Origin of the sequence: Streptosporangium sp. NPDC006930, from assembly GCF_040635605.1 — a bacterium.
Classification (GTDB): Bacteria; Actinomycetota; Actinomycetes; order Streptosporangiales; family Streptosporangiaceae; genus Streptosporangium.
This window is the reverse complement of sequence record NZ_JBEYID010000011.1, coordinates 121,297-178,967: the sequence shown is the minus strand read 5'-3', so window position 1 is coordinate 178,967 and position 57,671 is coordinate 121,297. Positions and strand designations below refer to the sequence as shown.

Annotated in this window: 38 protein-coding genes (1 of these 38 running past the window's edge); 17 read left to right on the top strand and 21 right to left on the bottom strand. The window is 71.1% G+C overall.

The window, feature by feature from the left end; genetic code table 11:
• The 3 genes from ABZ664_RS20900 to gntD form a co-directional block, all read right to left on the bottom strand.
• Nucleotides 1-10,368: the 5' portion of an amino acid adenylation domain-containing protein gene (locus ABZ664_RS20900; RefSeq protein WP_362512064.1), read on the bottom strand. Its footprint begins 2,283 nt before the window's first position; only the first 10,368 of its 12,651 coding nucleotides appear in the window; the start codon lies at nucleotides 10,366-10,368; its stop codon lies beyond the left edge, outside the window.
• Nucleotides 10,369-10,400: 32 nt separating this feature from the next.
• Entirely contained in the window at nucleotides 10,401-20,252 is a 9,852-nt protein-coding gene (locus ABZ664_RS20895; RefSeq protein WP_362512061.1) for an amino acid adenylation domain-containing protein, read from the bottom strand.
• A gap of 164 nt (nucleotides 20,253-20,416) precedes the next feature.
• Nucleotides 20,417-21,445 carry a guanitoxin biosynthesis L-enduracididine beta-hydroxylase GntD gene (gene gntD, locus ABZ664_RS20890; protein WP_362512058.1) on the bottom strand — a complete coding sequence of 343 codons (1,029 nt, stop codon included), beginning with the start codon at nucleotides 21,443-21,445 and terminating at the stop codon, nucleotides 20,417-20,419.
• Between the two features lie 324 nt (nucleotides 21,446-21,769).
• On the opposite strand from gntD, the gene ABZ664_RS20885 reads away from it, so the two are divergent.
• Nucleotides 21,770-22,762: a hypothetical protein gene (locus ABZ664_RS20885; RefSeq protein ID WP_362512055.1), complete on the top strand. Its 993-nt coding sequence runs from the start codon at nucleotides 21,770-21,772 to the stop codon at nucleotides 22,760-22,762.
• Between the two features lie 109 nt (nucleotides 22,763-22,871).
• Here the strand turns inward: ABZ664_RS20885 and ABZ664_RS20880 are convergent, their stop codons facing one another.
• The 3 genes from ABZ664_RS20880 to ABZ664_RS20870 all read right to left on the bottom strand — a co-directional run bounded on the left by ABZ664_RS20880 (nucleotide 22,872) and on the right by ABZ664_RS20870 (nucleotide 25,012).
• Nucleotides 22,872-23,801: a TauD/TfdA family dioxygenase gene (locus ABZ664_RS20880; protein ID WP_362512052.1), complete on the bottom strand. Its 930-nt coding sequence runs from the start codon at nucleotides 23,799-23,801 to the stop codon at nucleotides 22,872-22,874.
• Nucleotides 23,798-24,016 carry an MbtH family protein gene (locus tag ABZ664_RS20875; RefSeq protein ID WP_362512049.1) on the bottom strand — a complete coding sequence of 73 codons (219 nt, stop codon included), beginning with the start codon at nucleotides 24,014-24,016 and terminating at the stop codon, nucleotides 23,798-23,800. The genes ABZ664_RS20880 and ABZ664_RS20875 overlap by 4 nt, the downstream gene beginning before the upstream one ends.
• An 81-nt stretch (nucleotides 24,017-24,097) precedes the next feature.
• Nucleotides 24,098-25,012, bottom strand: a complete 915-nt coding sequence (locus ABZ664_RS20870) for a winged helix-turn-helix domain-containing protein (RefSeq protein WP_362512046.1) — start codon at nucleotides 25,010-25,012, stop codon at nucleotides 24,098-24,100.
• A gap of 639 nt (nucleotides 25,013-25,651) precedes the next feature.
• Here ABZ664_RS20870 and ABZ664_RS20865 point away from each other — a divergent pair.
• A complete protein-coding gene (locus ABZ664_RS20865) occupies nucleotides 25,652-27,238 on the top strand; it encodes a tryptophan halogenase family protein (RefSeq protein ID WP_362512043.1) in 1,587 nt (528 codons plus the stop codon).
• Nucleotides 27,239-27,440: 202 nt separating this feature from the next.
• Nucleotides 27,441-28,058 (top strand): flavin reductase family protein, encoded by a 618-nt coding sequence (locus ABZ664_RS20860; protein WP_362512040.1) that lies wholly within the window; start codon nucleotides 27,441-27,443, stop codon nucleotides 28,056-28,058.
• Here ABZ664_RS20860 and ABZ664_RS20855 read toward each other — a convergent pair.
• The 3 genes from ABZ664_RS20855 to ABZ664_RS20845 form a co-directional block, all read right to left on the bottom strand.
• Complete coding sequence (locus ABZ664_RS20855) at nucleotides 28,051-29,316, bottom strand: MAB_1171c family putative transporter (protein WP_362512037.1); 1,266 nt, start codon at nucleotides 29,314-29,316, stop codon at nucleotides 28,051-28,053. The two genes, ABZ664_RS20860 and ABZ664_RS20855, sit on opposite strands and share 8 nt — an antisense overlap.
• Before the next feature lie 21 nt (nucleotides 29,317-29,337).
• Nucleotides 29,338-29,868: a hypothetical protein gene (locus ABZ664_RS20850; RefSeq protein ID WP_362512034.1), complete on the bottom strand. Its 531-nt coding sequence runs from the start codon at nucleotides 29,866-29,868 to the stop codon at nucleotides 29,338-29,340.
• A 148-nt stretch (nucleotides 29,869-30,016) separates the two neighbouring features.
• On the bottom strand, nucleotides 30,017-31,540 hold the full coding sequence (locus ABZ664_RS20845) for a glycosyltransferase family 39 protein (RefSeq protein ID WP_362512031.1): 1,524 nt from the start codon (nucleotides 31,538-31,540) through the stop codon (nucleotides 30,017-30,019).
• A 417-nt stretch (nucleotides 31,541-31,957) separates the two neighbouring features.
• On the opposite strand from ABZ664_RS20845, the gene mppP reads away from it, so the two are divergent.
• The 5 genes from mppP (at nucleotide 31,958) to ABZ664_RS20820 (ending at nucleotide 36,203) form a co-directional block, all read left to right on the top strand.
• The gene (gene mppP / locus ABZ664_RS20840; RefSeq protein WP_362512028.1) at nucleotides 31,958-33,091 is read left to right on the top strand and encodes an enduracididine biosynthesis enzyme MppP; all 1,134 of its coding nucleotides are present in this window, start codon (nucleotides 31,958-31,960) and stop codon (nucleotides 33,089-33,091) included.
• Complete coding sequence (locus tag ABZ664_RS20835; RefSeq protein WP_362512024.1) at nucleotides 33,088-34,323, top strand: aminotransferase class I/II-fold pyridoxal phosphate-dependent enzyme; 1,236 nt, start codon at nucleotides 33,088-33,090, stop codon at nucleotides 34,321-34,323. Before mppP ends, ABZ664_RS20835 begins: the two co-directional genes overlap by 4 nt.
• Before the next feature lie 3 nt (nucleotides 34,324-34,326).
• Nucleotides 34,327-35,169 (top strand): enduracididine biosynthesis enzyme MppR, encoded by an 843-nt coding sequence (gene mppR / locus ABZ664_RS20830; RefSeq protein WP_362512021.1) that lies wholly within the window; start codon nucleotides 34,327-34,329, stop codon nucleotides 35,167-35,169.
• 354 nt (nucleotides 35,170-35,523) lie between these two features.
• On the top strand, nucleotides 35,524-35,961 hold the full coding sequence (locus ABZ664_RS20825; RefSeq protein WP_362512018.1) for a helix-turn-helix domain-containing protein: 438 nt from the start codon (nucleotides 35,524-35,526) through the stop codon (nucleotides 35,959-35,961).
• A complete protein-coding gene (locus ABZ664_RS20820) occupies nucleotides 35,958-36,203 on the top strand; it encodes a hypothetical protein (protein ID WP_362512014.1) in 246 nt (81 codons plus the stop codon). The genes ABZ664_RS20825 and ABZ664_RS20820 overlap by 4 nt, the downstream gene beginning before the upstream one ends.
• Nucleotides 36,204-36,352: 149 nt before the next feature.
• On the opposite strand, the gene ABZ664_RS20815 is transcribed toward ABZ664_RS20820, so the two are convergent.
• The 8 genes from ABZ664_RS20815 to ABZ664_RS20780 all read right to left on the bottom strand — a co-directional run bounded on the left by ABZ664_RS20815 (nucleotide 36,353) and on the right by ABZ664_RS20780 (nucleotide 44,797).
• Nucleotides 36,353-36,490 (bottom strand): hypothetical protein, encoded by a 138-nt coding sequence (locus tag ABZ664_RS20815; protein ID WP_362512011.1) that lies wholly within the window; start codon nucleotides 36,488-36,490, stop codon nucleotides 36,353-36,355.
• A 307-nt stretch (nucleotides 36,491-36,797) separates the two neighbouring features.
• Nucleotides 36,798-37,577 carry a hypothetical protein gene (locus ABZ664_RS20810; protein WP_362512008.1) on the bottom strand — a complete coding sequence of 260 codons (780 nt, stop codon included), beginning with the start codon at nucleotides 37,575-37,577 and terminating at the stop codon, nucleotides 36,798-36,800.
• Nucleotides 37,577-38,494: a DUF692 domain-containing protein gene (locus ABZ664_RS20805; protein ID WP_362512005.1), complete on the bottom strand. Its 918-nt coding sequence runs from the start codon at nucleotides 38,492-38,494 to the stop codon at nucleotides 37,577-37,579. Before ABZ664_RS20805 ends, ABZ664_RS20810 begins: the two co-directional genes overlap by 1 nt.
• A gap of 397 nt (nucleotides 38,495-38,891) precedes the next feature.
• Nucleotides 38,892-40,055, bottom strand: coding sequence for an acyl-CoA dehydrogenase family protein (locus tag ABZ664_RS20800; RefSeq protein ID WP_362512002.1), 1,164 nt, complete (start codon nucleotides 40,053-40,055; stop codon nucleotides 38,892-38,894).
• Nucleotides 40,052-41,002, bottom strand: a complete 951-nt coding sequence (locus tag ABZ664_RS20795) for a hydroxymethylglutaryl-CoA lyase (RefSeq protein WP_362511999.1) — start codon at nucleotides 41,000-41,002, stop codon at nucleotides 40,052-40,054. Before ABZ664_RS20795 ends, ABZ664_RS20800 begins: the two co-directional genes overlap by 4 nt.
• Nucleotides 41,002-41,175 carry a hypothetical protein gene (locus tag ABZ664_RS20790; RefSeq protein ID WP_362511996.1) on the bottom strand — a complete coding sequence of 58 codons (174 nt, stop codon included), beginning with the start codon at nucleotides 41,173-41,175 and terminating at the stop codon, nucleotides 41,002-41,004. The genes ABZ664_RS20795 and ABZ664_RS20790 overlap by 1 nt, the downstream gene beginning before the upstream one ends.
• The gene (locus ABZ664_RS20785) at nucleotides 41,172-43,142 is read right to left on the bottom strand and encodes a biotin carboxylase N-terminal domain-containing protein (RefSeq protein ID WP_362512329.1); all 1,971 of its coding nucleotides are present in this window, start codon (nucleotides 43,140-43,142) and stop codon (nucleotides 41,172-41,174) included. The genes ABZ664_RS20790 and ABZ664_RS20785 overlap by 4 nt, the downstream gene beginning before the upstream one ends.
• Nucleotides 43,143-43,228: 86 nt before the next feature.
• On the bottom strand, nucleotides 43,229-44,797 hold the full coding sequence (locus tag ABZ664_RS20780; RefSeq protein WP_362511993.1) for a carboxyl transferase domain-containing protein: 1,569 nt from the start codon (nucleotides 44,795-44,797) through the stop codon (nucleotides 43,229-43,231).
• A gap of 118 nt (nucleotides 44,798-44,915) precedes the next feature.
• On the opposite strand from ABZ664_RS20780, the gene ABZ664_RS20775 reads away from it, so the two are divergent.
• A complete protein-coding gene (locus ABZ664_RS20775; protein ID WP_362511989.1) occupies nucleotides 44,916-45,530 on the top strand; it encodes a TetR/AcrR family transcriptional regulator in 615 nt (204 codons plus the stop codon).
• Here the strand turns inward: ABZ664_RS20775 and ABZ664_RS20770 are convergent.
• Both ABZ664_RS20770 and ABZ664_RS20765 read right to left on the bottom strand, forming a co-directional pair.
• Complete coding sequence (locus ABZ664_RS20770) at nucleotides 45,520-46,386, bottom strand: universal stress protein (RefSeq protein ID WP_362511986.1); 867 nt, start codon at nucleotides 46,384-46,386, stop codon at nucleotides 45,520-45,522. The genes ABZ664_RS20775 and ABZ664_RS20770 overlap by 11 nt on opposite strands.
• Nucleotides 46,387-46,771: 385 nt before the next feature.
• Entirely contained in the window at nucleotides 46,772-47,413 is a 642-nt protein-coding gene (locus ABZ664_RS20765; RefSeq protein ID WP_362511983.1) for a hypothetical protein, read from the bottom strand.
• A 482-nt stretch (nucleotides 47,414-47,895) separates the two neighbouring features.
• On the opposite strand from ABZ664_RS20765, the gene ABZ664_RS20760 reads away from it, so the two are divergent.
• Entirely contained in the window at nucleotides 47,896-50,112 is a 2,217-nt protein-coding gene (locus ABZ664_RS20760; RefSeq protein ID WP_362511980.1) for a thiamine pyrophosphate-dependent enzyme, read from the top strand.
• A gap of 144 nt (nucleotides 50,113-50,256) precedes the next feature.
• Nucleotides 50,257-50,724 carry a DUF16 domain-containing protein gene (locus ABZ664_RS20755; RefSeq protein ID WP_362511977.1) on the top strand — a complete coding sequence of 156 codons (468 nt, stop codon included), beginning with the start codon at nucleotides 50,257-50,259 and terminating at the stop codon, nucleotides 50,722-50,724.
• Nucleotides 50,725-50,771: 47 nt separating this feature from the next.
• Here ABZ664_RS20755 and ABZ664_RS20750 read toward each other — a convergent pair whose 3' ends face one another.
• Both ABZ664_RS20750 and ABZ664_RS20745 read right to left on the bottom strand, forming a co-directional pair.
• Entirely contained in the window at nucleotides 50,772-51,917 is a 1,146-nt protein-coding gene (locus ABZ664_RS20750) for a magnesium and cobalt transport protein CorA (RefSeq protein WP_362511974.1), read from the bottom strand.
• A 10-nt stretch (nucleotides 51,918-51,927) separates the two neighbouring features.
• Nucleotides 51,928-52,404 (bottom strand): nuclear transport factor 2 family protein, encoded by a 477-nt coding sequence (locus ABZ664_RS20745; protein ID WP_362511971.1) that lies wholly within the window; start codon nucleotides 52,402-52,404, stop codon nucleotides 51,928-51,930.
• 326 nt (nucleotides 52,405-52,730) lie between these two features.
• On the opposite strand from ABZ664_RS20745, the gene ABZ664_RS20740 reads away from it, so the two are divergent.
• The 6 genes from ABZ664_RS20740 to ABZ664_RS20715 all read left to right on the top strand — a co-directional run.
• Nucleotides 52,731-53,444, top strand: a complete 714-nt coding sequence (locus tag ABZ664_RS20740; RefSeq protein ID WP_362511968.1) for a M50 family metallopeptidase — start codon at nucleotides 52,731-52,733, stop codon at nucleotides 53,442-53,444.
• Nucleotides 53,445-53,674: 230 nt separating this feature from the next.
• A complete protein-coding gene (locus ABZ664_RS20735; RefSeq protein WP_362511965.1) occupies nucleotides 53,675-54,430 on the top strand; it encodes a histidine kinase in 756 nt (251 codons plus the stop codon).
• Nucleotides 54,431-54,548: 118 nt separating this feature from the next.
• Nucleotides 54,549-57,197, top strand: coding sequence for a class III lanthionine synthetase LanKC (lanKC, locus tag ABZ664_RS20730; protein WP_362511962.1), 2,649 nt, complete (start codon nucleotides 54,549-54,551; stop codon nucleotides 57,195-57,197).
• Between the two features lie 4 nt (nucleotides 57,198-57,201).
• A complete protein-coding gene (locus ABZ664_RS20725) occupies nucleotides 57,202-57,333 on the top strand; it encodes a SapB/AmfS family lanthipeptide (protein WP_362511959.1) in 132 nt (43 codons plus the stop codon).
• A 54-nt stretch (nucleotides 57,334-57,387) separates the two neighbouring features.
• Nucleotides 57,388-57,522, top strand: a complete 135-nt coding sequence (locus ABZ664_RS20720) for a SapB/AmfS family lanthipeptide (protein ID WP_350944088.1) — start codon at nucleotides 57,388-57,390, stop codon at nucleotides 57,520-57,522.
• Between the two features lie 51 nt (nucleotides 57,523-57,573).
• Nucleotides 57,574-57,671: SapB/AmfS family lanthipeptide (locus ABZ664_RS20715; protein WP_362512326.1), on the top strand; the 98-nt coding region annotated here is incomplete at its 3' end.

Genomic DNA, 57,671 nt, shown 5'->3' with positions numbered 1-57,671 from the left:
GTTGGCGATCGGCACGCCGATGGCCGCCGCCGCGTCCCCGGCCTCGACCGCCGCCGCGGTGGACCAGATCGTGGTCTCCGTCGGCCCGTACAGGTTGGTCACCGACCGCGCCGACCCCGCCAGCGCCCTCGCCAGGTCCGGCGGCAGCGCCTCCCCGCCGACGAGAACGCGCACGTCCCCGAGGACCTGACCGGCCTCTTCGACGGCCGCCCGCCACAGGCTGGGCGTGGCCTGGATGACCGTCACGGACTCCTCCGCGACGACCCGCCGCAGCCGCCGCGGGTCGTGGACCAGGTCGCGCCCGGCCAGGACCACGGCCGCACCGCTGATCAGCGGCACGAACAGTTCCAGGCCCGCGATGTCGAACCCGACCGTCGTCATCGCCAGCAGGCGGTCGCGGGAGCCGAGACCGAACCGATCCCGCATGTCCACCAGGAAGTTGCGCAGGTTGCCCCGGGAGACCACCACTCCCTTGGGCCTGCCGGTGGAGCCGGAGGTGTAGATGGTGTAGGCCGCGCTGTCCGGGTGGAACTCGGGGCGGAACCCGCCGGTGGGGCGGGTGTCCGGCGCGGCGAGGACCTCGGGGTCGTCGAGGGAGACCCGGGGCACCGCCTCGAAGATGTCCGCCAGGGCCTCGGGCTCCGGGCCGCCGGTCAGCAGCAGCGCCGGAGCGGCGTCGCCGAGCACGAACGCCACACGCTCACGTGGGTGTTCCAGGTCGAGAGGCAGGTAGGCCGCGCCCGACTTGAGCACCGCGAGCATCGCCACCACCAGGTCCGCCGTCCGGGGTAACGCCAGCCCCACCAGGGTCTCGGGGCCGGCGCCCCGCGAGCGCAGCAGGTGGGCGAGCCGGTCGGCGCGCTCGTCCAGATCCGCGTACGTGAGCGTGACGTCCTCGCAGACCAGCGCGGTCGCGTCCGGGGTGGCCGCCGCCTGGTCCTCGAAGAGGCGGGACAGGTCGGCGAAAGGCATCTCGCGGTCGGTGTCGTTCCACTTCACCAGCGATCGCTCGCGCTCGGCGCTGGTCAGCAGACGCACCTCGGAAAGCCGGCGTCCAGGGTCGGCCGCGACGGCGTCGAGGAGCATCGCCAGGTGCCTGGTCATGCGCTCGATCGTGGTCTCGTCGAACAGGCCCGTGCTGTAGGCGACGGCCACGGTCAGCGCGCCCCGCTGCTCGTAGAAGTTCACGATCAGGTCGTGGCTGACCTCCCCGCTCGTGACGGGCAGCGCCTCGACGTGGATTCCCGGCAGGTCCGTCTCCCCCGTCGGGGTGTTCTCCAGCACCACCATGACCTCGACCAGAGGGGTGCGGCTGGGGTCCCGCTCGGGCCGCATGACCTCCACGAGCCGCTCGAACGGGACGTCGTCGTGGGTGAACGCCTCCAGCACCGTCGCGCGGACCTGCGAGAGCAGCTCGCCGAAGGAGGAGGACTCCTCCACCCGGGACCTCAGCACCACGGTGTTGACGAAGAACCCGACCAGTCCCTCCAGCTCGGTCCTGTTACGGCCGGAGGTCGCCGTTCCCACCGCGACGTCCTGCTGGCCGCAGTAACGGGCGAGCAGCACCTGTGTGGCGGCGGTCAGGACCATGAACAGGGTGGCGTCGTGCCCGCGCGCGACGGCCCGCAGCCGGTCCACGACCTCGGGCGGTATCTCCATCGTGTGCGTCGCGCCCGCGGAGGCGCGTACGGCGGGCCGCGGCCGGTCCACGGGCAGCGCCGGCGAGACCATCCCGTCGAGCCGCCGCCTCCAGTAGCCGAGGTGCTCGTCGAGTGCCGGCCCCTCCAGCCGTTCCCGCTGCCAGGCGGCGAAGTCGGCGTACCGTACGGGAAGCGGTGCCGGCTCCCTTCGCTCGCCACCGGATCCGGCGGAGCCGTTCGTCTCGATGGAGTAGAAGGCGGCGAAGTCCTCGGCGAGCACTCCCATCGACCAGCCGTCGGTCACGATGTGGTGCATGAGCAGCGCCAGTACCTGGTCGGCGTCGTCGAGACGGATCAGCACGGCACGGAACAGCGGACCCCGCCGCAGGTCGAAGGGGCGTGACGCCTCCTCCTCCAGGCGCCGCCACATCCCGGCCTCGCGCTGCCCCGTCGGCGTCCCCCGCAGATCGACCGATTCGAGGACCGCCCCCGAGGCCGCCCTGGAAACGGGTTCGGAGAGCGGGTGGATCGTCTGGAAGCCCCGGCCCTCGACGTCGCCGAACGTGGTGCGCAGCGACTCGTGCCGCCGCACCAGCCTCCGCAGGGCGGCCGACGCCGCGTCGAGGTCCAGCTCGCCGCGGAGCCGCAGCGCGAGGACCGTGTTGTATCCGGTGCCCTCTGGATCGAACGCGTCGAGGAACCACAGGCGCTGCTGGGCGAACGAGAGCGGGAGGTCGTCGTCGCGGTCCACCACCCCGATCGTGTCCGGCCCGTCGCCGGGGACGCCGGCACGGAGCAGCGGGGCGAGCGTCGCGACGGTCGGCGTGTCGAAGAGCTGCCGGGGTGGCGGCGCCGAGCCGAAGGCGGCCCGGACCCGCGAGATGATCTGGATGCTGAGGATCGAGTCGCCGCCGAGGTCGAAGAAGTTGTCGTCCACCCCGACCCGGGCGAGGTCCACCTGGAGCACCTCGGCCCAGATGGCGGCCAGCGTGCGTTCGGTCGCGTCGCGCGGGGCGACGTACACCGTGCCGGTGTCGGCGGCCCTGCCGGGGTCGGGCAGCGCCCGGCGGTTCACCGTCCCGCTCGGGTTCAGCGGCAGCGCCTTCAGGGTCACGAACGCGGACGGCACGGCGTGCCCGGGAAGGATTCCGGTGAGGAAGGCCTTGAGCTCCGCCGCGTCCACCTCCTCCCCCGAGGGCACCGCGTAGCCGACCAGTCGGAGACGTCCCGGGGCGTCCTCCCAGGCGGCGACCGCCGCGGCGGCGACGCGGGGGTGACGGGCCAGGGCCGACTCGATCTCGCCCAGTTCCACACGGAAGCCCCTGATCTTGACCTGGTCGTCGACCCGGCCCAGGAACTCCAGGTTCCCGTCCGCGCGGCGGCGCACCAGGTCTCCGGTGCGGTACATCCGGCCCTGGCCGCCGGGGGCGAACGGGTCCTTCGTGAACCGCTCCGCGGACAGCTCCGCGCGGTTCCAGTAACCCCGCGCCACCCCGTCGCCGCCGATGTGGAGCTCTCCGGCGACACCGAGCGGCACCGGACGCATCTCCCCGTCCAGCACGTAAACGGGGGTGTTGACCAGCGGGCGCCCGATGGGCACGAAGGCGGCGTCTCCCACGGGGTCGCCGCCGAGCTGGAAGACCGTGGAGTCCACGGTCGTCTCGGTGGCGCCGTAGGCGTTGACGACCACGGTGTCCCGCCCCACCCCGCGCAGCACCTCCTCGGCGTCTCCCGCGGGCCAGCCTTCGGAGCCGACCATGAGGACGCGCAGCGAGTCGAGCCGCACTCCGCGCCGCCCGGCCTCCTGGACGAGGGCTCTGGCCAGCGACGGGACCGTCACCAGGATCTCCGCGCCGGTGCGGGCCAGGATCTCCAGCAGGACGGGCGGGTCCGCCACCGCCTCGGCCGGGCACACTTCCATCGTCCCGCCGAACAGGGCGGACAGCAGGAAGTCGCCGAAGAACAGGTCCACCGACAGGCTCGACACCGACAGGGAGCGTGGCCGCGTACCGGACAGGCCGTAGCGGGCGTCCCAGGCGCGCACCATGTGGTGGACGTTGCGGTGCTCGACCATCACGCCCTTCGGGCGGCCGGTGGATCCCGAGGTGTAGACGACGTAGGCCAGGTCGGCCGGTGTCACGGCGACGTCCGGCGGCGACGCGGGCAGCCGGTCGAGGGCGGCCCGGTCCCGGTCCAGGCACACGACGGACATCGGGTGCGTCTCAGCTGCGAACGAGGACGAGGTGGACGGCGCGAGCCGCTCCAACAGCCGCTCCTGGGTCACCACCACCGGCGCCGACGCGTCCCGCAGCATCGTCGCCAGCATCGCGGGCGGGTATCCGGGATCGAGCGGCACGAACGCGCCCCCCGCCTTCAGCACCCCCAGCAGCGCGACCATCGCGTCCACGCCGCGCTCGACGCACACCCCCACCAACATGCCGGGAGCCACCCCCGTCTCCACCAGGCGGTGGGCCAGCCGGTTGGCCCGCCCTTCCAGATCGGCGAAGGTCAGCGCGTCCTCACCGCAGCTGACGGCGACGGCGTCCGGGGTGAGAGCGGCCCTCTCGGTGAACAGTTCGTGGACGCACCCGGCGGGCGGGAACTCCACGACGGGGCCGTTCCACTCCCCCAGGAACCGCTCCCTCTCGGACGCGGTGAGCAGGGGCAGGTCCGCCACCGGGCTCGCCGGGTCCGCGGCGATCGCGCCGAGGACCGTCTCCAGGTGACCGGCCATGCGTTCCACGGTGGGCTCGTCGAACGAGGCGGGGTCGTACCCCAGTGCCAGGGTCAGCTCCTCCGCCGCGTGGGCGGTGAGGGTGAGCGGGTAGTTGGTCTGCTCGTCACCCCGGTGGTCGCGCACGCGCAGCCCGTGCCTGGCCGCCGCGTCGGGGTCGTACGGGTAGTTCTCGAACACCACGACGCTGTCGAACAGGTTGGTGCCCCTGGGCACGTCGGCGCACGCGTGGATCTGCGCCATCGACAGGTACTCGTACTCGCGGGATCCGGCCTGCGCGTCCTGGAGACGCCGCAGCCAGGACGTCACCCGTTCGGCGCCGTCCACGTCGATCCTGACGGGTATGACGCCGACGAACAGCCCGATGATCGACTCCGAGCCGGGGAGCCCGGCGGGGCGGCCGGAGACCGTCGCCCCGAAGCAGACGTCCCGACCTCCGCCGTAGCGGGACAGCAACAGCGCCCACGCGCCCTGCACCAGGGTGTTGACGGTCAGCCGGGCGTGCCTGGCGCACTCGTACAGTCTGCCGGACAGTTCCCTCGGCAGCCGCAGCCGGATCTCCCTGGAGGAGCGCGCTCCGTGTGCCCGCGCCACCGGCCGGTCGAACGGCAGCGGGGTCGGCGCGGTCATGCCCGCGAGCACCTCCCGCCAGTGCCCCTCCGCCTCGGCCCGGTCCTGGCGCGCCAGCCACCCGACGTAGTCCCGGTACGGCGGGCGGGACGTCACCGCCCTCGCGTGCCCGCCGACGAGGGCCGCGTACTGCTCGAACACCTCCGACAGCACGTGCGAGGAGCTCCAGCCGTCCAGCGTCATGTGGTGCGCGGCCCACAGGACCTGCACCTCGGTGCCCGACAGCCGTACGAGGTCCAGCCGGGTCAGCGGAGCGACGCCCAGGTCCAGCCGCCGCTCGGCACGGCTTTCCCACAGCCTCCGCACCGCTTCCCGCCGCTCGGGTTCCGGCAGGTCGCGAAGGTCGTGATGGGTGACGGGGACCCGCACACCCCGGCGGACGACCTGCACGGGCTCGGGGACACCCTCCCAGATCACCGCCGTACGCAGGGCGGGCGTGCGGTCGACGACCCGCTGCCAGGCCTCGGCCAGCCTCTCCGGGTCGGTGACCCCCTCCAGCACCATCGAGAAGTGACCGGCGTAGATGTCGGCGTCGGGCTCGGCCAGCGAGTGGAAGAGCATGCCGCTCTGCATGGGGGTCAGCGGGTAGACGTCCTCCACGAACCGGCCGTCCCCGGCCAGCCTGTCCACCGTGGCCTGATCGAGCGCGGCGAGCGGGAAGTCGGAGGGAGTGCAGCCGCCCGCGCCCGGCTCCGCGCAGTGTCCGACGATCCCTTCCAGGGCGGACGTCATCCGCGCCGCCAGCGCCTCGACGGTCTCCTCGTGGTGGACGGCGGCGGAGTAGGTCCAGCGGAACTCCAGCTCGTCGCCGTCGACGAACCCGGTGATCTCCAGCAGATGCCGCCTGACCTGCTCGGGGCTCCGCTCGGCGCCAGGGTGGGGAAGCCGCCCGGCGACAAGCCCTCCACGCCCGCCGGACTCGGTGTCGAGCCGCCCAAGGTAGTTGAACCCCACCTCGGGGCCGCGGCCCGCGCCCGGCACGCGGCCGGGCGCGCCGAGGTGGCGCAGCGCGCCGTACCCCAGTCCGTGGCCCGGCACCGCGCGAAGCTGCTCCTTGACCGACTTGAGCGTCTCCCCCCAGCCGGGCTCCGCGGGGAGGCTCAACGCGACGGGGAAGACGGTGGTGAACCAACCGACGGTCCGTGAGAGATCGACGTCGGGGAACAGATCGGCGCGGCCGTGCCCCTCCACCTCGACCAGGGCGGTGTCCTCGCCGGTCCACTCGCACAGCACCCTGCCCAGCGCCGCGAGCAGCACGTCGTTGATCTGGGTCCGGTAGACCTCGGGAACGTCGCGCAGCAGGGCCCGGGTGCTCTCCGCGCCCAGGCGCGCGGTCACGGTGCGCATGGACGCGACAGTGTTTTCAGCGTGCCCAGCGTGCCCGGCGTGCCCGGCGTGCCCGGCGTGCCCCGGGTTCTCGGCGTGCCCGGTGTTCCGGTCGGCGATGTCCACCGGCAGCGCGGCGACCCCGGTCGCGGCCTCGTCCAGGCGGGTCCAGTGGTCCAGCTCGTGGTCGAGGCCACCCGCCGCCACGTGGTCGGCGAGACGCCGTGCCCACTCCTGGAAGGAGGTCGTCTTGGCGGGGAGCCGGACGTCGTGGCCCGCCTCGGCCTGCCGGTAGGCGTCCTCCAGGTCGGGCAGCAGGATCTGCCAGGAGACGGCGTCGACCACGAGATGGTGGGCCACCAGGAACAGCCGGGGACGGCGCCCCTCGCCGAGCACGAAGAGCAGCGCCCTGAACAGGGGGCCGGTGTCCAGCCGGAATCCCTCCTGCGCGGCCAGCACGGCCTCGCGCATCCGCGCCTCCCGGTCGGCGTCGCCGATTCCCGACAGGTCGATCCGCCGCAGCGGGTCGCCGTCCTGCGCGGTGGCGTTGTACTGCCGCCACCGGCCGCCCTCGCGCACGACGCGCAGGCGCAGGGCGTCGTGGTGGGCGAGCAGCGCGGTCAGGGCCGCGCGCAGCGCCTCCTCGTCGGGTTCCTCGGCGAGTTCGAGGAACACCGCCTGGTTGAACCGGTCCACACTCTCGGTGAGGTTCTCGAAGAACCAGTGCTGGACGGGGGTGAGCGGTACCTCCCCCGACACCGTTCGCCGCTCGGCGCGCCGCGGTTCCTCCGCGACCGCCTCCGCGGCCAGCTCGGCGACGGTCTGGCGCAGGAAGGTCTGCTTGGCCGTCACGCGCAGCCCGGCCTCGCGGGCGCGGGCCACGACCCGCAGGCCCAGGATGGAGTCGCCGCCGAGGTCGAAGAAGTTGTCCCCCACACCCACCCGGTCCACACCGAGCAGTTCGGACCAGACCTCGGCGAGGATCCTCTCGGCGGGCGTGCGGGGCTCGACGTAGCGGGTCCCGGCCTCGCGATCCCCGGTCGGCGCGGGCAGCGCCCGCCGGTCCACCTTGCCGTTGACGGTCACCGGCAGGCGTTCCAGTACGACGAACGCCGAGGGCACCATGTGCTCGGGCAGCGTGGCACGCAGGAAGGCGCGCAGCTCCGCCAGGTCGGGGGCGCCGGAGGGGGCGGGAACGAGGTAGGCGACCAGACGCCGGTCGTCCCGGGCGCCGGACCTGACCGCCACCGCCGCCTCCTCCACGCCGGGGTGCCCGGCGAGGACGGCCTCGACCTCGCCGAGTTCGACCCGGAAGCCTCTGATCTTGACCTGGTCGTCGGTGCGGCCCGCGTACTCCAACTCGCCGCCGGGCAGTCGGCGCGCACGGTCGCCGGTGCGGTACATGCGGGTGCCCGGCGGGCCGTACGGGTCGGCGACGAAACGTTCGCCGGTCAGCCCGGGGCGGCGCAGGTACCCGCGGGCCAGGCGGGGCCCGGCGAGGTACAGCTCGCCGGGGACCCCCACGGGCACCGGCCGCAGCCGCTCGTCCAGCACGTAGGCGCGGACGCTGCGAAACGGGCGGCCGATGGGCACCGTCCCCGTGCGGCCGTCACCGGGGGTGAGCGCCTGGGTCATGGTGGCGCCGATCGTGGACTCGGTCGGTCCGTAGCCGTTGAACATCCGCCGTCCGGCCGACCAGGTCCGCACCAGCCCCGGAGGACAGGCCTCGCCCGCGACGACCAGGACCGTACCGTCGGGGACGGCGTCGCCGGGCAGCACGGTCAGCGCGGTCGGGGGCAGGGTGAGGTGGGTGAGCCCCTCCCTGGCGATCAGCTCGGCGAGCGGAGGCCCGGGCGCCCGCTCCTCGGAGGTGGCGACGACCAGCGTGCCACCGGACAGGAGAGCGAACATCAGCTCCCAGAAGGCCCCGTCGAAACTGAAGGAGGCGAACTGCAACACCCGCGTCCCCGGGCCCGCGCCCAGTCGCTCGCGCTGGGTGAGCACCATGTCGTACAGGCCGGTGTGGGGGACCGCGACCGCCTTGGGGCGGCCGGTGGAGCCGGAGGTGTAGATCACATAGGCGGGATGCGCGGGGTTCTGGCGGATCTCCCCCGTCCGGTCCGGAGGAGCCGCGTGCGCCAGGGCGAGGGCGGTCTCCGGCGCGTCCAGCACGAGAAGGGGAGTCCCCGCCGGCAGCCGGTCCACCTCCTCCGCGGTGGTCAGGGTGAGGATCGGCTCGGCGTCCTCCACCATCGTCCGGACGCGTTCCGCGGGGTAGTCCAGGTCGAGCGGCAGGTACGCGGCACCGCTCTTCAGGACGGCGAGGATCGCGACGACGGTCTCGGCCGACCGGGGAACGGCGACCCCGACGATGCGTTCCGGCCCGGCGCCCCGGCTCGCCAGCAGCCGGGCCAGCCGGTCCGCCCGTTCGTCCAGTTCGCCGTAGGTGAGGCTCCGCCCGGCGTGGACGACGGCGACGGCCGAGGGGTGAGCCGTGACCTGCTCGGCGAACATCTCGGAGACCGTACGCGGCTCGGGACCGCCGCCCTCGCCGCACCACGTGTCGGTCAGCAGGCGGTACTCGGCGGCGTCCAGGAGGGGAAGGTCGGCGATCGGCCGCTCGGGAGCGTCCGCGATCGCCGACAGGAGCGTCAGCAGATGAGCGGCCATCCGCTCGGCGGTCTCCGCCTCGAACAGGTCCGTACCGTACCCGAGGTGGGTGACGAGCGCGCCGTCGCGCTCGTAGAAGTCGAACGAGAGGTCCATGGGCGCCACCAGCACCGGCGGGCGGATCTCCTCGACCTGTACGCCCGGCAGCTCGACCCTCCCCCCGGGCGCGTTCTGCAGGTTGACCGCGACCTCGGCGAGCGGGAGCCGGCTGGGGTCGCGCTCGGGCCGCAGGGCCTCCACGAGTCGCTGGAAGGGCACCTCGTCGTTGTCGAAGGCGTCCAGCACGGTGGAACGGGCCGTACCGAGGAAGGTGGTGAACGGCACGGACTCGTCGACCTGGCAGCGCAGCACCAGGGTGTTGACGAAGAAGCCGATCAACTTCTCCAGTTCGACCCGGTTACGGCCGCTGGTCGCGGTGGCGACCGCGACGTCCCGCTGCCCCGAGTAGCGCGCGAGCAGGATCTGCACCCCGGCGACCAGGGTCATGAACAGGGTGGCGCCGTGCCCGCGGCCCACCTCCCGCAGCCGCGACACCACGTCGGAGGGCACCTCGAAGACGTGGGCCGCGCCCGCGGAGGACCTGACCGGCGGCCGCGGCCGGTCGGTGGGCAGGTCGAGCGGGGCGAGCCCGTCGAGCCGCTCGCGCCAGTGGGCGATCCGGCCGTCGAGCGCCGTGCCGGACACGCGGTCCCGCTGCCAGGAGGCGAAGTCGGCGTAGCGCAGCGGCAGCGGCGGCAACGGCGACGGCTCGCCCCTGATCTCGGCCGCGTACAGCGCGTTCAGCTCGTCGGCGAAGACGCCCATGGACCAGCCGTCGGTGGCGATGTGGTGCGTGCTGAGGGCGAGCACGTGCTCGTCGGGGCCGAACCTGAGCAGGCCGGCCCGGAACACCGGCCCCCGGCGCAGGTCGAAGGGGCGCCCCGCCTCCCGCAGCAGCCACTCGCGCAGCGGGGCCTCGCGGTCGCCCCCGTGAGGTACGCGCGCCTCGGTGACCTGGATCGGCACCGGCGCGGCGGGACGCACGGTCTGCACGCCCAGGCCGTTCACCGAGTCGAAGGTGGTGCGCAGCGACTCGTGCCGCTCCACCAGGCGGTCGACGGCGAGCCTGAGCACGCCGACGTCCAGGTCGCCGGTGAGCCGGAGCACCAGAGGGACGATGTACTCGGCGCTCTCCGGCTCCATCTCGTACCTGAACCAGAGCCGCTGCTGGGCGGGTGACTGCGGCGACGTCCCTCCGGGCGGGGTGCGCGGGATCTCCTCAACCTCCGGGGAGGCCGGGCTCTCACCGGCCAGCCGCCGTCGCATCGCCTCGCGCAGGTGCGCGGGCAGGGCGGCCACGCGGCCGTCGCGCGAAGAAGGGGCGTTCATGGCGTTCTCCCTTTCGGGGTCGGCTGGCCTGGTCACGAGTTCCGGCTCTGGGCGATCTGTTCGAAGGACGCCAGGATCCTGTCCTGAAGGACCTCCGCCAGGGCGGCGACGGTCGGGGCGGCGAAGAGCTCCCTCGGGGAGATCTCGACGTCGAACGCGCGCCGCGCCCTGGAGGCCACCCGCAGGCTGGTGATGGAGTCACCGCCCAGGTCGAAGAAGTCGTCGTGCACCCCGACCCGCTCGACCGCCAGCACTTCCGCCCAGATTCGGACAAGGGCCTCCTCGGTCGGGTCGCGCGGAGCCACGTAGCCGGCGCTCGCGCCTCCCCTCGCCTCCGGCTCCGGCAGCGCCCGGCGGTCCACCTTGCCGTTGGCGTTCAGCGGCAGCCGCTCCAGGGAGACGAACGCGGAGGGGACCGCGTAGGAGGGGAGCCGCTCGGCCAGCGCCCCTGCCAACTCGGCCGGGGAGGGCGGGGTGTGTCCTGCGGCCGGCACCACGTAGCCCACGAGGTACCTGCGCCCGGCGGCCTCCTCACGGGCGACGACCACCGCCTCGGCCACGTCGGGGCGGGCGTGCAGCGCGGCCTCGACCTCGCCCGTCTCGATGCGGAACCCGCGGATCTTCACCTGGTCGTCGGCCCGGCCGAGGAACTCGATGTCCCAGCCGTCACCGCCGTCCCCTCCCCCGCCGTTCGCGCTCCAGCGGACCCTGTCGCCGGTGCGGTACAGGCGGCCCCCCGTACCGAACGGGTCGGCGACGAACCGTTCCGCGGTGAGCGCGGGCCGGCCGAGATATCCCCTGGCCAGGCCGCTTCCCGCGAGATACAGCTCGCCGGGAGCGCCGGGCGGCACGGGCGCGAGGTCGTGGTCCAGCACGTAGACGCGCATACCGTCCATCGGGCGGCCGATCGGCGCGGCACCCGCGCCGGCGAGCCTCGGCGTCATCTCGCGGCAGGTGGCGAAGGTCGTGGTCTCCGTGGGGCCGTAGACGTGGTGGACCGCCGTCTCCGGGCAGTGCTCCATCACCCGCAGGAACGCCGCCGGCGAAGCGGCCTCACCTCCCGTCCACACCTCACGCAGCCCGGCGAAGCATCCGGGCAGCTCCTCGGCGAAGAGGTTGAACAGCGCCGTGGTGAGGAACATCCCGGTGACCCCGTGCGCGGCGACCAGCCGCGACACGCTCCTCGCGTCCAGTTCGCCCTCGGCGACCACCACCCGGCCACCGGCCAGCAGCGGTACCCACATCTCGTAGGTGGCGGCGTCGAAGGCGTGCGGGGAGTGGAACAGGACACGCTCGTGCCCTCCCGAGCGCCACCGGCGGTCCGCGGCCAGGCTCACGATGTTGCGGTGGGTGACCGCCACGCCCTTGGGCACCCCGGTCGAGCCGGAGGTGTACATCACGTATGCCAGCCGGTCGGGGTCCCCGACGGCCCGTTCCCCGAGCGGGGGTCCGTCCAGGACCTCGTCGCCGTCCACCACGACCACCGGGGGAACCTTGTGGATCGTGTCGCCGCCCGCGGACCCCGGCCCGGTGATCCCGGCGGTCTGCGAGACCGTCGCCCGGTCCGTCAGCACCGCCACCGCCTCGGTGTCCCGCAGGATCCAGCGCAGCCGGTCGGGCGGGTAGCTCGGGTGCAGCGGGACGTAGGCGCCCCCGGCCTTGAGCACGGCGAGCATCGAGACCAACGCGTCGGCCGAGCGGACCTGGAACACCGCCACCCGCGACTCCTCGGCCACCCCCAGGGACGCCAGGTGACGCGCCAGCCTGTCGGAGCGCTCGTCCAGGTCCGCGTACGTGAGAGTCTCGCTCTCCGACACCACGGCCACCTCGTCGGGGACCGCGCGCGCCCGGTCGGCGAACAGCCGGTGAACGCACGATCCGGGGACGTCTCCGGCCGTGTCGTTCCACTCCACCAGCATCCGGCGGCGCTCGCGCGGCGACTGCGAGGGCAGCGACCGGATGTTCCGCTCCGGGTCGGCCGCGATCTCCTCCAGCAACGCGGCCAGGTTCTCCCCGAGGCGCCGCACCGTGGCGGGGTCGAACAGTGCCTCGTCGTGGAGCAGCACGAAGGACAGCTCCTCCCCCGGGTAGACGACCAGGTTGAGGGGGTGGCCGTTCACCTCGGCGGCGTCGACGTCGCGCAGCCGCACTCCGGCGGCGGTGGCCGGGGCGTGGTCGACCGGGTAGTTCTCGAAGACCACGATGCTGTCGAAGAGTCGCGCGCCGGGCGGCAACTCACTCCAGGAGCGCACCTGGGGCAGCGACACGGCGTCGTGCTCGCGCGCCCGCGCCTGTTCCTCCTGCAGCTCGCGCAGCCACGGCACGAGGGGCGCCCTCTCGTCCACGACGACCCGGACCGGCAGCGTCTCGATGAAGATGCCGATCATTGACTCCGCGCCCGCCAGGTCCGCGGGACGGCCGGAGACCGTCGCGCCGAAGCAGATGTCGGGGGCGCCGCCGTAGCGGGACAGCAGGATCCCCCAGGCGCCCTGCACGAGGGTGTTCAGCGTGATCCCCCCGTGCCTGGCGTGTTCGGCGAGCCTCCGCGAGACCGCGGCCGGCAGCCTCACGTTCACCCGCCCGGCCGCGCGGGGCCGGTGGTCCGGGGTGGGCGGGCGGTCGTACGGCAGGGGTGTCGGCTCGGTGAACCCGGCGAGCGTCCCGCGCCAGTACGTCTCGGCGGCCGCCTCGTCCCGGCCGAGTAGCCACTCGACGTGGTCGCGGAAGGGCCGGCGCGCCTCGGGCCGCCAGTCACGTCCCTCGACGCGCGCGGCGTAGCAGGAGAGCACGTCCGCGAGCAGCCGGTGGACGCTCCACCCGTCCAGCAGGATGTGGTGCAGGGTCCACAGGACCCGTACCCGGGTGTCGTCGAGCCGGATGATCGCCAGCCGGGTGAGCGGGGGCGCGGTGAGGTCCAGCCCGGCCTCCCTGTCCCGGGTGAACAGCCGCTCCAGTTCGAGCCGCCGCTCCGCCTCCGGCAGGTCGCGCCAGTCGTGGTGGGCCACCGGAGGCCGCGCCCGCCGGTGGACGATCTGTAGCGGATGGTCGAGCCCCTCCCACGCGACGGAGGTGCGCAGGACCGGGGTCCGCTTCGCGACGAGCCGCCATGCCTCGCCGAGCGCCTCGGGGTCGGTGACCCCCTCGACCACCATCTCGAACCGGGCCGTGTAGACGTCCGAGCCCGGTGCCATCAGACCGTCGAAGAGCATGCCGCTCTGGGTGGGGGTCAGGGGGTAGACGTCCGTCACGGTCCGGCCGGTGCCGACCAGCGCGTCGAGGCTCGCCTGGTCGAGCCGGGCCAGCGGGAAGTCCGAGGGGGTGCGTCCGCCCGCGCCCGGCTCGGCGCAGTGCCGGACGATCCGTTCCACGGTCGCGGCGAACTCGTGGGCCAGCCGCTCGACGGTGGCGGGCCGGTGCAGATCGGGCGAGTAGTACCAGGTGACCTGGAGTCGCCCGGATCTGACGGAGCCGACGACGTCGAGTACGTGCGGGCGGTTGTCGCGCGGGTCCTGGAACAGCTCGATACCGGAGATCTCGCGGTAGAGGTCGTCTTCCGCGGCCTCGGTGTCGAACCGGCCGAGGTAGTTGAGGCAGATCTGGGGGACCGGGTCTCCCGCGAGCGGGGAACCGTCCCGGTAGCGCAACGCGCCGTACCCCAGCCCGCGCCGGGGGACCGCCCGCACCTGCTCCTTGATCGCCTTGAGGAGAACGCCCGGTTCGTCGTCGCCGGGGACCTCCAGAGCCAGGGGGAAGTAGCTGGTGAACCACCCGACCGTGCGCGTGAGGTCCACGTCGGGGAGGATCTCCTCGCGTCCGTGGCCCTCCAGCCCGAGCAGGAGGCGGTCGCGCCCGGTCCATCCGGAGACGACGCGGGCGAGGGCCGCCAGCAGCACGTCGGTGATCTCGGTGCGGTAGACGTCGGGGACCTCGCGCAGCAGGGCCCGGGTGGTGGCCTCGTCCAGCTCGACGGAGACCTCACGGGTGCTCTCCACGGTGTTGAGCCCGCGCCCGCCCCCGGGAGGCGCCTGCCGCGCCTCGCCGAGTTGTCCTGCGGAGGGCGTCTCGGAAGGGCTGCCGCCGGAGGGACGGGCGAGGAGTTCGCGGAAGGACCCGCCGAGGGGCCCGTCGAGAGGCAGGTCCGCGGCGGTGCCCTCGCGGCTCACCTCGGCCCAGTGGTCCAGTTCGTCGTCGAATCCACCGGCCCGGACATGCTCGGCCAGTCGCAGGCTCCAGTCCTGGAACGAGGTCGTGACGGGGCCCAGGTCGACGCTCTCTCCCCGGAGCACCTGGCCGTACGCGGTGCGCAGGTCCTCCAGCAGGATGCGCCACGACACACCGTCCACCACGAGGTGGTGGGCGGTCAGCAGCAGCCGCGGCCCGCGCCCGGTCCTGAACAGCACGGCGGCGACCAGCGGTCCTGCGCCGAAGTCGACGCGGGCCTGCGCGGACGCCGTCTCCCGCTCCACCGCGGCGTCCAGCTCCGCGCCGGTGAGGCCGGACAGGTCCGCCAGGCGCAGGATCTCCCCGTCCTCGGCGGGGACGACCCGCTGTGACCAGCCGCCCCCGCCTCCTGTGGAGGTCTCGAAGCGTGCCCGCAGCGCGTCGTGCCGCTCGACCAACGCCGCGACCGCCGCCCGCAGCGCCGTCTCGTCGACGTCGCCGGCGAGTTCCACGGTGACGAACTGGTTGAACACCTCGGGGACGGTGAATCTCTCGAAGAGGAAGTGCTGGATGGGCGTCAGCGGTGCCCTACCGCCCGCGGTGGCGCCCGCCGCGTTCCCAGGCCCGCCGATGGTCGTGGTGCCGCGCGCCTCGGTCACGTGCGGGCTCAGCGCGGCGATCGTCTGCCGGCGGAACAGGTCCCTGGAGGTGAATCGCAGCCCGGCCGCGCGGGCCCTGGACACGAGCTGGATGGCGAGGATGGAGTCGCCGCCGAGGGCGAAGAAACCGTCCTCGACACCGACCCGGTCGACGCCCAGCACCTCGGCCCAGATCACGGCAAGTTCCCGCTGCACGGGGTCGCCCGGCGGGACGTAGCCACCGTTCTGGCGCCCGGCGGCGCCGGGCTCCGGCAGTGCCGCGCGGTCCACCTTGCCCCGCGCGGTCAGCGGGAACTCCTCAAGGACGACGATCGCGGCGGGCACCATGTGGTCCGGCAGGATCGAGGCCGCGAAGGCGCGCAGCCCGTCCGGGTCGGGCCGGGCGTCTCCCGCGGGGACCACGTATCCCGTCAGCGCCAGACGATCGTGGCCCGGCCTGGCCGTGGTGGCCACGACGACGGCCTCGGCCACGCCGGGGTGACCCTGCAGCGCGCTCTCGATCTCCCCGGGCTCCACCCGGAAGCCCCGGATCTTCACCTGCTGGTCGGTGCGGCCGAGATACTCCAGGTCGCCTCCGGGCAACCGGCGGACGAGGTCCCCGGTACGGTACATCCGGCCGCCGGGGGCCCCGAAGGGATCGGCGACGAACCGCTCGGCGGTCAGGTCCGGCCTGTTCAGATAGCCCCTGGCCAGTCCCGCACCCGCGAGATAGAGCTCCCCCGCGACCCCCACGGGCACCGGGTTGGCGTAGTCGTCCAGGACGTACGCCGCGGTGTTGGCGACGGGCGAGCCGATGGGGGGCAGCGCCCCGGCTCGCCCGGCGTCGCGGTGCGCGACCTCACCCGCGGTGGCCACGACCGTGGCCTCGGTGGGACCGTAGTTGTTGACCAGCCGGTACGTCGTCCCGTGACGCGGGCGGCGGCGGAGAACGTCCCCGCCGGTCAGGATCGTGCGCAGCCGGGTGCCCGTGAGGGCGGTCTCGTCCAGGACCGCGTCCAGTCTGGGGGTCGGCAGGAAGCAGATCGTGGTGCCCATCCGGGCGAACCACTCCACCAGTGCGGCCGAGTCGTCCAGCGTCTCCCGGTCCGGCAGCGCCACCCTGGCACCGGCGCAGAGGTAGGGCCACAGTTCCCACACGGCGGCGTCGAATCCCAGCGACGCGACCTGGGAGGCCCGGTCGCCGGGGACCACCTCGAACGCCTCGTTGTGCCAGGCGCACAGGTCCGCCAGGTTCCGGTGTTCGACCATCACGCCCTTGGGACGGCCGGAGGAGCCGGAGGTGTAGACGATGTAGGCCAGGTCCGCGCCGTCCACCACGGTGTCGGGCTCGGTTGGCGGCTCGGTGACCGGCCGGTGGGCGTCACCCGGCCCTCCGGTGTCCGGCCGCGCCGCGACGACGTCCAGCGGCACGGTCACGGCGTCGAGGGCGTCCAGGTCACGGGCCGTGGCCGCCGTCGCGCGGTCGACCAGTATGACCCGCGCGCCGGTGTCCGCCACCACGTAGCCGAGCCGACCGGCCGGAGTCTCGGGGTCGAGCGGCACGTACGCGCCACCGGCCTTCAGCACGCCGAGGAGGCCGGCGACCAGTTCCGGGCCGCGCTCCGCGCACACCACGACGGGCACTCCGGGACCGACCCCGAGCGCGCGCAGGCGGCGGGCCACCCGGTTGGCACGTCCGTCCAGTTCGGCGTAGGTCAGCGTCCCGCTCCCGTGCTCCAACGCGACGGCGTCCGGCGCCAGCCGCACCCGCTCGGCGAACGCGCGGTGGACGGGGAGGTCCGCGCCGCGCTCCCTGAGCACGCCTTTCCACCCGGCCGCGGACCGCCGCTCGGCCTCGGTCAGCAGCGGCAGCCGGGCGAGTGGCCGGTCGGGATCCTCGGTCACGGCGGTCAGCAGGACCTGCAGGTGGCCGGCCATGCGCTCGACGGTCGCGCGGTCGAACAGGTCGGTGCTGTACTCGATCATCACGTCGAGCGCGCCGTCGCGCTCGACGAACTCCAGTGTGAGGTCGAAGATCGACGACACGTGGGGGAGCCGGAAGCCCTCGGTGCGCACGCCGGTGAACTCCAGCCGCCTCTCCGGTACGTTCTGCAGCGCCACCATCGCCTGCACCAGCGGGGTACGGCTCGGGTCACGCCCGTCGCTCAGCTCGTCCACCAGGCGCTCGAACGGGACGTCCTGGTTGCCGAAGGCACCGAGCACCGTCTCACGCACCCGGCCGAGGAACTCGGTGAAGGACACCCGCCCGTCGACCGCCGACCGGAGCACCAGGGTGTTGATGAAGCATCCGATGAGCGGTTCCAGTTCGGGGCGGTCGCGTCCGGAGATGGGGGTGCCGACCGCGATGTCCCGCTGGGAGGAGTGGCGGGCGAGCAGCACCTTGCAGACCGCGGTCAACGTCATGAACAGCGTGGCGTCGTTGCGCGCGCCGAGCCCGTTGAGCGCGGCGGTGAGCTCGCGGGACAGGGTGAAGCGGTGGGCCGCCCCGGCGGAGGATCGCACCGCCGGACGTGGCCGGTCGGTGGGCAGTTCGAGGGGCGACAGCCCCGCGAGTTGCTCCCTCCAGTAGCCGAGTTGCCCCTCAAGGGCCTCGTCGGTCCACCGCTCCCGCTGCCAGACGGCGTAGTCGGCGTACTGGACGGCCAGCGGCGCCGGCCCGGCCCGGCCCGCATCCGCGGCATCGTCCGCGGCGGCACTTCCGGCACCTTCACCTGCGGCGTTTCCTGCGGCCTCGTACAGCGCGCTCAGCTCGTCGGCGAGCACCCCCATCGACCAGGCGTCGATCACCGAATGGTGCACGGTCAGCACCAGCAGGTGCTCGCGCTCGGCCCTGCGCAGCAGGACCATCCGGAGCACGGGTCCGCGTGCCAGGTCGAAGGGCCGGCTCACCTCGCGACGCAGCAGGCGATCCAGTTCCTCCTCCCCCAACCCTGAGGCGTCCATCGTGACCAGCGGGACCGCGAGACGCCCGGCGGGGTGTACCACCTGCAACGGCTCGCCGCCGGTCGAGGAGATGGTCGTGCGCAGCGACTCGTGCCGCGCGACGAGCCCGCGCAGGGCCGCCTCCAGCGCGGAGGGATCCAGCTCGCCGAGCAGCCGGTAGCCGAACCGGACGTTGTACTCGGTGGCGTCGGGGTCGAACTCGTGGAAGAACCAGAACCGTCGCTGGGGGAAGGACAGCGGCAGGTCCCGGTCGCGGGACACCGGCACGACGGAGCCCTCCGTCGTGCCCAGGCCACCCGCCTCTCCCCCGCCCGAGGTGACCGACGCCGCCAGCGCGGCGATCGTCCGCGACTTGAAGACGGCGCGGGCGGGAAGCTCCGCGCCGAGGGCCGCCCTGATCCGCGGGAGCACCCGGAAGGCGAGCAGGGAGTTGCCGCCGAGTTCGAAGAAGTCGTCCTCCACTCCGACCCGGTCGAGGCCGAGCACCTCGGCCCAGATCTCGGCGATCGCCCTCTCCTTGTCGTCGCGCGGTGCGCCGTAGCCGGCGTCGGTGCCGTCCTGCCGTGTCGGCGCCGGCAGCGCCGCGCGGTCGAGCTTGCCGCCGGCCGCCAGCGGCAGCCGTTCCAGGGCGAGGAACACCGAGGGGATCATGTGCTCGGGAAGGGTCCGTGCCAGGAACTCGCGCAGTTCCGCCGCGGGAACCGTCTCACCCGCCGGGACGAAGTAGGCGAGCAGGCGCGTGTCCGGCGAGCCCTCCCCCGAGGGCACCACGGCGACCTGGGCGACCCCGGGGTGCCCGGCCAGCGCCGACTCGACCTCACCGGGCTCGACACGGTGCCCCCGGATCTTGACCTGGTCGTCGGTGCGCCCCAGGTACTCCAGGTCCTCTCCGCGCAGGCGCCGCACCAGGTCGCCGGTGCGGTACATCCGCTCGCCGGGCCCGCCGTACGGGTCGGCGACGAACCGCTCGGCGGTCGCGTCCGGCCTGCCGTGGTAGCCGCGGGCCAGCCCGGCACCGGCCACGTACAGCTCTCCGGGCACACCCTCGGGAACGGGCCTCAGGAAGCGGTCGAGCGCGTAGGCACGCGTGCCGCGCATCGGCCTGCCGATCGCGACGGGTCCGGACAGCGGCCCGGCCCCCGGTTCGACCCTGAAGGAGACGCAGCCGACGGTCGCCTCGGTCGGGCCGTACTCGTTGACCACCGTCACGCCGGGATGCCGCGTCCGCCACCGGTCGAGCACCTCGCCCCACAGCGCCTCCCCGCCGATCACCAGTTCCGCGACCGGTGAGCGGTCCTCGGGCAGGCTCTCCAGGATCGGCAGGTGGCTGGGGGTGATCTTCAGGAAGGACGGCCGCTCCCGGACCTCGCCGGGACGACCGCCGTCCAGCTCGCCCACCTCGACCCTGCCTCCGGCCGCGAGAGGCCCCCACAGCGTGGTCACCGTCAGGTCGAACGACGTCGACGTGTGCAACAGCGCCGTTCCCGCCAGTCCCGGGTAGTCGCGCTCGCAGCACGCCAGGTAGCTCGCGAGCTGGCGGCGCTCGACCAGCACACCCTTGGGACGGCCGGTGGAACCGGAGGTGTAGATCGCGTACGCCAGGTTCGCCGGACCCGCCTCGCAGCCGGGAGCGGTGACCGGCTGCGACGCGATCAGTGGCCCGTCGCCGTCCAGGCAGACCACTCGCGCGGACGTCGTGGGCAGCCGCTCCCGCAGGTGCGCCTGGGTCACGACGGCGGCGGCGCCCGCGTCGGCGAGGGCGAACGCCAGGCGACCTGGCGGGTTGTCCGGGTCCAGCGGCAGGTAGGCGCCACCCGCCTTGAGCACGCCCAGCAGCGCCACGACGAGCTCCACGCCACGCTCCGCGAAGACACCGACGAGCGTGTCAGGGCCGACACCGCGGGCACGGAGGTGGTGCGCGAGCTGGTTGGCGCGGGCGTCGAGCCGCCCGTAGGCGAGCGACTCCCCGCCCGAGGCGACGGCCGTCGCCTCGGGGGCGCGGCGCACCCGCTCGGCGAACAACTCCAGCAGGTCCCGGTCTCCCGGCTGCCCGGCGGTGTCCGGGAACGGCTGTGCGGCGGCGCCCTCGGGCGCGCGTACGGACGATGCGTCGTGAGTCACGCTGACTCCTGCCTTCGAAGACGTGTCCGGTGGCGGTCCGGCGGTGGATCGACGTTGGATCGAGGGTGGGTCGAGGGCGTCCGGTGACGGTCCCGCGGCGGATCGGCGGTGGTCCGGCCGCGACCGGGTGGCGCCCTCGGCGGCCCGGTGACGGAGCCGACGGGCTAGTAGATGACTCTGGAGGAGGCGCTCAGCCTGAACTCCCGCGATTTGCGCAGGTCCCTCGTCACGTTCAGCCGGCGCAGCCAGCGGTCCGTCCCGTCGAAGCGCGCACTGAAGGGCTTACGACCGTGGACGGCCTTGTAGTTGTCGATGAGGCAGATGTCACCGGGCTTGAGGACGACACCGGTCATCGTGGAATCGATCGCCGCGCCGAACGCCTCGAGCGCTTTCCCCGCGTCCTCGTCCTGAATCCCGTCCATATAGTGCGGGTCGACGCGGATATACGGCTCGTCGGGGTCGCCGAAAAGAACCGCCACCGGCTCCGGATTATCCAGGGCCCGATCGACCTGACGATAACTGCGTTTCCGCAGATCCGCGACTTTCGCGTCGTCGTCGGTCACCGGAGCTCGATTGGCGGGACGGTGGGAGTCGTCCGGAAGAATATAGAAGCGTTCCTGCGCGAGAACGGTGCGGACATCATCGTCGATACGCACGTCGGAAACGTCGGCATAGGTCGTCTCGACCCCGTCGGGATTGCGCAGGCACATCAGTGCGAGATAGTCGGTGCGCAGCGGGTGGAAGGCGTCCTCGGTGTGCCACACGAGCGTTTCCTCGCTGCTCCAGCCGATCTGCTCGTGCTCGTACCCCTTGATGGGGAAGACATCGTGCATGATGTATCCGCCCTGCTGCGTCGCCCACCCGATGGGGTCCCCCAGCAGGGACGCGATGAGGAAGAACGCGATGTCCTGCCCGATGGTGGGCGAGGGCACCGGCTTGTTCTTCCAGTCGGCGGGGGTCGGGCCGATCCCCGCGTCGTCCACGGGAAGCCCGGAGATCACCAGGATTCCCGACGGCTCGGTGAGGCGGAAATCGTTGAGCGCGGCGCGAAGACGCCGGGGAAGCTCGTCGGCGTACGTCCGGCTCTCTCGCTGGAAATCGACGGACTCGACCGTCTCGTAACGCCGGGAGAGCTCGCGGACGACTTCTTCGATCGCCATTACGTCGTCGTTTCGCAGGTGTAGTGCCAGCACAAGTAACTCCCTCTGCCAACGGCAATCGCTTGTTGAGAATCACCGCGCCCGGCGACGGCTATTCGTCCCCGGCCCTAATCGAGCCTCCATCACCGTGAGGGCCGGGTTCAACGTCTTTGACTTGGAGGCTAAACAGCACAGTCAGCGCGGTCCTCGTGCTACGGTCATGGGAGGTTCTATTCTCCGGATCGGCCTTCCCCCACGTCGCCGTGCTTTCCATCCGCCGACGCGGAGCAGCGGAGGTCATATCTCTCCGGGTATGAGGCCGTCACCTTTTCGGCCAGCCGTTTCCAGAACGTCACCGGCACGACGAGGAGATTCACAGTGCGCCTGTCAGGTTTGACGCGGGTGACCAGCGCCGCCGCACATCTGCAGGTATTCGCGATATCCGGGATCAGCGCGGTGCTGGTCACCAGGGCCTATCTCCAACAGGCCGGATATCCCCAGCTCGGCGGCGGGAACCTGCACATCGCACACGTCCTGTGGGGCGGCCTGCTGATGATGGTGGGCCTGGGCGTCACGCTCGCGTTCCTCGGTCAGGCCGCGCGGACATGGGGCGCGGTCCTCGGCGGGGTCGGGTTCGGGCTGTTCGTCGACGAGGTCGGCAAGTTCGTCACCCAGACCACCGACTACTTCTACCGGCCGGCCGCGGGCATCATCTACCTGGTCTTCGCCACGCTGGTCACGCTCTCCCAGTGGCTGAAGGGCCGGACCGACTACTCCCGGCAGGAGCGCACGGCCAACGCCGTCTACGCGGCGCTCATCGGGGTGACCTCGGGGCTGACCGTGGAGCAGCGGCACGCCGCCGTGCGACTGGTCCAGGGTTCCGACGACGCGCTTGACGCGGCGGCGGTCCGGCTGCTCGGCATGGTGCCGGCCCGAGAGGCGGCTCCCGGGCGGATCCGGACCTGGTGGGCCCGAGCCCGCGCCACCCTCGACGGCTTGACCCGCCGTCCCCTGCTCGTCGCCCTCGTAGTGGTCTACCTCGTCGTCCAGGCGCTCCTCCCCCTGGTGGGCCTCGCCCTGGAGAACGCCCACGACTCACTCGACGGCGAGCAGGAGTGGGGGGCGGTGATCGGTATGGCGGCCTCGGCGACGGCCACGGTGGTGCTGGCACTGTGGGGAGCGGTGCGGCTGCGCAGGGACCGCGCGGCCGCCTTCCGGCTGTTCGGCACCGCGATGCTGATCGACATCCTCTTCGGCCAGGCTTTCGCGTTCGTCGTGAACCAGTTCTCCGCGCTCCCCGGCCTTGGAGCCGACCTGCTGATCCTGGCGGTCGTCTCCGCCGAGTCGCGGCGGCTGCGCACACTGGACTGACGAAAAAGCCCGGTCCCGGTCCGGTTGAACCGGACCGGGACCGGGCTCGGAGATACGAGGCTCCGGTCGGGGGACGTGACAGGGGATCGAACGACAGCAGGCGCGGGCATCAGGCCGAGGACGGCTCCGCCATCGCCACGGCGATCTTCCGCGGTCCCGTGAACGGCTCACGGCCGTGCGAGGCCAGCATGTTGTCGACGACCAGCAGATCGTCACGACGGTAGTCGAACCGTACGGAAGCCGCCCGGTAGCGCTCCCTCAGGTGGTCGGTGACGTCGTCGGGAATCGTCCCGCCGTCGCCGTAGTAGGTGTTGCTCGGCAGGTTCTCCTCCCCGCACATCTCCAGCAGTCCCAGCCTGACTCCCTCGGGGAGGGTGCTGATGTGGAAGAAGGTGGCGTGGTTGAACCAGACCGGGGCCCCGGTGACCGGGTGGTGGTGCACGGCCCGGCGAACGGCCCTGGTCCGCAGCCGGTCGCCGTCGAGCCACTCGGTCTCCACGCCGTTGCGCCGGCAGTAGTCCGTGACCTCGTCCCGGCTGTCGGTGTTGAACACCTGGCGCCACGACATGCCGAGCTCGTCACCGTAGTTGCGGACCACCATCCACCCACGCCGCTCGAACTCCTCGCGGACCTGCGGGTCCATCGTGTCGTGGACGGCACGGGTGGAGGCCAGCGGCGTGGCCCCCTGGGTCGACGGCGGCTCCAGGCAGTAGAAGTAGAGCACCATCGGCCAGACCGCCTGATAGGAGTTCTCGTTGTGCAGGAAGATCTCCTCCTGCGGCGGGTAGTCGGTCGAGGTGTAGACGTTGCCCTTGATCACGCTGCGCGGGGACGAACGTTCCTCGTAGGTCAGCGGCGCCCCGGACAGCTCGCGCACGACCTCGTCGAAGCCGTCGACACCGCCGACCTCGAAGTCGCGGAACAGCACGGCTCCGTGCACGGTGAGGCTCTTGCGGATCTGCTGCCGGTCGCCCCTCACCCGGTCGGTGATCCGGGTACCGCCCCCCTCGATGACGAGGGGCAGTTCGTGGCCGGTCATGCCTGGTTCCGCATCGCCTCGGCCAGGGTCTTCGGGCGCATGTCGGTCCAGTTCGCGGTGATGTGGTCCAGTGCCGCCTGCCGGTCCGTCTCAGGCAGGACGATGGTCCATCCGTCGGGCACGTCGATGAACGAGGGCCACAGGGAGTGCTGCCCCTCGTCGTTGACCAGCACGAGGTAGGTGCCTTCGGGATCTTCAAAGGGGTTCGAGCTCATGTTGCTCTCCTTTCCGGGATTCTGCGTCCGCGAGGTGTTGTCAGGAAGCGACGCGAAAGGGCGCGGGAGCCGGCACCGAGGTCAGTTGCGCTGGGGCTGGGGGGCTGTGAAGGGCTCCCCGTGCAGCAGCGCCATGCCCAGGGACGTGAGAGTGTGCAGGGCCGTGTTGCGGTTGCGCGCGGTGGTGATCAGACCTGCCTTGCGCAGTACGGTGGCGTGTTTGCTGGCCCCGGCCAGGGAGATCCCGAGCCGCTCGGAAAGCCCTCCCGTGGTGCAGCTCTCGGTGAGTGCCTGGAGCGCGGCGGCCCTGGTGTGCCCGACCAGTGCGCCGAGCGCCTCGTCGTCGGGCGCCGGCGTCTCCATCAGGTCGGACATGACGGCCGAGGTGCACGGCGCCGAGACCACCAGGGCGGGCAGCCCTGTCTCGTTCTCCCTGTCGAGGAATAGGTGGTTCCTGCCCTGCAGGAACAGCGAGGGACTCAGCAGCAGGCCGCGCCCGTTCAGGTGGACGTCGCGGTCCTCCGCGTCGGGGATCTCCAGCACCGGAGGGTTCCAGCACAGCCTGGGGTGCAGCGTCTCGAGCAGGCACTCGACACCGTTGGTGATCGCTATCCGGCCGTACACCTCGCGTTCCGACTCCAGGTGCCCGCGCACCCTGCTCCAGTACGGCAGGACGGCCACCTGGCAGAACCCCAGCATGGTGGCGGTCACCCGCCTGCTGGTCCACTCCTCGGCAGGAGAGCGCGGTGCGGCGCGGTCCGGCGAGCGTCCGGCCATTTCCAGCAGTTCCGCCGACGCCCGGCGTTCGCGGATCAACTGCTCCACGTTGCGGACGCCCTCTCCCAACCGGTCGCGTACGTGCCTGCGCCACACGTTGAAGAACGCGCCACCGGTGCGGCCGAAGAGGTCGAGCGCGAACACGCTCTCGGCCACCGGTCCGAGACTCGCGACCATGCGCAGGCGCGCCAGATCCTCAACAGTGAAATGAATCCTCAACACCGCGCCCCCAGCGTTGTAGAAAGATTAGTTGTTCTTCCTGTTGGAAGTGGTCGGCGCCTCCAAGGGGAAGGCGCCATCGAATAATGGTCCCCTACGCCCCGGAACCTGGCCCGTTTTGATCTCGTCGAGCGCCGGCCGACACTCGAGGCCACCCGAGAGAATCCAATCGGAAACCGAGAGTGACATTCTCACCACTCCGAAATGGCCCGTTAACAACCTAACTGCGACGTCGAGCGGAAGTCAACTCTCGTTAGAGGAGAGGGGAAACTCCATACACGCCAGCTTATGCACCTCAACCGAATAGCCTCTGACCTGCGACATTGCCCCTAAGTTTCGGGCCCCTCCTCGGCCACGGGCTTCGGGTCGGATGGGTGAGCACACCGGAAGGCGGGCGGGCAAGCGGCGGCAGGCCCCTTACCGGTTCGGCCGCCGACCCGCCGCACAGCGCACGGAACGCGCGCCTGACCCCACTGTTTAGCTACCGAGTCAATGATGTGGAATCTACCCGCTCTTTCGGTGCAGGCTTTTCGAAAGGCTGGGGCGGGTAACGCCATCGGGCCAAATCTTCCGCACTCCCCGGCGTCTCGCGGTCTTCTCCCGATGTTCCATTCTCACGCGCAGGGATAAGGGTTCAGAATGGTCAAAAGCGTAGTTATCGTCGGAGGTGGCACGGCGGGCTGGATGACCGCCTCGTACCTGCGGGCGGCCTTCGGCGACCGGATCAGCGTGACGCTGGTCGAGTCGAAGAACGTCCCCACCATCGGGGTCGGTGAGGCGACCTTCAGCACGATCCGCCACTTCTTCGACTATCTGGGCTTGGACGAACGCGAGTGGATGCCGGAGTGCCAAGCCACCTACAAGCTGGCGATCCGGTTCGAGAACTGGCGTGCCCAGGGCCACCACTTCTACCACCCGTTCGAGCGTCTGCGCACGGTGAACGGCTTCCCGATCACCGACTGGTGGCTGAACGAGCGTTCCGGCGACCGGTTCGACAAGGACTGCTTCGTCATCGCCTCGCTCTGCGACGCGAAGAAGTCTCCCCGCTATCTCTCCGGCGCCCTGTTCGAGCAGGACTTCACCGAAGCCGGCGGCGAGCGCGGCTACCGCACCACGCTGACCGAGCAGGACACCCAGTTCCCCTACGCCTATCACTTCGACGCCGCGCTGCTGGCGAGGTATCTCACGAAGTACGGCACCGACCGCGGCGTCCATCACGTCCTCGACGACGTCGTGGACGTGAACCTCGACGAGCGCGGCTGGATCGCCGACGTCGTCACCAAGGAGAGCGGCACGCTGCGGGGCGATCTGTTCATCGACTGCACCGGCTTCCGCGGAATGCTGCTGAACAAGGCGCTCTCCGTGCCCTTCAGGTCCTACCAGGACGCACTGCCCAACGACAGGGCGGTGGCACTGCGGGTGCCGGTGAACATGGCCGAGCGGGGTATCCGTCCCTGCACCACGGCCACGGCGCAGGACGCGGGATGGATCTGGACGATCCCGCTGTTCGGCCGTGTCGGCACCGGCTACGTCTACGCCGGCGACTACTGCACACCTGACGAGGCCGAGCGGACCCTCCGCGAGTTCGTCGGCCCGGCCGCGGACGACCTGGAGGCCAACCACATCCGAATGCGGATCGGCCGGAGCGAGAACTCCTGGATGAACAACTGCGTCGCCATCGGACTGTCGAGCGGGTTCGTCGAGCCGCTGGAGTCGACCGGCATCTTCTTCATCCAGAACGCCGTCGAGCAGCTGGTCAAGCACTTCCCCGGCGAACAGTGGGACGACCGCTTGCGCGAGTCGTACAACCGCCAGGTCGCCAACGTGATGGACGGCGTACGCGAGTTCCTGGTGCTGCATTACCATACCGCGGCGCGCGCCGACAACGACTACTGGAAGGACGCCACGACCCGGCCGGTCCCCGACGGGCTGGCCGAACGCCTGGAGCAGTGGCAGGTCAAACTGCCCGACTCCGAGACGATCTTCCCCCATTACCACGGGTTCGAGCCCTACTCCTACACCGCCATGCTCCTCGGGCTGGGTGGCCTCCCCGTACAGGCCCCCCCGGCGCTGAAGCTCTTCGACGGCACCGCCGCCGCCAGGGAGCTGCGCCTGGTCCGCGAGCAGGCCAGGGAACTCGTCGAGAAACTGCCCAGCCAGTACGAGTACTTCGCGCACCTGCACGACCTGTCCTCCGAAGGGCGAAACGCGTTCAGCACGGCGTGACGAACCACGCCGCGGCGACGGGCCGGGCGGCGGACGGCGGGGCACGCCGGTCCTGCGCCGACGCCGCCCGGTCCGGGCCCATGAGCCGCGGCCACACCGCGAGCGACGCCGGTGACCGCGACCAGCCCGTCGTAAGCCCCGATCGAGCGAACTACGAGGCGCCGGGTCCCGAGGGCACGGCCGCCGGAAAAGGAGCGCCGCGGTGAAGGACCCACTCCTCGGCCTTTCTCCCTTTGACACCCCTTTCGAGCCCCCCTTCGGCGCCCCCTTCGAACCTCCCCCCACGACGCCGCCGGTCGAGCCCGCGCTGTTCAGGTCACTGATGTCGGCCTTCCCCAGCGGGGTCGCCATCGTGACGACGGCGGAACCCGACGGCCGGCCGTGGGGGATGACCTGCTCCTCGGTGTGCAGTGTCGCGCTGGACCCGCCGACGCTGCTCCTGTGCGTCCGCAGGCGCAGTCCGACACTGCAGGCGATGCTGAAGCTGTCCACCTTCACCGTGAACCTCCTGCACGACCGCGCGCGGTACGCCGCGGAACTTTTCGCCTCGGGAGCGGAGGACCGCTTCGAACGGGTCCGATGGCACGTGGAGCCCTCCTTCGGCGGGCCACACCTCGTGGAGGAGGCCCACGCGTTCGCGGACTGCCAGGTCACCCGCACGGTCGAGGTGGGCGACCACACGGTGGTGTTCGGTGAGGTGTTCCGGGTGGAACAGCGCACGCGGGCGGTGCCCCTGCTGTACGGGCTCAGGCAGTACTCCTCCTGGTCGCCCGCCCCCCGGCCCGAGGAACCGCGACCGGCCGGCGGCATGCTCACCTGAGGCGCCGCGGGAGGCGCGCGCCTGGCAGCCGGGACAACCTCCACGCCCACAGCGAGCGGCGGTAGGCACGGGCGACGTCGCACAGGAAGGCGATGTCGCTGGCCAGGTCGTCGCCGCCGGGTACGGCAACCGAGGGCGGCTCCCCGGCCCGCGCCTCGCCATCGCCGGCGTTGCCGGCCGCGTCGGCGTTGCCGGCCGCGTCGGCGTTGCCGACGGCGCGCAGCGCGGCCGACAGCGTCGCCGCCTCCACGACGGCGTCCAGCATGCGGCCGGTGACCCCCACCCGCACGGCCCGCTCTCGCGCCGCGGCCGCGACGTCCGGATCGAGGCGGTGCCGGAGGATCATCCGGCCGTCCCGGATCTCGATGACCCGCCGGTACAGGCGCAGGCCGAGGTCGCGCGGCGTCAGCAGGTCCGCCAGGAGATGCGGCGGCCGCACGAGGGCGATCTGGGGGTTGGCCCGGTACAGCCCTCTCCACAGCGGGCGGAGCACGAGGTAGACGCGGTAGCGCCGCAGCCACTCCAGCAGCGCGGGCAGCCGCAGAAAGGGTGCCCACGCCGACATGGTGGCGCCCAGCAGGATGAGAACGGGAACCGCGAGAGGCAGCAACGCGTCCAGCAGGCGTCCGACCCCCGGGGCCCGGTCATACCCCAGGCGGTCCACGGCGAGCAGCAACGCCTTGTTGACGTGGTGGACCAGGGCCGCGATCACCCCGGCGGCGACCAGTCGCAGCCCGACCCGGACGAAGACGTTGCCGCTCAGGCGGGAGTAACGCCACGCCATCCTGCCCATGCTGTGGAAAGCCGGCACGAGGTACGCGCCGAGGATGACCCAGTACTCCAGAACCCAGAGTTCGCCCCCGTAGCGGCCGGTGAACGACCGGTCGTTCACCGGCGTGTCGGCGAGCGCGAAGGCGAGGGCCATCGCCGCCAGGACACCCGCCGCCCACCACCCCTGGCGTCTGAACCGCGCCCGGGGATCATCCACCGCCGGGTCCAGATACAGCAGGAACACCTGCCCCATCAGGGCGGCCTCCAGCAGCGCCGCGTGCCCGAGGAACCTGGCCAGGTTCGGCACGCCCGTGAACCGCGCGACGGCGTCGTAGGGGGCGGGAGCGAGCACCGTGAAGGAGAGTGCCAGGGCGAGCAGGACCCTCAGAATCGCCCGCCTCGCCGGGTCGCGGGCGCGCAGGTCCGACTTGAGCAGCGCGAACACCAGGCAGATCCACGCCAGCAGCGGCGGGACGTACAGACCCATGCGACCACCTCGGCCGGCGGGCTATCGGGGAGAGTCCTCTGGCGTCCAGCCGAACGCGGCGTCTATTCGGCCGGCCGCCACCCCGCCGAGTCGCACGGGAGCGGTTGCCCGGCTGAACCGCTGCAGGATGAGCGAGGCGAGGAGTTCCGCCTCCTGTTCCTCGGCGGCGGAGTAGGAGGTACGTCCCAGAACCGTGCGCACCATCCGCGGGTCCAGGCCGGGCATGAGCGGCAGCGCGTACTCGGCGACCGGCAGCTGTGCCTTGTCGTGCCCGCACAGCAGGTGGCCCAGCTCGTGGAGGATGATGTGCTCCTGGTGCGGCGGCGTGGTCGCCTCCTCATAGAAGATCATGTCGACGTCGCCCACGGCCGCCCACAGGCCCATCACACCGAACCCGTTCCTCATCGGCGCCAGCCGGATGGCCCTGCCGCGCCTTCGCGCCACCGTTTCGCACAGTTCCACGGCGTCGAACGGCGTGGGCAGCGGGAGATCGCGCAGTATCTCGTCGCAGCGACGGCGTATCCGCTTGAAACTCGCCCCCGGACGGGTCATCGGGAGGCTCCAAGCCATTCACGCGGTCGAATATGGTTTCCGGGAAAAGTCCGGCCACCGCGCGTGAACATCTCCATCGACCCACCCCCGTGAGGTCTTGGTATTGTCTCCGCACCGAGCCTAGCAGGCCGGAGATCAAGTCGCGGTGTCAGAATGTCCCCAGCCAGCGCAATTCAGCCCAGGTCCGCGACCACGGTTCGTGAGGGTCACGGCACACCAGGATCTCCCTCCCCTGCTCGAAATGGGGAAACTCGAAAGTGAGCTCGCCGCGGGGCTCGCATTGGCCGAACAGCCTGGAGAACGAGGACCGGTCCACACCGACGGCCACCATGACCGTTTTATCATTTGCCGGAAGACCGAAATCGGCGTAGGAATTGTGGGCGCTGTATTCTCGCGGCAGCCCGTAACCGGGCCCGTACAGATTGAGAGCTCCCGCCTCACCGTAGTTGTGGCCGTAGACGACGGCTCGCGCCCGGTCCGCCTCGGGCAGAGACCGATAGACCTCGGCCACCTGGGCCGCCAGGCCGTCCCAGCCCGTCTGGCCGAACTGCTCCTCACCGAGCGCCGCCAGCACGGGGTCGCGGGCGTAGACCTCGGCGGGCAGGACCGGCAGCACCATCACCATGGCCAGCAGCGCGTTTCCGGCCAGCGCCGCCCAGACCAGGACCCGGCGCGAGATCGTCGCCGCCCAGCCGTCGGCCCTGACGCACCCGGCCACCAGCAGCACGGTCAGCAGGCCCTCGGTGTAGCGGGGGGCGCCACCGGCAAGGAGCAGGACGGGAACCATGACCAGGTAGGCCACGCCGAGCGAGCGGTAGGCGCGCCACTCGGGCCGGCGCATCAGTGCCAGCAGTCCCACGACCCACACCGGGGTCAGGAACGGGCCGATCATCAGCACCTGCCCCACGACGAAGTTGATCACGCTCGCGACCCCGAACGGCTCCGACAGGGTCCCGGTCATCGCGATCTGGGGCCAGCCGTTCAGCGCCTGCCAGATCAGGCCAGGCGCGGCGACCAGCGCGGCGACCGCGACGCCCGCCAGGAGGTGCCGGTCACGCAGCACCCGTCTGGGCCCCGCGACCAGCAGTCCCGCCACGAGACAGATCACGAGCAGCACCACGAGGTACTTGGCGAGCAGACCGACCCCGGCCACCAGTCCGGCGATCGGCCACCACCTTCGCTCGCCGCTGCGGATGACACGAATCACCGCCCAGCACACCGTCACCCAGACGAGGTGGTCCACGGCGGTGGGGTGGAGCACGTGTCCGGCGGCGAACGACGCCAGCGAACCGGCCGTCGCGCACGCCGCGAGCACCTGGGCTCTGCCGCCCCCGCCCAGTTCGCGGGCGATGAGCCCGGCGACCAGCACGGCGAGCCCGGCCAGCAGCGCGGGCACGACGCGAATCGCGACCAGGTTGTCCCCGAACAGCGCGATCTGCACGCGTGCCAGCAGCGGAATGAGGGGCGGCTGGTCCGCGTACCCCCAGTCGAGATGTCCCGCGGCGACCCGGAAATACAACTCGTCGACGTAGTACCCCTGTCCGCCGGAAAGCAGCAGGAACAGGGCCGTCACCCCGCCGGACACGGCCGCCAGTGGCCCTCGGCGCACCGGCGTGACCGGTGCCGCGCCTTTTTCCGAATACGGTTCTTGAATGGCCGTCACGGTCGACATGGAAGGGCACCTCTCATTCTCGATCCGCGACCCGCCACGACAGGAAGAACCTGCTTATGCTTTAAATAGGCGTTCCGCGTGAAATCACCGCGCCGGCAGGACGGCCGCTGGTGACAGCATGACGGCGGGTGCCCGAGAGGGCAACGACATTGAATCCTCGGGAAAATATGCAGCTCGCGTATTGAGCAACAAGGCGCTTGCGCCCATTCTTTTTTTGCATTATTTTTCCATCAATGCCCTGTCGTTGTCGCGTTACCCGATCCCGTATTTCGACGGAGCCGGCGCACCGGCGGTTCACAAACCGCTACCCCCGCATTCGACAGGGAGTTTTCGAATGCCGGAAAACAGGTTGACCCGGCCGCCCCCACACGATCGAACCACCCATGCGAGGTGAACGGAATGCAGGAAACCCGGACGATGCCTGCCAGTTCTGGCCTGGACGTCGGCAATCTCACCCAATTCGAGTATCTGGCCCTGAACAGCCCGCTGAACATCGCCGACGCGCACGCCCGCCAGGCGCTCACCGCAGGACAGGCCCGGATCATCGACGACCTGCCCAACCTGTTCGCCAAGGCCGCCGAACTCCCGATCGACGAGGTGGAGCGAGAGTCGCACCGCGCCTACTTCGGGCTTCTCGGCCAGCACAGTTACCCGGGTGACGACAACGGCCGCGTGCTGGCCTGCTACTCCTCCTCCGTGGCCATGGAGATCCTCGCCCGCTCCCTGGCCGGCGCGATGGACTCGGTCGCGCTGATCCACCCCACCTTCGACAACATCCCGGACATCCTCCGCGGTGTCGGGCTCACCCTGGTCCCGGTGGCCGAGGAACGGCTCGGCGAGGACGAGCTCGATGACGTCCTGGGCTCGGTGGGCTGCGTCTTCGTCACCACGCCGAACAACCCGACAGGCCGGGTGCTGTCGGAGGAGGGCCTGCGCAGGCTCGCCGGGCAGTGCGCGGAGCGTGATCTGGTCCTGGCTCTGGACACGTCGTTCCGCGGGTTCGACCCCGCCGCCCACTACGACCACTACCGGGTGCTGCGGGACAGCGGGTGCCGCTGGGTCGTCATCGAGGACACCGGCAAGCTGTGGCCGACACTCGATCTCAAGATCGGCTGGCTGGTGACGGCCGCCGACCTCGGCCTTCCCGTGGCCAAGGTCTACTCCGACATCCTGCTCGGCGTGTCCCCGCTGGTCCTCGCGCTGGTCCAGAGATTCTCCGAGGACGCGGCCGACGGTGGTCTCGCCGACCTGCACCGCTTCGTCGCGAGCAACCGCGCCCTGGTGAGGGAAGGTCTGGCCGGAGTGCCGGGAATCCACTTCCCCGACACGCTCAGCAGGGGAAGCGTGGAACGGGTGAACGTCGGCGAGCGATCGTCGCTGGAGGTGTGGTCCAAGCTGCGCGACCACAACGTCTACGTGCTGCCCTGTCACAAGTTCCACTGGGCGAACCCGCAGGAGGGCGACGACACCCTCAGGATCGCCCTGGCCAGATCCGTCGCCCCCCTCGAAGAGGCGACGCGCGCGCTGCGTTCCGTACTGCTCGGACGATGAGAAGCGCCCCGGGCGAGACCACGTCGATCGAGGCGGGACCGGCGAAGGCCGCCGGTCCCCTGTCGCACGCGCGGCTCTGGCGGGCGGGAATCGTGCAGTCGGTCTCCGCTCCCGGCGTGTTCGACCTCGGACCCGGCTACCTGGAACCCGGCCTGCTCCCGGTCGACCTGCTGAAAGCGGCCTACGCGCGGGCGATGGAGGAGTACGGCTCGGCCGCCCTCGGCTACGGCGACGACCGGGGCGCGCTCGACCTGCGCGCCGCACTGGCGGACCGGGCCGCCGTGGCCGACGGCATCGCCTGCGAGCCCGGCAACGTGCTCGTCACCGCGGGCATCTCACACGCCCTTCAGTTGATCGCCACCACCCTGGCGGCCCCGGGGAGCCTCGTCCTCGTCGAGGAGACCTGCTACGACCTGGGACGCCTGATCCTCACCGACTGCGGGCTGCGACCGCGCGAGGTGCGCTCGGACTCCGAGGGCATGGACCCGGACGCGTTGCGCGACGCTCTGGCCGAAGAGCAGGCGGCGTTCGTCTACCTGAATCCCACCTTCCACAACCCGACGGGCCGGGTCGTCCCCGTCGAGCGGCGGCGCGAACTGCTCGCCGTCACCGCCCGCCACGGGACACCGGTCATCGAGGACGACGCCTACGCCGAACTGAACCTCGACGGGAAACCCACTCCGCCCTCCATGGCGGGGCTCGCGGGCTACCACGGAGTGATCCGGTTGCGGACGTTCTCCAAGACGCTCGCCCCCGGGCTGCGCCTGGGCTGGTTACTCGCCGGGACCCCGATGATCGACCGGCTCGCCGGGCACGGGCTGTTCCGCAGCGGCGGCTGCCTGAACCACACCTCGGCGCTCGCGATGGCCGCCCTGTTGCGGGCAGGCGACTACGACAGACACCTGGGCTGGTTACGGGAGCGGCTGCGGGAGCGGCGGGACACACTCGTCGACTCCCTGCTGGCCGGCCTGGGCGACGACTTCGAGCTCGACCGGCCGGACGGCGGCTTCTTCGTCTGGCTCCGCGCCCTTCGCCGATACCGCGAGTGCGACCTGCTCGCCGCGGCGAGCGGGGCGGGGGTCGAGGTCGCGGCGGGCTCCCGCTTCGGCGGCACGGTGCGTCCGGCCGTCCGGATGGCCTACAGCTTCAACTCCCCCCCGCGGCTGGCCGCCGCCGCCCAGCGGCTGACCACGGCCTGGCACGCGGTACCGGCGCACACGGATCGGACCTAGCTCATGCGATCAACCGTCACGACGGGCGAGACGCCCGCTGCCTCCACACGGGCGGCGGGCCCTTCCGGTTACTCCCTGCCGCTGTCCCCCTCCGGTAACTCGGCGATGGTCACTCCCCCACCCTGGCACTTCTCTGGCGACGTCATCATGGTCGACTACCGCGTGGACCCGGCCTCGGCCGGGCGCTTCCTGCCACCCGAGCTGGATCTGGGGCCCGACCCCGGTGCGGCCGCGGCCATCTTCGCCGAGTGGCAGTGGTGCTCGGACTCCGGAGCCGAGCTGGCAGACCCGGCACGGTGCCGGTTCTCCGAGTTCCTGATCCTGATCGCCTGCCGGTACGAGGGGCGGCAGCTGGCGCGCTGCCCGTACGCCTGGGTGGACAGCCCGGTCCCGCTGATGCGCGGCTGGATCCAGGGGATGCCCAAGCAGTTCGGCGCCGTCCACCAGATCCGGCCGGCGAAGGTCGGCCGGGCCGGTCCCCGGCTGGCGGGCGGGGGGCGGTTCGGCGGGGTGTTGTCGGTGGACGGCCGGCGTACCGCCGAGGCGACCGTCACGCTGGAAGGACGGATCGATCGGCCGCCGTTCCTGCACACCGTCCCGCTCGTGCACACCCGGCTGTTCCCCTCCTGGGTACCGTCGGAGCCGCCGCTGAACCAGCTCGTCGTCTCGGAGGTCACCGACATCGAGTTCTCCGACATCTGGACGGGCTCGGCCGACCTCCGCCTCCTCGAGGGACCGGACGTCGACCTGGCCGGCCTCGCCCCCGTCGAGGTGGGCGCGGGCTACGTGTTCTCCTACGCAGAGACGCTGCACCACGGCCGACCGCTGATCGGTGACACCATGTGACGACGGCTCCGCGCTCCCGCGGCGCCGAGGCCCGGCAGGCGGCAGACGGCAGGCGGCAGGCGGCAGGCGGCAGGCGAGGGGGCCTCTCCACGTTCCAGGTTTCCCGCCCCACCGACACGAAGAATATTTCCCAGACAACCACCGTCCTGCGGGAAAATATGGCGGCATTTCACTCGACGCCTCACCCGGAAGATCATTCACCCTCTCGCCTGACATGCCTCCCAACAACCAATTCGCGAAGGTGATAAACTGGTATTGATACAAAAAAACACCGCCAGCCATCCCAGTTGACGCTCTGGTATTCTGCGACCAGTGATCCGATCACGCCCGGGCCGGTTCACATGGGAAGGACACATGCCAGACACCCCGCCGGATGCGAAGCGGACCCTCGCGGCGAAACTGGATCATCTCTTTCGCACCGTCCATCCGCGAGACGGCGGTGAGTACAGCTTCGAGGAGGTCGCCGAAGCCCTCCGCGCATCCGGCAAGCCGACCATCTCGGCCACCTACATCTGGCAGTTGCGAAAGGGTATTCGCGACAACCCGACTAAACGCCACCTTGAAGCCCTGGCGGAATTCTTCGGCGTCCCACCGGCCTACTTCTTCGACGACACCGCCGCCGAGCGGATCGACGCCGAGCTCGCACTGCTGACCGCCATCCGGGACTCCTCCGTCCGGCAGCTCGCACTCCGCGCCGCCGGACTCTCGCCCAAGAGCCTGAACGCCATCACCGAGATGATCGAGCGGGTACGCGAGCTGGAAGGACTTCCCGACACCACGGAAAGACCGTGAGCGCCCGCCCCGAGCCCGGGACACCGGTCAGGGCGCGAAGACCGCGAGACGTCCGCTTCGTCGGCGACCTCACCGTGAACGGCGAGGTCCGCCTGAGCGGCGGCGACGCCACCGCCCGGCTCACCGTCGCCGGTGGCGACGGCGGATCCCGCGCGTGGAAGCCCTTCCTCACCGAGGACGACACCGCCGTCTCCGGCACCTTCGCGGGGCGCGGCTTCACCACGACGATCCCCTCGCGCTGACACCCCGGTCGGACCCGGCGATCTCGCGAGGCCGAGACGCCCTGCGGCGGGATCGCCGCAGCCGGTGTCCGCGAAGAGGGCGGGAGGCGAGGGAAGGCCACGAGAGGCCGTACTCCCCCGCCTCCCACCGTCCGTCTCAGACGGCCGGCTCACACCTCGGGGTCGTCGTGGCCGCAGCGACCACCGCCGCAGCACGAGCGGCCCGTGCTCTCCCGGTCGTCGGGTCCGGTGACGGCCTCGAACACGAACTCGGGTCCCCTGTCCTCGCGAGTGGTGTCATCGTTCACGATGTTCCTCCGTTCGCCGACGCCTGCCGGAAGCAGGCCGGGATGACGACCCGATGCCGGGCCGACTTCTCCGCGATCCGGCACATCGGGTGCCCGGACGCGGAGGATCGATGGCGGCCGCCCGCGGGCGGCCGCGCCCCGAGGTCGGGGCGGAGACCGGTATCGGCGGAACGGGAACGGGATCCGCACGCGCATCTCGTCCAGCCCGGTCGGTCACAACCGGCACCGCCTTCCACCTCGCGGTGACGACCCGTCGCGATCCCGCGAGAGTGGATACGAACCCTCCCGCCGGGCGACGCGTGAGGAGTCAGGATCGCGGCCATACCAGACCGGCCACTACCAGCTCGGCGAGCGTTTCCGCGGCTCGGCCGCGGTCGCCGCCCACCGCCGCCGCCGCGATCACCTGAACGGCGTCGCGGCTGCCGTCGCAGCGGGCGAGCAGCGTGGCGGTGCCGTCCCCGATCCGGTAGGCACGTAAGAAGGGCGCCCGCCATCGGCGCTGCAACAGCACCCGCGTCGCCGCGGCGGGCAGCTCACCGATCGGTGGCCCCGCGGTGACGTCATGGGTGTACGTCCCGATCCGGACAGCGGCCGACAGCCGCAGCGCCCCGGTCACGGCCCGGCCGCCGGGTTCCGCCATGGTGGCGGCCTCACGGGCGGCCAGCGCCGCGTCGCGGTCGTGGACCAGTGCGGCGCGCGCCAGCTCGTAACGGGCGTACGCGGTCAGCCGCGGTGTCGCGTGGATCGCGAGCCAGGCCGCGAGCCGTTCGGACTCCCAGATGCCGAACGGCCGCTCCACCGGCTGCGGGTGGCGTACGACACCTCGGGCGAACTCCTCCCACAGGGCGCGGTGACCGCCGACGAGCTCGGCGACCGTTTCCGGCAGGCAGGTGGCGATCGCCGACCGCAGCTTGCCCAGCACGCCGGCGCGCGTCACCCGGTAGCCGCCCGCCGCGGCACCGGCCAGCATGGCCAGCTCGGCCTCGCTCAGCCCGTAACGGAGCCGCAGCCTCTCGGGGTCCTCGCGCAGCAGCGCGGCCTCACCCTCGCGGGTCAGCATCGCCGCGAGCGCGTCCTGCACGCCCATCAGGCGCCTCCCGCCGGTTGTGCCGCCCCTCGGGCGATCCGTCGTCGGCCGGCCGGATCGCCGGCGGGGCGGGAGCGCAGGACGGTTCGCGCGCGGTCGATCTCGGCGAGCAGGTCATCGAAGTCGTCGGGGAAGTTCTGGTCGCGTTCGACCAGGGTGGCGTTGACGTGCGTGCGTGACACCAGCTCCGCCAGCAGCCCCCACACCCGGGCCGGGATCGCGGCGCCGTGACTGTCAAGGGACAGCCGGCCCCCGTCATTGTCGACGTCATTGTCGACGTCCTCGTCGACGCCTCCGGCCAGATGCACCTGGACGACCCGTTCGACCGGGATGGCGTCGAGGAACTCCAGCGGGTCGAAGCCGTGGTTGCGCGCGTTGATGTCGAGGTTGGCCAGATCCAGCAGCAGGCCGCACTCGCAGTGCTCCATCACCTCGGTGATGAACTGCGCCTCGGTCAGCGGGGTCGCCATGTCCACGTAGTAGGTGATGTTCTCCAGCAGGAACGGCCGCCCCACCGCCTCCCGCACCCGCTCCGCCCTGCGTCCCAGCCGCCGGGCGACCTCCCTCGTCCTCGGCAGCGGCACCAGCAGCCCCACGTCGACGCTGTCGGTGCGGGTGAAGGACAGGTGGTCGCTGAACCACGGCGCGTCGACGTCGGCCACCAGCGCGGCCAACGCCTCCACGTACGCCGCGTCCGGCTCCCGCTCCGAGCCGATGGACAGCTCCAGCCCGTGCGGCACGACCGGGAACCGGTCGGTCAGCCCTCTCAGCCACTCACGCTCGTCGGCCGGGGCGAACAGAAAGCGCTCAGTGATCACTTCCAGCCAGTCGATCCGGCCGGCGTGCGCCTCGATCGCCTCGGCCAGCTCCACGCGATGTCCCAGCCCTGATCCCAGTGCGGGCAACCCTGTCAGCATGTGGTTCTCCCATCACTTCGCAGTGATGTTCACGAACACTTCACAACCGCTGTACCCGCAGCGTGCCCGACGGGATCCGGAGCCACGCCGGGCCGCCTCGTCAAACTTCCGCAAAGCGACGGCCGGTCCCCCACACCGACGAAATCCGCGAGGCGACGGCCCGGCCCCCTGCACCGGTGAAACCGGTGGACCCGGCAGTGGGGCGTCTCCCATCCCTGGCCGGGTTTCCCTCGGCGACGGCTGCTCCCCGCCGAGGCTTTCCCGGTCGACGTTCGGTGCGGGGCCACAAGACCTGCCCCCGGCGCGGCCCAGTCGGGGCGACCCCCTGCTCACCTCACGTCACTTCGCCGGGTGCGGTCGCGGTCTCCCTCCGTGGGCCCGTGCGACGCCAACGGGGTCAGAGGCCGGAAAGCCCCATCTCCCGCGCGATCAGCATCCGCTGGACCTCGCTGGTGCCCTCGCCGATCTCCAGAATCTTGGCGTCGCGGTAGAAACGGCCGACCGGGTACTCGTTCATGAACCCGTAGCCGCCGAAGATCTGGGTGGCGTCGCGGGCGTTGTCCATCGCGGCGTCGCCGGCGACGAGCTTGGCGATCGCGGCCTCCTTCTTGAACGGCTCGCCCGCGAGCATCTTCTCGGCCGCGTGGTAGTAGGCGAGGCGGGCGGTGTGGGTGCGGACCTCCATGTCAGCGATCTTGAACTGGATCGCCTGGTAGTGGCCGATGGGGTGACCGAACGCCTCGCGCTCGCGGACGTAGCGCAGCGACTCGTCCACGCAGCCCTGGGCCAGGCCGGTGGACAGGGCGGCGATCGCGACGCGACCCTCGTCGAGCGTCTGCAGGAACTGCGCGTAACCGCGTCCGCGCTCGCCGAGCAGGTTGCCCGCGGGGACGCGGCAGTTTTCGAAGGAGAGCTCACGGGTGTCGGAGCAGTTCCAGCCCACCTTGGAGTACTTCTTCGAGACGGTGAGGCCCGGCGTGCCGGACGGCACCAGGATCGTGGAGATCTCCTTCTTCCCTCCGGCGCGCTCGCCGGTGATCGCGGCCACGCCGATCACCCCGGTGATGTCGGTGCCGGAGTTGGTGATGAACGCCTTCGTACCGTTGATCACCCATTCGTCGCCGTCCAGCACCGCGGTGGTCCGCATGCCGCCGGGCACGTCGGAGCCGCCACCGGGCTCGGTGAGGCCGAAGGCGCCGAGCATCTCGCCCGACGCCAGCCGGGGCAGCCACTGGGCGCGCTGCTCGGGCGTGCCGAACCGGTAGATCGGCATCGCGCCCAGCGACACCGCGGCCTCGACGGTGATCGACACGCTGGAGTCGACCCTGGCCAGCTCCTCCAGAGCCAGGCAGAGCGCGAAGTAGTCGCCGCCCATGCCGCCGTGCTCCTCGGGGATCGGCAGCCCGAACAGGCCCATCGCGCCCATCTGCCGCACGATGTCGTAGGGGAACTGCTCACGCTCGTAGAGGTCCCCGATCACCGGGGCCACCACGTCGCGGGCGAACGCCTCGACGGTCTTGCGAAGCTCCTCGTACTCCTCGGTCAGCTTGGGCATGATCACTCCTCGGCGTTCTCTGCGGTGGTGCGGGACGGGTTCTCGCCCAGGGCCTGGACGACCCGCGACGGGCTGGGGCGGCCGAGCCTCGCGGCGAGCCAGGTGCTGGTCTCCACCAGCGCGGCGAGGTCAAGGCCTGTCTCGACGCCGAGGCCGTGCAGCATCCAGACCAGGTCCTCGGTGGCGAGGTTGCCGGTGGCGCTCTCGGCGTACGGGCAGCCGCCGATGCCTCCGGTGGAGGCGTCGACGACGGTTACGCCCTCGCGCAGGGCGGTGAGGGTGTTGGCGAGGGCCTGGCCGTAGGTGTCGTGGAAGTGCACCGCGAGCCGGTCGGGGCCGCCGAACGCCTCGATCAGCGCGGCGACGTGACCGGGGGTGCCGACACCGATGGTGTCGCCGAGCGACAGCTCGAAACAGCCCAGATCGAGGAGCCTGCGCCCGACGGAGACGACCTGGGCGACGGGCGTCGGCCCCTCCCACGGGTCGCCGAAGCACATCGAGACGTACGCCCTCACCTTCAGGCCGTGCTCCAGCGCCCGCGCGACGACCGGCTCGAACATCGCGAACTGCGACTCCAGCGTCCGGTTGAGGTTCCTGCCCGCGAAGGTCTCGGTGCCGCTGGCGAAGATCGCGATCTCCTCGACGCCGTGTTCGAGCGCGCGGTCGAGGCCGCGCTCGTTGGGGACGAGCACCGGGTAGCGCACGCCGGGAACCCGTTTCATGCCCGCCAGCAGCTCCGAGGCGTCGGCGAGCTGGGGCACCCACTTGGGGTGGACGAAGCTGGTGGCCTCGATCACGCGGTGCCCGGCGGCGGCGAGCCGGGCGATGAACTCGGCCTTGACCTCGACGGGAATCACCGCGGCCTCGTTCTGCAACCCGTCGCGCGGCCCGACCTCGTAGATCGTGACCCGTTCCGGCAGCCCTTCGGCCTTGACCCTCTGTGGCTCGCGCATCACGCCCTCCTCACCGGTTCGTGCCTCGCGGTCCCCGTAGCCGGTGGCCCGATCTCGGCGACCCATCCGGCCGTGACTCCGCCGTCGTCGTGCGTCACGACCCATCTGGCCGCCTGTGTCGCGATCTTCCCGCGTTCCCGTGCGGCCTCCGCGACCGGAGCGGAGATTGTCACGGCTCCTCCTCGCGGACCACGGCGAGCACGGCGTCCATCGCGACCGCCTGGCCCGCACGGACCCGCAGCTCGGCGACGACCCCGCCGATCGGGGCGGTCACGGTGTGCTCCATCTTCATCGCCTCCACGATGAGAAGCGGCTGCCCTTCGGCGACCCGCTCCCGCAGGCCCGCCTTCACCACGAGGACGGTGCCCGGCATCGGGCTGCGGACCAGCCCGTCACCCGGGCCGCCCGCGCCGGCCCGGTCACCGGGGTCTCCCAGGTGGTGGCGGGTGAGCGCCCAGGCGTCGCCGTCGCGGCCGAGCCAGACGACGTCGCCGTCCCTCGCGACCGCGTAGCGTCTCGCGGTCTCGCCGAGGGTGACGAGCAGGTCGCCGCCCTCGCCGCCGCTCTCTTCGGTGAGCCGCGCCCGCACGGCCTCCGCGCCGGGCAGGCGGACCTCGGCTCCCGAGGCGGGCAGGCCGCGGACCCTGATCTCGCAGACCTCGTCGCGGCTCTCCAGCCGGTAGACGGTCCAGGCCGCCTCGCCCAGCCGCCAGCCGTCGGTGACGTCCCACGGATCGGCGGGCGTGCTCGCGGGCGCGTGCTCGCGGTGCAGGACCAGGGCGGCGGCGGCGAGGACGTCGGCGGGGGCGTCCTCGCGGGAGACGAGCTCGCCGAGGTGGCGCTCCACGAGACCGGTGTCGAGGTCTCCGGCGAGGACGGCGGGGTGACCGACCAGGGCCCTCAGGAAGGCGATGTTGGTGGGCACCCCGAGCACGGCCGTCGCCGCGAGCGCGCCGTCGAGCCGCCGCAGGGCGGCCGTCCTGTCCTTGCCCCAGGCGATGACCTTCGACAGCATCGGGTCGTAGTCGCTGCCGACCAGGCCCCCGGCCATCAGTCCCGAGTCGACCCGCACCCCCGGCGGCTCGCGCAGCGCGAGGACCCGGCCGCCGGTCGGCAGGAAACCACGGGAGGGGTCCTCGGCGTAGACGCGGGCCTCGACGGCGTGGCCGACGAGGCGCACCTCGTCCTGGGTGAGCGGGAGGGGCTCACCGGCGGCGACCCTGAGCTGGAGCTCGACGAGGTCCAGTCCGGTGACCAGCTCGGTGACGGGGTGCTCGACCTGCAGGCGGGTGTTCATCTCCATGAAGTAGTAGTCGCCGGTCGCGCCCTGGACGATGAACTCGACCGTCCCCGCGCCGGTGTAGCCGACGGACCTGGCGGCCTCGACCGCCGCCGCGCCCATCGCGGCCCTGGTCTCGGCGTCGAGGAGCGGCGACGGCGCCTCCTCGACGATCTTCTGGTGGCGGCGCTGGAGGCTGCACTCGCGCTCGCCCAGGTGGATGACGCCGCCGTGGGCGTCGGCCATCACCTGGATCTCGATGTGCCGGGGGTTCTCCACGAACCGCTCGATCAGCAGGGTCGCGTCGCCGAACGCGGCGGCGGCCGTGCGGCGGGCGGACTCCAGTGCCTCCGGCAGTTCCGCCGCGGAGCGCACGAGCACCATGCCCTTGCCTCCGCCGCCCGCCGAGGGCTTGATCAGCGCGGGGAAGCCGACCCGCCCGGCCGCCTCGGCCAGGTCGTCGCCGGGCTCGGCGCCGCCGGGGACGACCGGCACCCCGGCCGCCGAGACGGTGGCCTTGGCTCGGATCTTGTCGCCCATCGCCTCCACGGCCTCCGGCGGCGGGCCGACGAAGACGAGCCCGGCCTCCGCGCAGCGCCGGGCGAAGTCCGCGTTCTCGGCGAGGAAGCCGTATCCGGGATGCACCGCCTGGGCGCCGGTCGCTGCGGCGGCGGCGAGAATGCCGTCGGCGTCGAGGTAACCGCCGGCGAGCCGCACCGCGACGTCGGCCTCGCGGACGTGCCGCGCCCCGACGTCGGCGTCGCTGTGGACGGCGACCGAACGGATGCCCAGCCTCCGGAGGGTGCGGGTGATCCGCAGGGCGATCTCGCCGCGGTTGGCGACGAGGACGGTGTCGAACATCCGTCCCTCGCGCGGTGGCGACATGTGCGCCGAGGAGACCGGACGGCTCGAGTGGGCCGGGTGGGTTGAGTGGGTCATGGGTGCGGTCACATCCGGAAGACGCCGTAGCCGACGGGTTCGAGGGGGGCGTTGGCCGAGGCCGAAAGGGCCAGGCCCAGGACGGTACGGGTGTCGAGGGGGTCGATGACCCCGTCGTCCCAGAGGCGGGCGGTGGAGTAGTAGGGGTTGCCCTGCTCCTCGTACTGCGCGCGGATGGCGTCGGGGTCGGCGTCGCCCACGGTGGACAGGACGTTGGCGGCCTGCTCGCCGCCCATCACCGAGATGCGTGCCCCCGGCCACATCCACAGGAACCGGGGCGAGTAGGCACGCCCGGCCATCGCGTAGTTGCCGGCCCCGAACGAGCCGCCGACGACCACGGTGAACTTGGGCACCCGGGCGCAGGCGACGGCGGTGACCATCTTCGCACCGTGCTTGGCGATGCCCCCCGCCTCGTACGCCCTGCCGACCATGAAGCCGCTGATGTTCTGCAGGAACACCAGCGGGGTGTTGCGCCGGTCGCACAGCTCGATGAAGTGGGCGCCCTTGAGCGCCGACTCGCCGAACAGGATGCCGTTGTTGGCGACGATCCCGACGGGGTGGCCGTGGATGCGGGCGAACCCGGTGACGAGCGTGGCGCCGTACTCGGCCTTGAACTCGCCGAACCTGCTGCCGTCGACGATCCTGGCGACGATCTCGCGGACGTCGTACGGGGTGCGGGTGTCGGCGGGGACGATGCCGTACAGGTCGCGGGGGTCGTGCACGGGCTCCTCGGAGGGCACGCGCTCCCAGGGGGCGGGCGTGCGCGGCGCGAGGGTGGAGACGATGTCGCGGACGATCCGCAGCGCGTGGCGGTCGTCGTCGGCGAGGTGGTCGGTGACGCCGCTGACGCGGGCGTGCAGGTCGCCGCCGCCCAGTTCCTCGGCGGTGACCTCCTCGCCGGTGGCGGCCTTCACCAGCGGCGGGCCGCCGAGGAAGATCGTGCCCTGGTTGCGGACGATCACCGCCTCGTCGCTCATCGCCGGGACGTACGCTCCGCCCGCGGTGCAGGAGCCGAGGACCGCGGCGATCTGCGGGATGCCGCGCGCGGACATGGTCGCCTGGTTGTAGAAGATCCGGCCGAAGTGCTCGCGGTCGGGGAAGACCTCGTCCTGTTTGGGCAGGAACGCACCCCCCGAGTCGACGAGATAGACGCACGGCAGGTTGTTGTGGAGGGCGACCTCCTGGGCCCGCAGATGCTTCTTGACGGTGATCGGATAGTAGGTGCCGCCCTTGACGGTGGCGTCGTTGGCGACGACCACGCACTCGCGCCCCGAGACACGGCCCACCCCGGTGATGATCCCTGCGGCGGGGGCCACGTCGCCGTACATCCCTCCCGCGGCCAGCTGGGAGAGCTCCAGGAAGCGCGAACCGGGGTCGAGCAGCGAGTCGACGCGGTCGCGGGGCAGCAGCTTGCCCCGGGAGACGTGCCGGGCGCGCGACTTCTCGGGGCCGCCCAGCCCCGCCACGGCGAGGCGCTCCCGGAGGTCGGCGACCAGGCGCTCGTTCACCTCGGCGTTGCGCTTGAAGCCCTCGCCGCCCGGATCACAGGCACTCCGCAGCACCGGCCAGCCACTCATACGAGCCTCCCCGTCCGCTCCGCCCGGACCATCCGATCTGCCCCGGCGCTGCCACCGCCGGGGCACCGATGCCCGACTTCACCGCAGATGTTAGTCATTATTAACGTTACCGTCTACCATGCGAGAGGTGACGACTGCTCAGTCCCCTGCACGCACCCGTGGCTCCCGGCGCGCGGAGATCCTGGACGCCGCGGCGGAGCTGTTCGCCGCCCGCGGCTTCCACGGCGTCTCGATCGAGGAGATCGGCGGCGCGGTCGGTACCTCGGGCCCGGCCCTGTACCGCCACTTCAGCGGCAAGGACGCCCTGCTCGCGGAGATGCTGCTGGATGTCAGCGAGCGCCTGCACACCTCGGGCGCGCGCCGCGTGACCGAGGCCGCCGACGCCGAGCAGGCACTGGACGCCCTGCTCAGCTGTCAGATCGAGTTCGCGCTCAGCCACCCCGCACTGATCACCGTGCACGACAGGGAGCTCGGCAACGTGCCCGAGCCCGCGCGCCGGCGGATCCGCCGGCTGCAGCGGCTGTACGTCGAGGAATGGGTCACCGTGCTGAGCGAGCTCTACCCCGCGCGTTCCCAGGCCGGGCTGCGCGCCGCGACCCACGCCGTCTTCGGACTGCTCAACTCCACCCCGCACAGCGCGGGCGAACTGTCGCCCGCGGCGATGGCCGACCTGCTGCGCGGTATGGCACGCGCGGCGCTGGCCGCCCCAGAGTTAGGGATCGCTAACCCCTGACGTACAGTTCCGATCGGGTGGACGGGCTCCACGCCTGCGAGGGGGTCACCACGACCGTGCACGGCGCCTCGCTCAGCATCACCCGGCAGACCGGGCCGATCGCGGGATCCAGCGGATCGTGGTGCTCCCGGTCGGCGACGACCAGAAGGTCCGAACGGTCGGCCGCGCGACGGAGCACCTCGACATGAGGGCGTGTCTCGATCATGGTCTCCACCACGACCGTGGGATACCTCTCCTCCCACACCGCGACGCTGGTGTTGAAGTGGACGGCCACCGACCTGAGATCGCCGGTGTCCTCGGAGCAGAGGCAGATGATGAGCAGCGCCGCCCTGCGCAGCCTCGCCTCCTCGAAGGCGATGGCCAGCTCCTGCGAGTCGACGGCGGCGTCCTCCACCGCGATCGCCACGCGGCCGGCGCGCGGGTGGCCCGGTCTCCTGACGACGGCCACCGGGCAGCGGGCGTGCGCGGCGACCTCGACGGTCGAGCCGATCCGCAGTTCCTCGGAGTCGCCCGCGCCACGCGGGCCGATCGCGATCAGATCCGCGTCGTTCGACAGGCCCACCAGGGCGACGGCCGGAGTCCCCTCCACCAGTCGCCCGTGTACGGGCACCTTGGGCGCCAGTTCACGCGCGGTCATCAGCCCGCTCTCCAGGACGCGCCTGCCCATCCGCCGTACGACCTCGGTGGTCTCGGGGGCGAGGGAGAGCCTGGGGTAGGGCCACTGCCAGGCGTGGCAGACGAGCAGCGGGAGAAATCTCAGGCGGGCGTCCTCGATGGCCCAACGCAGGGCCAACCGGCTCTCCGCCGAGCCGTCGTATCCGACGACCACCGATCGCCCTTCGTCCCTTACCGGCATGGCGGCTCCTCTCCCGCGTCGCTCCTTTCCATCCTTCTCCGAGTCCGTCCGCTAAAAGGGGAGCGCTTTCACAAGACTCTTCCTGTTTTGCGGCGCGCATCGGCAAAGATGCCTTCTCCCGCCCAGGGGCGGGAGGGCGCTTGAAGACCGGCCGGGGCCGGGAGGGGTTTCGCGCGGGCCGCACGGCCGCGCGAATCTGCCGGAGTGGCGCGACGGCCGGTCACCGGCACGGTCGTCGAGGCGATCATCCGTAACGTCGCCGTGTCTTATCCGCCTCTCATCCGCGTCTCCCTCGCGCGGGACGGTCACGGGCATGGGACCGTCGCCGGCGCGAGCCGATCACAGGTGCGGGCACGGGACGGTCACGAGCACCGGCGCGAACCGGTTACAGACACGAACCGGCCACCGCCACGACGCCGGTCGGCGCACAGAACGTTCCCGCCCATGCGGCGACGGCCGACGTGACCGCGAGCGGCGTGCCCGGCGCGGCGAAGATCACCGGCGTCGATACGACCTGGACCGGCGGGGCGGTCACGGGCGGGACGGTCACGGGCGGGACAGTCACGGGCGGGACGGTCACGGGCGGCGCGACGCCGACCGGCGGGGTGGTGCCGGGCGGGGTCGTGTCGACCGGCGGAGTCGTGCCGGGCGGGGACGTGCCGACCGGCGGAGTGGAACCGGGCGGGACGACACCGGGCGGGGTCGTCCCGGGCGTGAGCGACTCGTCGGGCGGAGGCGGAGTCCCGGGCACCGCGGCCGCGGGCACCGGAGCGGTTCCCTGCGCCGGTGCGGGCGGAGGCGGCGTCGCGACCGAGGGCGACAGCGCGGACACCGGTGCGGACACCGGCACCGACGGGTTTCCGTACGCCGACGCGCTCCCGATGGCCGTTATCCCGGAAACCGGCGTGTCACCGGAAAGCGCCGTGACGGACCGCGCCGTATCCGGAAACGGTCCGGCGGCGTGGGCGGCGGCCGGCAGCATGACGACCGCCCCCACCGCCCCGGTGAGAATCAATTTTCCAAGCATGCGCGTCTCCACTCATGTCACTGATGCGATGGACGTGAACTCCGAAGATGCTGGCAGCCGCAGTACCCGCCGATGGCAAAGAGACCCTCCGCGAGAAGTCCGCAGGAGGAACGGCTTGTGGCAACAGGTGCGCGAGATACCCATGGATCGGAACACAAGGCCGGAAACGAATACGCTCACACCGTTCGGGGCTTCCGCCCTTCTGACCCGACTCATCCTGCCTGGGAGGTCCGGCGTCGAATTCCCGTGTCAGAGCCCTGCGCCGGAGTGTCGCGCCGGGGTTCCGGCACCAAGGCCTCGACTTGGGGACCGGCGTGGAGTACCCGGCCCTGACGTTCCTGTTCATTCGTCGAACGGGCCGTGAAATCACACCTGACAAGCTGTCATGAATACTGGTTAAGGGTGATCGGTCCGCCATCTCGCACCCATCAAAGATGTCAAGGTTGGGGACGGCGTCCGTCGATGGGGGACATAATCGGGCTGTGGCGCGCGAAACTGTTGAGACCCATTTCACCGACGCCGTGAGTGCCCTTTCCCCCGGCGCACCGCGCGACCCCGGCCTGCCCGTGCGGGAGGACACCACCCTGACCGGGGCCAGGTGCCGCGAGCTGTTTCAGTTCCAGCTCGGCAGCAGGCTGCTGGACGTCACCGCCCGCTGGCTGCGCGAGCAGGGCGAGGGGTTCTACACGATCGGCTCGGCCGGGCACGAGGGCAACGCCGCGGTCGCCGCCGCGTTGCGCGTCACCGACCCGGCCCTCCTGCACTACCGGTCAGGCGCCTTCTACCTGACCAGGTCGGCGATGGCGGGACGGCTGCCCGAGGAGGGGCTGCGCGACGTGCTGCTCGGCCTGACCGCCTCGGTCGAGGAGCCGATCGCGGGCGGGCGGCACAAGGTCTTCGGCCACCCGGACCTCGCGGTGATCCCCCAGACCTCCACGATCGCCAGCCACCTGCCCCGTGCGGTGGGCGTGGCCTTCGCCATCGAGCGCGCCCGCCAGCTCGGCGTGCCGGGGCCGTGGCCGAGCGACGCGATCGTGACCTGCAGCTTCGGCGACGCCTCGACAAACCACGCCAGCGCCCTGTCGGGCCTCAACACGGCCGCCTACGGCTCATACCAGAAGCTGCCGCTGCCGATCCTCTTCGTCTGCGAGGACAACGGCCTGGGCATCAGCGTGCGCACCCCCGACGGCTGGGTCAAGGCCGCCCGCCACCCGCTGATGAGGTATTTCGAGGCCGACGGCTGTGATCTGGCCGACGTCCACGACATGGCACTGGCCGCCACCGACCACGTCCGCACGCACCGCGCACCCGCCCTGCTGCGGGTAAGCACCGTCCGGCTGATGGGCCACGCGGGCTCGGACGTGGAGCTGTCATACCGGACCAAGCGGGAGATCGACGCGGACCTGGCGCGCGACCCGCTCGTGGCGACCGCCAGGCTGCTCGTCGAGGCCGGCCTGACCACTCCCGACGAGCTGCTGCTCCGGTACGAGACGACGCGCGAGCACCTGTTCAAGATGGCGATGGAGAGTTCGCGGCGCCCCAGGCTGATCTCCGCCTTCGACATCGTGGAGCCGCTCGCCCCGCGCACCCCCGCGGCCGTCGCCGCGGCCTGCACCAAAGTGGCGGCCCCCGACGTCAGGTCGAGGTCCTTCGCCGGCAGGCTCCCCGAGCGGGAGGGCCCGCTGACCTTCTCCCAGGCCGTCAACCGCACCCTCGCCGACTCCCTGGCCGCCCACCCCGACGTGCTCGTCTTCGGCGAGGACGTGGCACGCAAGGGCGGCGTCTACGGCGTCACGCGCGGCCTGCAGAAGCGCTTCGGCTCCGGCCGGGTGTTCGACGCCCTCCTCGACGAGCAGTCCGTGCTCGGCCTCGCGCTCGGATCGGGGATCTCCGGCCTGCTGCCGGTGCCCGAGATCCAGTATCTGGCGTACCTGCACAATGCCCTGGACCAGATCCGGGGCGAGGCCGCGACGCTCCAGTTCTTCTCCCAGGGGGCCTTTCGCAACCCGATGGTGGTGCGCGTCGCCTCCTACGCCTATCAGAAGGGCTTCGGCGGCCACTTCCACAACGACAACTCCATCGCCGCCCTGCGCGACATACCCGGCCTGGTCGTGGCCTCTCCCGCCCGGCCCGACGACGCCGCCTCGATGCTGCGCACCTGCCTCGCCGCCGCACGCGTCGACGGCAGCGTCTGCGTCTTCCTTGAGCCCATCGCCCTGTACAACACCCGTGACATGTTCGAGGAAGGTGACAACGGCTGGCTCGCCCCGTACGCCCCTCCGGCGCGATGGGCGGAGACGCACATCCCGATCGGACGCGCCCGCAGCTACGGCGACGGCCGCGACCTGACCATCGTGACCTTCGGCAACGGGCTGCGGATGAGCCTGCGTGCCGCGGTGAGGCTCACCGCGGAGGGACACAGCTGCCGGGTCCTGGACCTGCGCTGGCTCTCCCCCCTCCCGGTCGAGGACCTGATGCGAGCCGCGGAGCTGACCGGCCGGGTGCTGATCGCCGACGAGACCCGCCGCACCGGGGGCGTCTCGGAGAGCATCGTCGCCGAGCTGCTCGACGCGGGTTTCACCGGCAGGATCGCCCGGGTGACCTCCTCGGACAGCTTCATCCCACTGGGCGAGGCGGCGAGGCACGTGCTGCTGTCGGAGGCCGAGATCGAGGCGGCCGCCCGCAAGCTGCTCGGCTGACCGCCCTCGTTTTCGAAATCCCGGAATCGACCCCACCACTCCAGCGGAGCGTGTTCAATTGGTCGCACGCCGTCACAGATCGCGCCTCTGGTTCGTCGGCAGGTCAGCCCCTCGTTCCCCCGACCAGGAGATAACATGCCCGACGTGGCGACGAAGAGCACCGGTCAGCGCGTGGTGGACCTGGAGGCCTGGGCCTTCAGGACAGGCGCGGACCTGGCGGACATCAAGGGGACCTTGAACGATCTCCCCAGGCTCATCCGCGAGGAGGTCATGACCTACACCACGCCGATGTTCGAAGAGATCATGAACCGGATGGCCACGAAGGATGATCTCTCCGCCCTCGCCGTCAAGGTCGACATCTTGGAAACCAAGGTCGACAACCTCGACACCAAGGTCAACGCCCTGGACACCAAAGTCGACAACCTGGAAGCCAAGGTCGACAACCTGGACACCAAAGTCGACAACCTCGACACCAAGGTCAATGCCCTGGACACCCGGATGGAGTCCTTCGAAAGCCGGATGAAGTCCATGGAAGGCCGCATGGACTCGTTTGAGGGCCGGATGGATTCCATGGACGGCAAGCTGGACCTGATTCTGACCAAGCTCGGCTGAGCCTCGCCGATGAGCCTCGGGCCGATGGTCCGGGGCTCACGACGGGTTCACAGCCAGTCTCGGCGTTTGAACACCAGATAGAGGGTGAGGCAGACGCCCGCCATGAGCATGACCGCGAAGGGATAGCCCCACGCCCAGTGGATCTCGGGCATCACGTCGAAGTTCATGCCGTAGATGGTGCCGACGAGGGTGGGGGCGAACAGGATCGCGGCCCACGCGGAGATCCGCTTGACCTCCTCGTTCTGGGCGTTGCTCGCCTCGGTGAGGTTGGTCATGTGCTCGTTCTGGGCCTGGGCGACCATGGTCGAGTTGACCACGAGGATGTCGTGAAGCATCTGGCGGAAGCCGCTCACCCGCTCGGCGACGGTGATCACGTGGTCGGCCACGTCCCGCAAATATCTCTGCAGCTCCTGGTCCACCCCGTACTTGTCCGCGCCCGCGATGAAACCCTCGATCATGCCCAGGAGCGGCTGGGTGGCCCGCTGGAACTCGATCACCTCGCGCGACAGCTCGTAGATGCGGCGGGAGACCCCGGGCTCGTTGCCGAAGACCTGGACCTCGATCTCGTCGATGTCGTTCTGCAGGCCGGCGACCACGGGGGCATAGCCGTCCACGACCGCGTCGAGGATGGCGTAGAGCACCGCCTGCGGCCCCTGGCCGAGCAGTTCGGGGTCGTGCTGCATGCGTCGGCGGACCTGGGACAGGTCGGGCGCCTCACTGTGCCGTACGGTGATCACGAAGTTCTTGCCGACGAAGACGTGCAGCTCGCCGAAGTCGACCTCCTCGGCCTCGTCGAGGTAGCGGGCCGGGCGCAGCACCACGAACAGGGTGTCGCCGTAGCGGTCGGCCTTGGGGCGCTGGTGGGCGACGATGGCGTCCTCGACCGCCAGCTCGTGCAGGTCGAACTCCTCGGCGACGTTGAGGATGACGCCGTCCTCCGGCCGGTAGAAGCCGATCCAGGCCATGCCGTCCGGGGTGTTCTTCAGGCGTTCGAACGCCTCGGGCAGCGACTCGGGGGTGGCCGCCCGATGACCGTTGACGTAGATCGCGTTGTCGATGACGCGCGAGCGGGGTGGGGCCGGCCGCTCCTCGCCAACGGATCTGGGGTCCATCGATCGCTCGGGCGACTCCCGACCGGTGCCGGAACGCCCGCGCATCAGGCTCCGCAGGCCTCGCATTCGCCGGTCGGTCACACGTCTCTCCTCATCGGGCGCTCATGAACTCCTGCAGCGACCGCATCGCGGTGGCACGGATCTTCGCCCTCAGCATCGGGGTCCAGCCGAGGACGATTCCGACCGGCCGGCCCATCGCCATCTTGGACCAGCGCCTGAGGTCGAAGTCGTCGTGGTGGCGGACGATCAGTCCGTCCTCGAAGCGGAAGAGGGCGTCGACCTCGTTGACGACCCTCCTGCCCCTCTCGCCGAAGGTGTAACGACCGGTCCAGTGCGCCGTGCCCTCGTACGGGCGCGCGGTGATGTCGCGTACGGTCACGGCGAGGTCGGGGCTGCGGCTCAGCAGCATCCGCCACATGCCCATGACCTTGTCTCGTCCTTCGAGGTCCTGGAAGACGGGGTCACCGAAGGTGACGTCAGGGTGGTAGCAGAGCTCCATCGCGTCGGCGTCGCGGCGCGCGAATGCCTCGTAGAACGTCTTGATGAGCTCGGCGTTCCGATCGTTCACGAGTTTCTCCCGACCATCAATATCCTGCCGACCGAGTGTAGTGCGCGGAGGAGCCAAGGAGATTGTCCGCGTTTTGCCAGTACAGCGCGTGGATCCGGTCGTCGCCGGGCCCACCGGGTGTGCGGGGCCGACGGGCGTACGGATGGGGATGTTCGGGAGGTCGCCGACGAGCGGGATCTCGCCGGTCCGGCCCGGTCCTCGTCGGCGGGCGAAACCGCCCGCGTTCGCGAATTCCGGCATCATATTCGGCACGGTTCCGACTTTATCCCCAGCACACCGGCAGTCGTGGGACGCTTTACTCTCACGCCGCGAAGGAGAAACGAGCGTTGTCCGACCTCTGGGTGACCCTGACCACGTCCCGTTCCGGGCCGCCCCTGTGGGTTGTGCTGCTGTCCGCTCTGGCCGCCCTGGGCGTGGTGTCGTGGTCCACCTCGTGGCAGCTGTCGCGAGGGCTGATCACCATCGCCCACGAGGGCGGGCACGCGCTGGTGGCGCTGCTCACCCGGCGCAAACTGGAGGGCATCCGGCTGCACTCCGACACCTCGGGTGTCACCCTGACCAGGGGAAAGCCCCGAGGGTTCGGCATGATTCTGACCGCCGCCGCCGGATACGTCACCCCGTCCCTGCTCGGACTGGGCGGAGCGTGGCTCACCTCCTCCGGCTATGTGGCGGTGCTGATCACGATGGTGATCGGGTTGCTGTTCTGCATGCTGCTGCTGATCCGCAACCTGTTCGGTGTGGTGAGCCTGCTCGCCACCGGGGGCGCGATCTTCGCCTTCACCTGGTACGCGGCGCCCGACATGGACGCGGTCCTGGCCTACCTGGCCGTGTGGTTCCTGCTGCTGGGCGGTATCCGGCCGATCGTGGAGCTCCAGCGCAAGCGGCGCCGCCACCAGGCGCCCGACTCCGACGCCGACCAGCTCGCCAGGCTCACCTTCCTGCCCGGCGGATTCTGGGTCTTTCTGTTCCTCGTGGTGGCGGGCGCGTGCCTGGTGGCCGGAGCGTACCTGCTGCTGCCCTCGGCGCTCGGGCTCATCTGAGCGATCCCGCGCGACACTCCGTGCCCGTCGTCCGCCCCCGCGCGGGGAAGCACGGCGATCACGATTCACCGATGAAGCATTAGACGGGCTATATCGCCGCATTTCATGCTGATTTTACGGCGGCCCTCCGCCTGCCGCATCGCGTCGCGGGACCACGCCTCTTGATTGACATTTAACAACTTTTTTGAGTTTATTAGCGGGAATATCATTTCTCCTGCGAGAGGCGCTCCATGCCCCACCCCGCTTACCTCATCGGAGCGGTCGGAACGGGCATCCTGCTGGCCTCACTGGGCGTGACACTCGTCCTCGCCCTGCGGATCAGACGGCTCCACGCCGAGCGGGAGCGGGCACTCAGCAGAGCGTACGAGAGATTCGCCCGCGACATGCACGACATCGTGGGGCACTGGCTCTGGCTGGCGTCCATCAAGGGAGAGCTGGCCCACAGGAAGGCGAACGGCGACGCGCGCCTGCGCGAGGAGCTGGAAGAGGTGCTGCAGGCGGTGCGGCAGGCCGCGCACGCCGTACGGAACGTGTCGGAGGCCGTCCACCGGCTGTCGTTCTCCGGCGAGGTCACGCGGGCCAGGACCCTGATGGAGGGCTTCGGGGCCTACTGCTCGGTCCGGGTCGACGTGGACGAGCTTCCCAAGGTCGTGAGCACCGCGCTGGGCGCCGTGGTCCGCGAGGGCGTGACGAACATGCTGCGGCACAGCCGGGTGAAGCGGTGCGCGATCGAGCTGGTCGAGTACGACGGCCGGCTACGCCTCACCGTCGTCAACGACGGGGCTCCCCGGCAGGAGACATCCTCCGGAGGCACCTTCGGGACCGCCTCCACCGGCAACGGCGTGGACAACCTGGGTCACCGCGTGGGCGAGCTGGGCGGCACGGTGCGGGCGGTCGGCGGCACGGACGGGTGGTTCACCCTGATGGCCGAGGTTCCCACCAATTTTCCCGAATCATATTCACGTTTACCGCGAAAGCGCAGGTAGCGCACATCGTCATGGTTGACACTGTGAGTTTCGCATATACGACTGGTTTAGTTTGTAACTAGTGGTTTCTCGGGTTATCCGTAATTCTCTCTTCTGGAAGACAGCAGGGGAGAATGTGGTGGATGACCAGTATGAGCTTTATTGCCTGGCCGACCCGCTTTTTTATGACACGCTTGACGGCCGCCGGGGTGATCATCCCGATTTCGCGCTCGCTGCCCGGAATGTCCCGGACGGCTGGCAGCACCAGGCGACCGACACCTGGATGCACTACGCGCCGCTCGGCGGTCGCACACCCGCCCAGGGCTGGAAGATCCACGTCTCCGCTCGCACCGAGGACGCCGACCGCGCCATAGAGGCGGTCTGGGACTACTGCGTCCCCCGCGACATCGCGTTCAAGTTCCTGCGCAGCCTGCCGGTCATGACCATGCTGAACTCCAAGGCCGCCCCTCGTGGCTCCAGCGGGAAGCTCGTGACGATCTACCCGGTGGACGAGGCGCAGCTGGAGCTCACGCTCAAGGAGCTCGACGAGCTGCTCACGGGCATCGAGGGGCCCTACATCCTCAGCGACCTCCGCTACGGCCAGGGACCGCTCTTCGTACGGTACGGCGGCTTCGCCGGACGGCGCTGCCTGGCCGACAACGGCGAGCTGGTGCTGGCCATCGAGGACGGCGAGGGACGGCTCGTCCCCGACGTGCGGGAGCCCGCCTTCGGCGTGCCGTCCTGGGTGACGCTGCCCGCCTTCCTCGAACCCCACCTCGCGGCCCGCAACGCGGTCACCACCGAGGGGCTGCCGTACCGGGTCGAGAGCGTGATGCAGTTCTCCAACGGCGGCGGCGTCTACCTGGGAGAAGACCTGCGCACCGGGGAGCGGGTCGTGCTGAAGGAGGCCCGCCCGCACGCCGGCCTGGACGCCGCCGGCCGGGACGCGGTGGCGCGGCTGGCGCACGAGCGCGACATGCTGGAGCGCCTGTCCGGGCTGGACGCGGTACCCGCACTGATCGACTACTTCACCCTGGGCGGGCACCACTTCCTGGTCGAGGAGTTCGTCGACGGCAACCCGCTCCAGCGCCAACTCGTGCACAAATACCCGCTCACCAGGGCGACCTGCGACGACGCGGCCATCGCCGAGTACACCGCCTGGGTGCTCGACATACTTCCCAAGGTGCGCCGGGCGGTCGAGTCCCTGCACGAGCGCGGGGTGGTCTTCGGTGACCTGCACCCGAACAACATCCTCCTGACCGAGGACGGCCGCCTGGTCCTGATCGACTACGAGGTGGCGACCCTCACCGAGGACCGCGGCCGCGCGGCGCTCGCCCACCCGGCGTTCGGCGCGCCGGCCGACCGGCAGGGCGTCGACGTCGACCTGTACGCCCTGTCCTGCCTCTGCCTCGGGCTCTTCGCCCCCCAGCTCACGATCATGCTGTCGCTCGACCGTGCCAAGGTGACCGAACTGGCCAGGCTCATCGGCGAGACCTTCCCCGTGCCGCGCGAGATGCTCGACGAGGCGGTCCGCACCGTCGCGGGCCCCGAACCCGCGGCGGCCACGCCCTACCCGAAACCGGGACGCGACAGCTGGCCCCGGCTCAAGGAGGCGATGACCCGGGCCATCCTGGCGAGCGCCACCCCCGAGCGCGAGGACCGGCTCTTCCCCGGCGACGTCGCCCAGTTCCAGCCCGGCGGCGGCGTCAACCTCGCGTACGGCGCGGCCGGCGTGCTCTACGCGCTGGCGAGCACCGGAGCCGAGCGCCGTCCCGAGCACGAGGACTGGCTGCGCGCGAAGGCGCTCGCCCCCGCCCCGGGGACGGGGATCGGGTTCTACGACGGCCTGCACGGTGTGGCCTACGTCCTCGACCTGCTCGGGCACCGCCAGGACGCGATCGACACCGCCGACCTGTGCCTGCGCCAGAAATGGGAGGCGCTGGAGCTCGGGCTGTTCAGCGGCCTGGCCGGCATGGGCCTGAACCTTCTCCACCTGGGCCGGACCACCGGCGAGCGAACCTTCACCGAGGTGGCCCTGCAGATCACCGGCATCTGCTCCGACAGGCTGGGCGGGCCCGAGGACGTACCCGAGGTCAGCGGCGGCGTCCACCCCCGGGCCGGGCTGATGTACGGCTCCTCCGGGCCCGCTCTTCTCTTCCTGCACGCCTACGAGCAGACCGGCGACACGTCGCTGCTCGACAGGGCGGCCGTGGCGCTCCGGCAGGACCTGCGGCGCTGCGTAACCGGCGAGGACGGAACCCTCCAGGTCGACCAGGGCTGGCGCACGCTGCCCTACCTGGACGAGGGATCGGTGGGCATCGGCATCGTCCTCGCCCGCTACCTGGCCCACCGGGAGGACGAGGAGCTGCGCGCCGCGCTCGACGGCTGCCGGCGCGTCACCCGGGGACGCTACTTCGTGCAGTCCGGCCTGTTCACCGGCCGGAGCGGCATGATCGGCGCCCTCGGCTGGGGTCTGGGACCCGAGCCGAACGCCTCCCTTACCGACCACACCGACGTGGCCGAGCAGCTCCGCGGGCTGGCCTGGCACGCGCTGCCCCACGGCGGCGGGCTCGCCTTCCCCGGGAACCAGCTGCTCAGGCTCTCCATGGACTTCGCGACCGGCACGGCCGGAGTCCTGTTCGCGATGAGCGCCGTGCTGCACGACCGGCCGGTGTTCCTCCCCTTCATCGAGCCGCCCGGTGACACGAGCACCCCGTCAGGGGTGTCCGCGCACGAACCCGCCGGGCGGTTTGGCCCCCACGACACATCGACATCGAAGGAGGTGTAACGACATGGTTCTTCTCGACCTGCAGTCCCTGGAGGCCCCCACCGGCGGTGGTGGCGGTGGCGGCGGCAGCACGCTGACGGTCCTGGGCTGCGAGTCCGGCAAGCCCAGCAACCTGAGCGTCGTCCTCTGCCACTAGGCATCCCGGTTTTCCCGATATCGGTTCGGTTCCCACCAGAAGTGAGGAAATTCCATGGTCCTTCTCGACCTGCAGTCCCTGGAGACCCCCGGCGGCGGCCACGGCGGCGGCGGTGGCGGCAGCACCCTCACCGTCCTGGGCTGCGAGTCCGGCAAGCCCAGCAACCTGAGCCTCCTGCTCTGCCACTAGTCCTCCCCGTTCCACACAACCCGTAGAACCCGTAGAAACGGAGCAACTTCGATGGTCCTTCTCGACCTGCAGTCCCTGGAGACCCCCGGCGGCGGCCACGGCGGCGGCGGTGGCGGCAGCACCCTCACCGTCCTGGGCTGCGAGTCCGG

Bases quoted from the DNA above. Each gene is read 5' to 3' on its own strand.
- ABZ664_RS20880 (WP_362512052.1), bottom strand. From the start codon at position 23,801: ATGACCGGCCACGAACTGCCCCTCGTCATCGAGGGGGGCGGTACCCGG.
- ABZ664_RS20875 (WP_362512049.1), bottom strand. From the start codon at position 24,016: ATGAGCTCGAACCCCTTTGAAGATCCCGAAGGCACCTACCTCGTGCTG.
- ABZ664_RS20865 (WP_362512043.1), top strand. From the start codon at position 25,652: ATGGTCAAAAGCGTAGTTATCGTCGGAGGTGGCACGGCGGGCTGGATG.
- ABZ664_RS20855 (WP_362512037.1), bottom strand. From the start codon at position 29,316: ATGGGTCTGTACGTCCCGCCGCTGCTGGCGTGGATCTGCCTGGTGTTC.
- ABZ664_RS20850 (WP_362512034.1), bottom strand. From the start codon at position 29,868: ATGACCCGTCCGGGGGCGAGTTTCAAGCGGATACGCCGTCGCTGCGAC.
- ABZ664_RS20845 (WP_362512031.1), bottom strand. From the start codon at position 31,540: ATGTCGACCGTGACGGCCATTCAAGAACCGTATTCGGAAAAAGGCGCG.
- mppP (WP_362512028.1), top strand. From the start codon at position 31,958: ATGCCTGCCAGTTCTGGCCTGGACGTCGGCAATCTCACCCAATTCGAG.
- ABZ664_RS20835 (WP_362512024.1), top strand. From the start codon at position 33,088: ATGAGAAGCGCCCCGGGCGAGACCACGTCGATCGAGGCGGGACCGGCG.
- mppR (WP_362512021.1), top strand. From the start codon at position 34,327: ATGCGATCAACCGTCACGACGGGCGAGACGCCCGCTGCCTCCACACGG.
- ABZ664_RS20825 (WP_362512018.1), top strand. From the start codon at position 35,524: ATGCCAGACACCCCGCCGGATGCGAAGCGGACCCTCGCGGCGAAACTG.
- ABZ664_RS20810 (WP_362512008.1), bottom strand. From the start codon at position 37,577: ATGGGCGTGCAGGACGCGCTCGCGGCGATGCTGACCCGCGAGGGTGAG.
- ABZ664_RS20805 (WP_362512005.1), bottom strand. From the start codon at position 38,494: ATGCTGACAGGGTTGCCCGCACTGGGATCAGGGCTGGGACATCGCGTG.
- ABZ664_RS20795 (WP_362511999.1), bottom strand. From the start codon at position 41,002: ATGCGCGAGCCACAGAGGGTCAAGGCCGAAGGGCTGCCGGAACGGGTC.
- ABZ664_RS20785 (WP_362512329.1), bottom strand. From the start codon at position 43,142: ATGTTCGACACCGTCCTCGTCGCCAACCGCGGCGAGATCGCCCTGCGG.
- ABZ664_RS20780 (WP_362511993.1), bottom strand. From the start codon at position 44,797: ATGAGTGGCTGGCCGGTGCTGCGGAGTGCCTGTGATCCGGGCGGCGAG.
- ABZ664_RS20775 (WP_362511989.1), top strand. From the start codon at position 44,916: ATGCGAGAGGTGACGACTGCTCAGTCCCCTGCACGCACCCGTGGCTCC.
- ABZ664_RS20770 (WP_362511986.1), bottom strand. From the start codon at position 46,386: ATGCCGGTAAGGGACGAAGGGCGATCGGTGGTCGTCGGATACGACGGC.
- ABZ664_RS20765 (WP_362511983.1), bottom strand. From the start codon at position 47,413: ATGCTTGGAAAATTGATTCTCACCGGGGCGGTGGGGGCGGTCGTCATG.
- ABZ664_RS20735 (WP_362511965.1), top strand. From the start codon at position 53,675: ATGCCCCACCCCGCTTACCTCATCGGAGCGGTCGGAACGGGCATCCTG.
- ABZ664_RS20725 (WP_362511959.1), top strand. From the start codon at position 57,202: ATGGTTCTTCTCGACCTGCAGTCCCTGGAGGCCCCCACCGGCGGTGGT.
- ABZ664_RS20720 (WP_350944088.1), top strand. From the start codon at position 57,388: ATGGTCCTTCTCGACCTGCAGTCCCTGGAGACCCCCGGCGGCGGCCAC.